The sequence below is a fragment of the Pseudomonas sp. CFBP 8770 genome, from assembly GCF_014841705.1.
GTDB lineage: Bacteria > Pseudomonadota > Gammaproteobacteria > Pseudomonadales > Pseudomonadaceae > Aquipseudomonas.
Window position 1 is genome coordinate 56,118 of sequence record NZ_JACYUL010000004.1, and the last position, 57,671, is coordinate 113,788.

The following is a 57,671-nucleotide window of genomic DNA, read 5'->3' on the forward strand; positions in this document are numbered from 1 at the left end:
GCCGACCAGCTTTCAGGTGTCCAACCTCAACAGCGGCACCGGCGCGACCAACGTGATCCCCGGCGATTTGACGGCGGTGTTCAACTTCCGCTTCTCCACCGAGTCCACGGTCGAAGCCCTGCAGCAGCGCGTTGCCGCCATTCTCGACAAGCATGGCCTGGACTGGCATGTGGACTGGGCGCTGTCCGGCCTGCCATTCCTGACCGAGCCAGGTGCGCTGCTGGACGCGGTGGCCGCGAGCATCAAGAACGTCACTGGCCGTGAAACCCAGGCCTCCACCAGCGGCGGCACCTCCGATGGGCGCTTCATCGCCACTCTCGGCACCCAGGTAGTCGAGCTGGGCCCGGTGAACGCCACTATCCACCAGGTCAACGAACGCATCCTGGCCAGCGACCTCGATGTGCTGACCGAGATCTACTACCAGACCCTCGTCGAGTTACTCGCCTGATGCTCACCTGCCCCCTCTGTACCGCCATGCTGGCCAATGCCGACAACGGCATGGTCTGCCCCAGCGGCCACCGTTTCGACCGCGCGCGCCAGGGCTATCTGAATCTGCTGCCGGTGCAGCACAAGAACAGCCGCGACCCCGGCGACAACCAGGCCATGGTCGAAGCCCGTCGCGACTTCCTCAACGAAGGCCACTACGCGCCCGTGGCCCAGCGCCTGGCCGAGCTTGCAGCCGAACGCTGGCCACGGCGCTGGTTGGACATCGGCTGCGGCGAAGGGTACTACACCGAACAGATCGCCCAAGCCCTGCCGCGCGCCGACGGGTATGCCCTGGACATCTCCCGCGAGGCGGTCAAGCGCGCCTGCAAGCGAGCGCCGTCGGTGCATTGGCTGGTTGCCAGCATGGCGCGCGTACCGCTGGCCGATGCCAGCTGTCAGTTCCTGACCAGCGTCTTCAGCCCGCTGGACTGGGACGAAGCCAAGCGCCTGCTGGCGCCGGGGGGCGGTCTGATGCGTGTGGGGCCCACCAGCGGCCACCTGATGGAGCTGCGCGAGCAGCTGTATGACGAAGTACGCGACTACGTCGACGACAAACACCTGTTGCAGGTGCCCGAGGGCATGCAGCATGCCCACCATGAAACCTTGACCTTCAAGCTCAAGCTGATCGACGCGCAATCGCGCGCCAACCTGCTGGCGATGACACCCCACGGCTGGCGCGCCAGCGCCGAGCGACGGACCGCGGTGATCGAACAGCCGCGGCCGCTCGTGGTCACGGTATCCATGCGCTACGATTATTTTGTGCGTCAAGACTGAGCGAGCCTACCCATGCGCCAACCTGATATCGAGATTTACCTCAAGGACGCCGACGTCGATCACAAGGCCATCGCCGCCTGGCTCGGCCAGGCCCTGGGCCCCTGCAGCGACTGGCAGCAGAAAGGCCAGACCTGGAAGTGCCAGGCGGGCGACGTGCCGGTCACCTGGCTGCCCAAGGCCGTGGGCAAGTGGAACAGTCTGTACCTGGAGAGCGACGCCACGCCTTGGGATGACGACGTCGCCTGCGCGCGTGCCGCTTTCAAGGCGCTCAATGTCGAGGTGCGCTGCGCGCCGGGCAGCTGGGTGGAAGAAGAAGGCGAAGAGCATGCCGACCGCTGGATCCGTGTCAGCGACGACGGTGAAGAGGAAATCACCTGGCGTACCAGCTGATACCGCAGCGCGGCTGTTCGCGGCCACTGGCCGCTCCTACAAAACCATTCAGGACCGCTGCAGGTAGGCCATGCACAACCTCTGCAGGAGCGGCCAGTGGCCGCGAAAGAGCCTGTAGCCGCGCGAAGATATTCACCGACACCCTGCATCCCTCACCTCGGCAAAAGCCGGTAAAATAGCGTTTTCCCCCAAGCCCTGGCCTATGACCCGCTCACCTCTGCACCGCCTCGTGTTCGGCACCTTGCGCCGTTTGCTGTACCTGTGGGTTCGGTCTGAAACCATCAACCAGTCCTCGTTCACCTTGAACCTGGATCGCAGCAGGCCCGTGCTGTACGCCTTGCAATCGCCCTCGCTGGCCGACCTCGCGGTGGTCGACCGCGAATGCAGCAAAGCCGGTCTGCCCCGCCCGGTGCTGCCCGTGGCCATCGGCGATCTCATGGAGCCCACGGCGGTGTTCTACCTGACACCGGACCCGGACTGGCTCGGCCGTCAGGACAAGCGCGGCGCTCCGCCCACCCTGGCGCGGCTGGTCACGGCACTGGCACAGAACGCCGGCGAAGATGCGCAGATCATCCCGGTGAGCGTGTTCTGGGGTCAGTCACCCGCGAGCGAGTCCAGTCCCTGGAAGCTGCTGTTCGCCGACAGCTGGGCCGTTACCGGGCGCTTGCGCAAGCTGGTCAGCATTCTGATTCTGGGGCGCAAGACCCGCGTGCAGTTTTCCGAGCCGATCCACCTGGCCGAACTGGTGCAGCAGAACAAGGGTCACGAGCGAACGGTGCGCATGGCCCAGCGCATCCTGCGCGTGCACTTCCGCAACCTGAAGACTGCGGTCATCGGCCCCGACATTTCCCATCGCCGCCATCTGGTCAAGGGCTTGGTGCGCGACCCCCTGGTGCGCCAGGCCATTGCCGAAGAAGCCGAACGCGAGCACATCACCGTGGAAAAGGCCGAGGCCCGCGCGTTGCACTACGGCAACGAAATCGCCTCGGACTACACCTACACCGCCATCCGCTTTCTGGAAGTGGTGCTCAGCTGGTTCTGGAACAAGATCTACGACGGCATCAAGGTCAACAATATCGACGGGGTGAAGGACGTTGCCCGCGGCAACGAGATCATCTATGTGCCGTGCCATCGCAGCCACATCGACTACCTACTGCTGTCTTACCTGCTGTTCAAGAACGGCCTGACGCCACCCCATGTTGCCGCCGGCATCAACCTCAACATGCCTGTGATCGGCAGTCTGCTGCGACGAGGCGGGGCGTTTTTCATGCGTCGCACCTTCAAGGGCAATCCGCTGTACAGCGCCGTGTTCAACGAATACCTGCACACCCTGTTCACCAAGGGCTTTCCGGTGGAGTACTTCGTCGAGGGCGGGCGCTCGCGCACCGGCCGCATGCTGCAGCCCAAGACGGGCATGCTGGCAATCACCCTGCGCAGCTACCTGCGTTCCTCGCGCACGCCCATCGTCTTCGTACCGGTGTACATCGGCTACGAACGCGTGCTGGAAGGCCGTACCTACCTGGGCGAGCTGCGCGGCGCGGCGAAGAAGAAAGAATCGATTCTGGACGTCTTCAAGGTCATCGGCGCACTCAAGCAGCGCTTTGGCCAGGTGGCGGTCAACTTCGGCGAGCCGATCAAGCTGCAGGCCTTTCTCGATGAGCAGCAGCCTGGCTGGCGCGAGCAAGACCTGGCGCCGCAGTTCAAGCCCGACTGGCTGAACGAAACCACGCATCGCCTGAGTATCCGCGTCGCTCGCCACATGAACGAGGCTGCGGCCATCAACCCGGTGAACCTGGTGGCACTGGCACTGCTCTCGACCAGCAAGCTGGCCTTGGACGAAGGGGCGATGGAACGGGTACTCGACCTGTACCTGACCCTGCTGCGCCAGGTGCCCTACTCGCCTCATACCACCGTGCCCACGGGGGACGCCCGCAGCCTGATCGCTCATGTCCAGGGCATGCAGCTGCTGTCCGAGCAGAGCGATGCGCTGGGCAAAATCCTGTATCTGGACGAACAGCACGCGGTGCTGATGACCTATTACCGCAACAACGTGCTGCATATCTTCGCCCTGCCCGCATTGCTGGCCAGTTTCTTCCAGAGCACTTCGCGCATGACCCGCGAGCAGATCCTGCGCTACGCCCACGCGCTTTATCCCTATCTGCAGGCCGAACTGTTCATCCGCTGGAACCCTGAGCAGCTCGACGGCGTGATCGACCAATGGTTGCAGGCGCTGGTCGAACAGGGCTTGCTGCGCCTGGAAAACGGGGTCTATCTGCGCCCCGCACCGAGCTCGCGGCAATTCGTGCTGCTGACCTTGCTGTCGCGTGCCATCGCGCAGACCCTGCAGCGTTTCTACATGGCCATCGCCCTGTTGCTCAATGCCGGGCAGAACACCCTCAGCGCCGAAGAACTGGAAGACCTGTGCACCACCATGGCCCAGCGCCTGTCGATCCTGCACGGCCTGAACGCCCCGGAATTCTTCGACAAGAGCCTGTTCCGTCACTTCATTCAGACCCTGCTCGATCAAGGGGTACTGCGCCGCGATGCTCAAGGCAAGTTAAGCCACCACCCCATGCTCGAAGAACTGGCCGAAGGCGCTGCCAAACGTGTATTGCCCGCCGAAATACGCCTGTCGATCCGCCAGGTTGCGCTGCACCGCAGCGATGAGGCCGCCGATGGGCTGTGATCGCCGACGGTCTTTGCCTATGCTTTTGCCTGACGGCCGAATTTGCAAACGGAGATAACCATGAAACGCCTTTCACTGATCGTACTCAGCGCCCTGATCGGCGCCTGCAGCAGCCTGCAGCCCGCACCCAAGTCCACGCTCGAGGGGGAGGCGTTCTATCTGCAGCGCATTGCCTTGCCGCCCTCGGCAGTGTTGACCGTGAGCCTGCAGGACGTGTCACTGGCTGACGCACCTACGATGGCCCTGGCCAGGCAGAGCGGCCCGATTACGGGCCAGGTGCCGCTGCCGTTCAAACTTGAATACGACCCGGCTCAGGTGAAGCCGGGGCATCGCTATTCGGTGAGTGCCCGCGTTGAAGCCGACGGGCACCTGCTGTTCGTCAGCACCCAGCATCACGGCGTGACGCTGGATGGCAAGGATGAACAGCCGCTGCGTATCCGCATGGATGCCGCTTCGCGGTAACGCGGACTGCGGCGGTGGTCAGAACCGATAGACGCTGCTCAGTACCGCTGCACGACCGTCACCGAACTCCACGGCTGAGGAACGGGTATCGCTGCCTATGACCGTGCGCACCCGCTCGACGTACTTCTGGTCGGTGAGGTTGCTCAGGTTCAGCTGCAGCTCGAGGTTGTCGGACGCGCGGTAGCCCAACATGGCATCGTGTACCCAGTAGGCATCCAGCTTGACTTGATCCTGGGAAGTCAGGTTGCGCTTGCCGACGTGGCGGATGCCATAGGCCAGGGTAATGTCGCTGGGAAGCTGGTAGGCGGTCCACAGATTGAAGGATCGCGGCGCCGTGTTTTTCAGTGCCTGACCCACGCGTTCGGGGTTGGCCAGCGATTTCAGCGTCTCACTGCTCTGCAGAGTGTAATTGGCGAACACATGCCACTTCTCGGTCAACGCGCCCGTGGCTGCCAACTCCAACCCCTGCACGCGCTGCTTGCCTGCAAGCAGGTTGCTGCCGTCGCTCAGGCGCTCGCGCACGTTGTCCTTGACCACCCGGAACAGCGCGCCCTCCAGCTGCAGACGCTCATCGAGCAATTGCCACTTGGTACCCAGCTCCCAGGTCTTGCCCTTCTCGGGTTCCAGGCTCTGGGTGTTGTCGGACAGGCCGGCGCCGTAGGTCAGCAGGTTCTCGGCCGATGGGTTGAACGAGGTGCCGTAGGCCACATAGAAGCGACCGTGCTCGGTGGGCTTGTAGACCAGACCGGCCCGTTGGCTGAACACACCGTCCGTAGAGCCTGCCCGTGTCCGGACCCCGCTGGCCGAGCGATTGCTGGCCTGTGCCCGCATATGGTCGTAGCGCAGGCCGAGGCTGACGTCCCACTGCTCGTCCAGGGCCAGGGTATCGAACACATACAGCGCCCGATCGTCCATGCTGTTGTGCGCCACGCTGGTAGGCGACTTGACCTTCGGCCCGCTCCAGTAACCCGGTGGGTTGGCCAGATCGTAGCCGTCGGCCGGGTAGAAGGACTCCACGGCATAGCCCGAGGCCTTGCGGTCGTAGATTTCGCGCGAAAGCTCCGCGCCGACCACCAGGGTATGGCCCAGGCCGAAGGTATCGAAGTGGCCGGTGAGGCTGGTCTGGTTCATGGCCAGGCGGGTGTGCACGTCGCGTCGATAGGCTTGTGGCCCTGCCGGCAGGTAACGCAGCGCCGGAAGCTTGGCCAGCCTGACATGGGAAGCGGACACGGTGGCATCGCGGTCTACCTGGCTGAGGCGCGCAAGGTTCTGCACGCTCCAGTCCGGGTTCAGGTCGTGCTCGTACCTGACCGTCAGGCTGTCGGTGTCGGTGCGGTCCTGATCCAGGTTGCGCCAGCCGTAGTAGTGACTGGTCTTGACCCCCGGCAGGCGCTTGCCATCGCGGGCAGGCACGCCGTAGTCGGGCACGCTGTCATCGCTCTGATGGAAATAGCTGAGCGTGAGGCGCGTGTCGCTGCCGTGCCCGAACATCAGCGATGGTGCCAGGCCCCAACGCTGCTGCTCGATGCGATCGCGCCCCGGGACGTGGTTCTCGTGGGCCATCAGATTGAGACGAAACAGGGTGCCGTCGCCCAGGTCGTGCAACGGCTGGTTGGTGTCGAGGGTCAGGCGGCGATAGCGGTCGGTGCCGACACCTGCGCCCAGCTCGGTGAAGCTGTCGGCAACCGGCAGCTTGGTGATCAGGTTGATGGACCCGCCGGTGGTGCCCGCGCCGCCGAACACCGAGCTGGGCCCCTTGATGACCTCGACCTGTTCCAGGTTGAACAGGTCGCTGCGGCGGGTCTGCGCAGAGTCGCGCAGGCCGTCGATCTGCAGGTTGGCATTGGCGCTGAAACCGCGGATGTTGATGCTGTCTCCCGATCCGCCGCCGCCCTCGCCCGCATTGAACGAGATGCCGGAGATGTTGGACAATGCCCGGCGCAGGCTCAGGGCATTCTGCTCGCGCAGGATCTGGCGCGGTACGACGGTCACCGTTTGCGGCACGTCGAGCAGTGGCACGGCGTATTTGGCGGAAGCCGAACGCTGGACCTGATAGGGTGGCGCAGCCTGTTTGCCGGTTACGCTCAGCTCGTCGAGCACCAGCGATTCGGGCCCTTCATGGGCATTGGCACCTGCGGCGCAGCCGATCAACGCCAGGCCCAGCGCCGAACGGCGGGGCAACGTGCAAACTCCTGTAGAACGGTACATGTATACAGCCTCACTACAAATGAGACTTGATTCTATTTGAGCGTGCCGGGCTAAAACCGCCTCGGGAAAAATCAGGACCGATCCTACGCTTTACCGGGCACTGAGGGTTGTCCTGGCCTACAAGCAACGTCCATTGGTCACGTCGGCTTCAGCGCTTTCTTCGGGTAGATATCGTAGCGACTGGACTTCCCTTCCAGCGCATGGCTCGGTTTGCAGCCCTCGATGCATGGTGCCTTGCGCGGTCGCTTGACCACTACCCGGTGGCTGGCCAGGGCCAGGGCGGCGGCCAGCAGGGCCGGTGCGTCCATGTCATCGCCTACCAGCGGCCGGAACAAGCGCATCTCCTTCTTCACCAGCGCGCTTTTTTCGCGGTGGGGGAACATCGGGTCCAGGTAGATCACCTGGGGCGCTTCGCCCTGCCACTGCTGCATGACCTCGATCGAGTTGCCCTTGAGCAAATGCATGCGTGCAACGATGGCGCCTACTTCCAGGTCGCCCTGGGCACGGGCCAGTCCGTCCTCGAGCAACGCGGCGATGATCGGCTGGCGCTCTACCAGACTCATCTCGCAGCCCAGGCTGGCCAGCACGAATGCGTCCTTGCCAAGGCCGGCAGTGGCATCCAGTACCCGCGGGCGCATGCCAGGCTGCACGCCAACGGCCTTGGCGATCATCTGGCCGCTGCCACCGCCGTAGAGTCGACGATGGGCCACGGCACCCTCGACGAAATCCACTCGCACGGGCCCCGGAGCGTCCGCGCCCAGTTGTTGCAGTTGCAGGCCGGTATCGCCGACCTGCAAAGCGAAATCGGCGTCGGGTAAGTGGCGAGGCAGATGCAGGCGTTGCGCCCATTCTTCGGCTTGCGGTTCGCAGGCATCGTTCTGTGCCTGAACCTGGATGCGACCACCGGCTTGCTGCTCCACTGAAGATTCCTGTATCGAAAGGCTAAAAGATCGGCGCGTGCCGCCGATAAGAACTTTGCCAGGCATTTTGCCAGAGCCCAAGCGTGCCGAGTGCCATGTCCGTCATCAATTCCACAGCGCCAGGTTACATTTCGCCCATCGGCGACTTCAGCCAGCACAACATCCAGACCCTGGGTGCTGCAAGTGCGCTGTGGCAGGACTTCTTCGCCCAGGCATTGACCGAGCACCGCGACGGGCAAGTGCAAGGGCAGGCGCACGCAGCGGCGGACACTGCATCGGCGGCCGAGCCCAGTGCCGGCAGCGAGATCCTGGCGCATATTCTTCTGCAGCGCCTGTGCGATGTTCGCGACACCGAAGTGAAGCCACCTGAGCCGTTGTTTTTGCCAAAGGCCGAGCTGGAGCTGACGTTGCTGGACAAACCCTCGGCGCCGCTGTCCGAGGAGGATGTGCTGGCCCAACAGGCGCACCTGGCGTTCGACAGCCGCTGGGTTCGTCCGCTGGTGCTGAACCAGGGTGACCAGAGCTCGCAGCCGGGCCCGGGGCCGCTGCCTCGTGCGCTGCGCCTGCCGATCGCCGAATTCGACTGGCAGTTGGCGCAGACGCCGATACCGCTGGCGCAGGAAACCATCAGTGAACAATGCCATGCGTTGGAGCTGGACCTGAGCTGGATGCGCCCTGCCGTTCTGAACAATATCCGCCAGGCTGCCTGAGCGCCGACCGAGCCCTTGCAGATACCCCGCGTGCACCGCCGACGCGGCTCGCGCCGCTGCTACAGAGACCCAGACCGTCAACCCGCGTGCGGCGTCCGGCGTCCGCCGTTCCTCCAGCATCAGCCCCTGTAACAGCGGCACAAGCCGCGTCAGCCGTACATCCACTCCGTGGCCCTGTAGCAGCGGCGCGAGCCGCGTCCGGGTACACCGCGGTGGCTGGGAAATGGATCAGCGGCACACGCTCCAGCGGCCCATGTCGAGATGGAAATGGTTGCGGTGGGCGGCATTGTACTCGGGGCCGAGCACGGTATTGAAATGCTGGCAGGCGCCGTCGCGTACCTGACGCAGGAAGCGCGCGCTGGGGCTGTCGCCAGGCCAATCCTTGAGCACGTTGATACGACGTCCGTCGGCCAGACGAAACCCGGCAATGTCCAGCGCGTTGGCGCTGGCATGCTGGCTCAAACGTCCTTCACTGCGACCGTAGACATTGCGGCAGGCGAAACTACCCAGATGATCAACCTGCGTTACCGCCTGGCCGAACGTCGCCTGCGCTGCCGGCTGCAGGGCCTGTCGCTCGAACATGGCGAACGCCACCACCACCGGGCAGGTTGCGAGGAAACTGCTGCTCAATCTGACCTCGCTGCCCTGCACACGCAATACGTTTACCAGCGGGCACTTGGCATCCACTGGGCTGTCGGCCTGAACGCTATAGCGCACGGTGGAAGTCGCCAGCGCCTGCACACACAACTGTGGATCGTTCTGTAATTTGCCGAGTTTGTAGCGGGTAAGGAAATTCACCGGTTCGGCGATATCCAGCGGGGCCCAGGGATTCCAACGAGCAGGCACCTCGATCCAGCCTCGCCACACGGCAACGGGCGCGGCCGCCAACAACAGCAGAATGATCAGCAATCTCGGCACACGGGCTCCTGTTTGGCGGAACTGGCCGAAGCCTCCGGGAAAACGGAATCAGAGCAGGCCGAGTTGCGCCGTCTGTGGCTCCCCGGGCAGTTCTTTTAAGGCTGGCAGGCCTGGCAAACGTTCCATCAGACGCTCGTGGAAACGCCGGGCCAGGGCGGGCGCGAGCAGGTTGTCGGCGGTGTGCAGAAAAATGTAAGGGGTACGCCCTTCTTCGATCCAACCGGCGATCTTTTCCACCCAGGGGGTCAGAAAAGGCTCGTTTGCCTGCAGCTCTGGGTGGCCAATGAAGCGCACCTGCGGGCTATGGCTGAACGCCGCTGGGCGCGGTGGCACTCGCGGCTTCTTGGACTGGGCGTGAAGCACGGCGGGCGCGTTCGAAACACAGCTGAACAGGGCTCGCGGATCCAGGCAGATACGCTCGACATTGCGTTCGCGCAGCAGATTGTTGAGCAACCGCTCCTCGTCACCGCGGGCGAAGAACGCGCCATGACGTACCTCCACGGCGATGGGCCGCTGCAGGACGTCGATGAAACCGATCAACTCCGGCAGACGCCAAGGCGTGAAAGACGCTGGCAACTGCAACCACAAAGGCGCTACCCGATCGCCCAGCGGCGCGAGCAGCCGACAAAAATCCTCAGCCGCGCCCAAGTGTTCGCGCAGATCGCCGCCATGGCTTATGTCACGTGGCAGTTTGGCCGTGAAGCGGAAATCGGACGGCATGCTCGCGGCCCAGCGCTCCACGGTATTGGGCGCCGGCCGTGCGTAGAACGTGGTGTTGCCTTCCACAGCGTTGAACTGCTGAGCATAGAGGGCAAGGAAATCGGGCGGACGCGCGTCGTGCGGATAGAAATCACCGCGCCAGGCGTTTTCGCTCCACGACGGACAGCCGATGAAATAAGGCAGGCTGGGCACAGTCAGATATGCACATCCAGGCCCAGCACTTCATTGTCCCATTCGACGAAACCCTGGGTGCTCAGGTACATGCCCAGCGCGTCAGCCGCACGGCGACTCATCGAACGGGGAAAGATCATGTCCTGCTGGCGGGCCGGCACGCTGGTACCGCGCGAACGGGAGCGCTGGGGCGTAGGCTGCGCAGGGACCTCGAACTCACCCTCGATATCGTCGACGGTTTCCTGCACCCGCGCCTTGTCCGCAAGCGGCTTGCGCTTGATTGGATAAGGCTGGGAGGAAACACCATCGATACGCATCAGGTTCACTCGATCGTCGTAAGAAGCCGCCGCAGCGTTGGCGTTGTGCAGCGACCCAGGTGATCACTAGACCACACATTGCGGCAAAGTTTTATCTCAAGGGCAGATTATGCCGATGAAATGCGCACTACAGGCTTGAACGCCGACGAAGCGTACTACAACGGCGACTTTTTCGGTGTAGCTACGTTGTCACGCAGATACACCGGCTGGGCGCCATCGGCGGGCAAGCCTTCGCCGCGCGCCCAGGCGAAACGGGCAAGCTCCAGCAGATCCTGTGCGTGAGGCAGCAGATCGGCGTCACGCCCCACAGTGGCCACAGCGATCCGCTCGGCATAGGTCCAGCCGGTGCCCGCGCCAAACCACTCGCCAGAAGCCTGAGCCGGAAGCTGAGCCCTTTCGGGCGCGAATACCCCTTCCTCGCCCTGCAGGCACATTTCCCCGGCGCGCTCTTGATAGCAACCCCAGTACACCTCGTCCATGCGCGCGTCGATAGCGGCCGCTACCTGGCCGGCGCCGTGCTCGCGCCACGCGCGCTGGGCCAGCAGGGCCAGGTTGGACACTGGCAACACAGGACGATCCAGGCCGAACGCCAGGCCCTGGACCACCCCTACCGCAATGCGTACTCCGGTGAACGCGCCCGGGCCGCGTCCGAAGGCTATCGCATCGACGGCCGTCAGCGCCACGCCCGCCCCGGCCAGCAAGGTTTTGATCATCGGCAGCAGCTTCTGCGCGTGAAGGCGCGGGATCACTTCATAGTGGCTCGACACCTTGCCATCGTGCAGCAACGCAACGGAGCAGGCTTCAGTGGCAGTGTCCAGGGCCAGCAGGGTGGTCATCGAAAGGGTCCAGGCAAGGTGGGAAAAGGCGATTATAGACAACTACGGCCCGCAAGCGGGCCGTTCATGACAAGGCAATGGTCGACCTCCGGTGTGTGGATACCCGGTGTGTCGATACCAACACTCAGCTCAGTGCGGCAAGCACCTTGGCGGTGATGTCGGCAACCGAACCGACGCCTTCGACGTGGCTGCACTTGGGCTTGCCATGGGCAGCCGCCAGTTCGTTGTAGAACGCCACCAGCGGCTTGGTCTGCGAGTGGTAGACCGAGAGGCGATGACGCACGGTTTCTTCGGTGTCGTCCTTGCGCTGCACCAGCACCTCACCGGTCACGTCATCCTTGCCCGCTTCGCGCGGTGGATTGTAGACGGTGTGATAGACGCGACCCGATGCCTCATGAACACGACGACCGGCAATACGCTGAACGATCTCTTCGTCGTCGACGGCGATTTCCAGAACGTGGTCAAGCTCAACGCCATTGGTGACCAGGGCTTCGGCCTGGGGAATGGTGCGCGGGAAGCCATCGAAGAGGAAACCGTTGGCACAATCGGGCTGAGCGATGCGCTCCTTGACCAGGGCGATGATCAGGTCGTCGGACACCAGGCCACCGCTGTCCATGACGCTCTTGGCCAGCACGCCCAGTTCGCTACCGGCCTTGACGGCAGCACGGAGCATGTCGCCCGTGGAAATTTGCGGGATACCGAATTTTTCGGTGATGAATTTTGCCTGAGTACCTTTACCGGCCCCGGGAGCTCCCAGCAGAATCACGCGCATCGATGTGCTCCTCTCGATTTTTATAGATAGTCGTCGAATCTGCTCCGGCCGCGCTGACGGCAGAAGCCCTTCCCAAAAAAAATGATGGCCGCAAGACGGCCAAAGGCTGATCAAGATACACAGCGGGCACGGGGCACACAAGCCACCGAAAGTCGCAGGCACCCGCCCCCGGGGACGGTGTCCTGCAGGGGTTGTACCGGGTATTACCGCCAATCGGTTGCACCCGAGCGGGTGGCTGCCCGGCTGCACCGATCGACCGCCTGTCTCAACCGGTATTGCGCAACCCGGCAGCGATGCCTGCCACGGTGACCAGCAGGGCCTGTTCCAGCGGGCTGTCCAGCGCCGCTTCGCGGGAGCGCGAGCGTTTCAGCAGCTCGGCCTGCAACTGATGCAGCGGATCCAGATAGGTGTTGCGCAGGCTGAAGAACTCCAGCGTTGTCGGGCTGTGGGCAAGCAGGTGTGTCTGCCCGGTGAGGCCCAGCACGGCCGCGCAACACTGCGACAATAGGTCGCGCAGTTCCGCGCCCAATGGCTGCAGGTCGGGTTCGACCAGACGCACATCATACAGCGCCGCAATCTCGGCATCGGCCTTGGCCAACACCATCTCGAGCATGTCGATACGCGTGCGGAAGAACGGCCAGTGGGCGCGCATCGAAGTCAGTTGCTCAGCCTGGCCACGCGCCAGCGCTGCGCCCAGGGCGGTCTCCCAGCCCAGCCAGGCGGGCAGCATCAGCCGCGTCTGGGTCCAGCCGAAGATCCATGGAATGGCGCGCAGGCTTTCGATCCCGCCCTGCCGGCGCTTGGCCGGACGGCTGCCCAGAGGTAAACGACCGAGCTCCTGTTCGGGCGTGGCCTGCCGGAAGTACTCGACGAAGTGCGGGTTCTCACGCACCACCTGCCGATAGGCCTTGACGCCCTGTTCCGCGAGCTCGTCCATCACGCTGCGCCAGGCAGGCTCGGGCAGTGGCGGCGGCAGCACGGTGGCTTCCAGCACGGCGGCGACATACAGGTTGAGATTTTGCTCGGCGATGTCCGGCAGGCCGAACTTGAAGCGGATCATTTCGCCCTGCTCGGTGGTGCGGAAGCGCCCTGCCACCGAACCCGGTGGCTGCGACAGAATGGCTGCGTGGGCCGGACCGCCACCGCGGCCCACGGTGCCGCCGCGACCATGGAACAGCAACAGCTCGACGCCGTGTGCCTGGCAGATGTTCACCAGCGTTTCCTGGGCCCGGTACTGCGCCCACGCGGCCGCGGTGGTCCCGGCATCCTTGGCCGAATCGGAGTAGCCGATCATCACCTCCTGCGGCCCCTGCAGCGAGCTGCGGTAGTCGGGCAGCTGCAGCAGGCGCTCCAGCACCGGGCCGGCGTTGTCGAGGTCGGCCAGGGTCTCGAACAGCGGCACCACGCGCATCGATCGGCGCAGCCCGGACTCCTTGAGCAGAAGCTGCACCGCCAGCACGTCGGAGGCGGCGCCCGCCATGGAGATCACGTAGGAGCCCAGTGACGCGGCCGGCGCCGCCGCTACCTCGCGACAGGTGGCCAATACTTCGGCGGTGTCTTCGCTGGGTGCGAAGCAGGTGGGCAGCAGCGGCCGGCGATTGGCGAGCTCGCGCACGAGGAATTCGATCCGCGCGTCCTCGTCCCAGTCGTCATAGCGACCCAGCCCCAGGTACTCGGTGATTTCACTCAACGCCCCGCGATGGCGGGTCGAATCCTGACGCACATCGAGGCGCACCAGAAACAGGCCGAAGGTCACGGCGCGGCGCAGGCAGTCCAGCAGCGGTCCATCGGCGATCACGCCCATGCCGCAGGCGTGCAATGAGTCGAAGCACAGCTGCAACGGTTCGATCAGCTCGCGGTTGTGCTGCAGCACCTGGTCATCGCCGGGCTGATCGCCCGGCAGCGACGCATGGGCCCAGTTGCGCGTGGCCCGCAGGCGTTCGCGCAGTCGCTTGAGCACCGCGCGATAGGGTTCGCTGCTGTCGGACGCCTGGGCCATGAGCGGCGCACTGGCCTGCTGCATCGACAGATCGGCGGCCAGTTGATCGACATCGCGCAGGAACAGGTCGGCCGCCATCCAGCGCGCCAGCAGCAGCACTTCGCGGGTCACCTTGGCTGTCACGTTCGGATTGCCGTCGCGATCGCCGCCCATCCACGAAGCGAAGCGTATGGGCGCAGCGCTCAAGGGCAGGCGTTGGCCAGTGGCGGCCTGCAACGCCGCGTCGACCTTGCGCAGGTGGTTGGGCACTGCGTGCCAGAGCGAATTCTCGATGACCGCGAAGCCCCACTTGGCTTCATCCACAGGCGTGGGTCGGGTACGACGGATCTCCTCGGTGTGCCAAGCCTCGGCGATCAACCGCTGCAGGCGCTCCCGCACCGCGTTGCGCTCGGCGGCGGTGAGGTCGCGGTGGTCATGCAAGGCCAACTGGGCGGCGATGGCGTCGTATTTCTGGATCAAGGTACGGCGAGCGACTTCGGTGGGGTGGGCGGTCAACACCAGTTCAATATCCAGTGCCAGCAACTGCTGCGCCAACGCTTCGGGGCTGTGCCCGGCGGTTTTCAACCGACTCAGCAGCTCGCCCAGAGCAAGGTTTTCGAAGGGCTCGGGCTGGCCTTCGTCGCGGCGGCGGATCAGCTGGTATTGCTCGCAGATGTTGGCCAGGTTGAGGAACTGGTTGAAGGCACGGGCCACGGGCAGCAGCTCTTCCTCGCCGAGGTCGTCCAGGCTGGAGCGCAGTTCGGCGCTGACGGCGTCACCGGCAGGATCGCGTCGACGGTCCGCCTTGGCGCCACGCCGTATGCGCTCGATCTTTTCCAGAAAGGCCTCGCCGTACTGCTCGCGGATGGTATTGCCCAGCAATTCGCCAAGCAGGTGCACGTCTTCGCGCAGGCGCAGATCAATATCGGACATCGGCATTTTCTCCATTGCTTGGAAACGGTGTGCCCTTCCAGCCCGCGCGGCGCGGCGTGTGATCCGATTGCCGTGGCCACTGAACAAGCACGGGAAAAATGGCTCTACAAACTACTGGCAAGCAGCAACGGCTGCCAGGCGACAACGGCTTTACAGCAAAGAGTGCCCCAGCCGAGCCGAGGCTGACAAGCGTGGTGGACAGGGGCGTGAATAACCTGCGCATGAGGTATCTATGAAGATTCATGAACTGGCCGAGCATTGGGAACAGAACGCCAAGGGTCGACTGACCGACACGGGTATCAACATACATCTGGACATGGAGTCGGCCGCCCGCCTGGCGGCTCTGACCCAGATGTACCCCAAGCATCACGCTCAGGAATTGTTGGGCGAGCTGATCGGTGCGGCACTCGAGGAGCTCGAAGGCAGCTTTCCCTACGTCAAGGGGACCAAGGTCATCGCTACCGATGAAGAAGGCGACCCCATGTACGAAGACATCGGCGCAACGCCGCGTTTCCTGGCGCTGTCGCGCGAGCACCTTGGGCGCTTGAAAAATGATGCGGACGACACCGCGAACTGAACATGGACTGGCAACTTCAGGAAGTTTCCTACACCTGTAACGTTCTCGGTCAAATGGCCAGAAAAAAAAGCCAGCCATCACGCATAAAACCATACAAATCAATAGGATAGTTTTCCATAGCGATTGTAGACTCGGGAAAAAAGAGCCAGGAAATGGCCATCGATCCGTCCGCAGCGCATCGCGGTGGCAAGCCCAGTTCGGCGTGTCGCGGATAGCGGACGAAGCAATCAATCGCTGTCCAATGGAGCACTATCGCGTGAATACATCCAGCGTACGGTCGTCTTTCGGCCCTTTGAAAACAGCCCTTGTATGCCTTGCTGCAGGTGTCGTACTGACAGGCTGCGCCAGCAATGCACCGGTCGAGCAATATGCGCTGAGCCGGTCGGCCGTCAATGCAGCGGTGAGCGCCGGTGGCACCGAGTTCGCCGCCATCGAAATGAAGTCCGCCCAGGACAAACTCAAGAACGCTGAAATCGCCTTGCAGCGCAAGCACCACGATGAAGCCCGGCGCCTCGCCGAGCAAGCTGAGTGGGATGCCCGTGTGGCCGAGCGCAAGGCTCAGGCCGCCAAGGCTCGACGCGCCGTCGACGATGCCCGCCAGGGTGTCCAGGACTTGCGCGAGGAAGGCCTGCGCGCTGCTTCTTGAGCCTGGCTTTCGCGTTCTTCTTTCAAGATTCAGGAAAATACCGTGAACAACACATTCAAGTTTCCCGCCCTGTCGGCGCTGGTCGTGCTGCTGGCTGCCTGCTCCAAGACCCCCAACCCGCAACTGGTGCAAGCCCAGGCCAATTTCGCCGAGCTGCAGGGCAACCCCAAGTCGGTACAGTTGGCCGCCCTGGAAACCAAGGATGCCGCCGACTGGCTGGATCGCGCTGAAACGGCCGCTCGCGCCAACGACGCCGATGATCACGTGGGTCATCTGGCCTACCTGAGCAATCAGCGTGTCGAAGTCGCCAGGCACACCATCGAGCTGCGCACGGCCGAGCAGGCGATCCTGGGTGTCGCCGCGCTGCGTGCCCAAGCCCGCCTGGAAGCGCGCGATGCGCAGATCAAGAAACTCCAGGAAAGCCTCAACGCCAGGCAGCCCGCAGCCGAAGCGATGGCCGTGGCACAGACCGAGCGCGGCAGCCTGGTGACCTTCGGCGATGTACTGTTCGAAGTGGGGCAAGCCGAGCTGCGTGCCAGTGCCTACGACAACATAGGCCGCCTGGCGCAGTTCCTGCGCGACAACCCGGACCGCAAGGTCATCGTCGAAGGGCATACCGACAGTACTGGTTCGGCATCCTTCAACCAGACCCTGTCGCAGCGACGCGCCAATGCCGTCATGGTGCAGCTGGTGCGTACCGGCGTGGGTGCTGAACGCATTGTGGCTCAAGGGCTAGGCATGGCCTACCCGGTTGCCAGCAACGGCGACGCTTCGGGTCGGACGCAGAATCGCCGGGTAGAGGTGACCATTTCCAACGACAACCAGCCGGTCAGGAGCCGCGTTTCGCTGCATTGATTCACCACGCTTGGGAAAACCCGGCCTGCGCGCCGGGTTTTTCATGCTCGGGCGCTTCATAGCGAAGAATGCGCGGTCGGTTCGCGAGCACCTTGACTTTAAGTATGGTTCTACTCGGTCGATAACCTAGGTGCCCTTCCCCTACCCGAGGCCTGCCACATGTTCTGGTTCAAACGCATGAAAAACGAAATGGCCGCCTTGCGTGAGGAAGTGGCAATGGTCAGGCAGATCCGCCAGGGTCTGGACGAAGAAACCATCCACCTGAGGCTCGACCCTCGCGGGTGCATTCTCGGCGTGAACGCCAACTTCGAGGAAGTGCTGCAATACCGCAATGACGAGCTGGCGGGCAAACCGCTGGAAAGCCTGGTTGCCGAACAGGTGCGCAGCGACCCGCACTATGCGCGGGTGCGGACCGCGATCCGGCAGGGTGAACATTTCTGTGGCGCCTGGCGGCTGTTACGCAAAGACGGCGGCGAAACCTGGCTGCGCGTCATCATGCACCCCGTACGCGCCACCGATGGTACGTTGCTCAAGTTCTCCTGCTACGCAAGCGACCTGACCAATACCATCGAAACCTCTCGCGCCCATGAGAACTTCATCCAGGCGCTGTTGCGCTCTACTGCGGTGATCGAGTTCGACCTCAACGGGCATGTGCTCACTGCCAACGACCTGTTCCTGCAGGCGATGGGCTATCGTCTGGACCAGGTCAAGGGTAAGCATCACCGGCTGTTCTGCAGCAGCGACATCGCCGATTCCAGCGAGTACCAGGCGTTCTGGGATCGGCTGCGCCGTGGAGAGTTCGTCGCCCAGCGCTTCAAACGCATCGACAGCCAGGGCCGGGATGTCTGGCTCGAAGCGTCCTACAACCCGGTTCGGGATGGCAATGCCAAGGTTTACAAAGTGGTGAAGGTCGCGACCGTCATCACCGAGATGGTGGAACGTGAAATAGCCATCGCCGAAGCCGCGACGGTGGCGTACGACACATCGGTGCGCACCGATGAAACCGCGCTGCGCGGGGCGCAAGTCGTGCGAGACACGGTCGACGTGATGAAAGATCTGGCTCATCACATGCAAAGCGCCGCCGAAGGCATCGAGGCGCTGGACGAGCAGAGCCAGGTCATTTCCAACATCATCAAGACGATCAGCGGAATCGCCGCACAAACCAATCTGCTGGCGTTGAATGCCGCTATCGAAGCTGCGCGGGCCGGGGAACAAGGCCGCGGTTTTGCCGTGGTCGCCGATGAAGTACGTCAGTTGGCGTCGCGTACGACCCAAGCCACTGCGGAGATCGAAAGCGTGGTGCAGCAGAATCAGAAGCTGGCCACCGTTGCGGTCGCCACCATCGGCGCCGGCAAACACAAAGCTGAGTCTGGTCTGCAACTGGCGAACCAGGCAGGCACGGTCATCACCGAGATTCAGGACGGTGCCAAACGCGTGCTGGGCGCGGTCGAGAGCTTTGCTACCCAACTGGCCGCCGAGTCCTGATCGACCGCTCGTCCCCTGTCGGACAGGGAATGGTGTCGATCTTCGGGCCAGATTCCGCCCGACACGCCAAACCTACGGCGTCAGAAAAAAACCACCCATTCGGACAAATTTCTGAACTATTCAAAATTCCCTTGTGTCCCAACGTTTAACCATTACAGCCAGCGGCGTCAGTGAGTCGCCGGGCTTGACCCAGGCGCGCGAAACGTTCGACTGTCATGGATTTTGATGTTTTTCAGGAGCTATCCAATGGAGTTGAAAGCCATGAATACCCGTACTGCCAAAACCTCGTCCACCCCTCTGCGCGGGCTGAAACTGGCTGCCCTGGCACTGGGTACTACCTTCGTCCTGGCTGGCTGCGCCGGCAAGCCACCGACCGAACAGTACGCTGTGACCCAGTCGGCCGTGAACAGCGCCGTGAGCGCTGGCGGTACCGAATACGCTGCGGTCGAAATGAAAGCGGCGCAGGACAAGTTCAAGCAGGCGGAAATCGCCATGCACGACGAGAACTACGGGAAAGCCAAGATGCTCGCCGAACAGGCCGAGTGGGACGCACGTCTGGCCGAGCGCAAGGCCCAGGCCGGCAAAGCCGCCAAGGCCGTGCAAGACGCCAGGCAGGGTGTACAGGACCTGCGTGAAGAAGCCGAGCGCAGCGCTCAGTAAGCTGCCCACCGCGACTTGAACTCGAATAAAGGATGAAGATTATGCGTAAACAATTGATGGTTCCTGCTCTGTTGGCTCTCAGCGTTGGCCTGGCAGCTTGCTCCACCCCGCCTAACCCTAACCTGGAGCAGGCGCGGACCAATTTCTCGTCCCTGCAGACCAACCCCAAGTCGGTACAGCTGGCGGCCCTGGAAACCAAGGACGCGTCGGAGTGGCTGGACAAGGCCGACAAAGCCTTCCGTGATGACGCCGATGCGAAGAAAGTCGACCAACTGGCCTACCTGACCAACCAGCGCGTTGAAGTGGCCAAGCAGACCATCGCTTTGCGCAGCGCCGAGGAAACCCTCAAAGGTGCCGCTGCCCAGCGCGCCCAGGCTCGCCTGGATGCCCGCGACGCGCAGATCAAGAAGCTTCAGGAAAGCCTGAACGCCAAGCAGACTGACCGCGGCACCCTGGTGACCTTCGGTGACGTGCTGTTCGACCTGAACAAGGCCGAGCTGAAGTCGTCCGCGTTCGTCAACGTAGCCAAGCTGGCTCAGTTCCTTCAGGAAAACCCTGATCGCAAGGTCATCGTTGAAGGCTACACCGACAGCACCGGTTCGGCTGCCTACAACCAGAGCCTGTCCGAGCGCCGCGCCACTTCGGTGATGGCTGCACTGGTACGCGCTGGCGTCGAGCCTTCGCGTGTCGTCGCTCAGGGCTATGGCAAGGAATACCCTGTTGCCGACAACACCAGCAACTCGGGCCGTGCCCAGAACCGCCGCGTGGAAGTGACCATTTCCAACGACAACCAGCCTGTTGCGCCGCGCTCCTCGATGCGTTGATGCTTCTGGATGGTGAAGAAATCCCGGCCTGTGCCGGGATTTTTTTTGCCCATCGCGCCGTGACGATGATTATGTAGCGCTCATCGCTACCCCTCTTCACAGCCAATGACGTCTTCACTCGATGAAGGAAGACGTGCATGCCCGCTACCCCCTCGAAACACCTGACCCGTCAGTACGAAACCTTGGTTTCGCCCCTTGAAAGTGCGGACCAGCCCCCTTGGTTCGAACGGACCACCGCCGAGCAGCGGCGCCAATGGCAGGAACATCACAGGCGAAGCTGGCAGGCCCGACAGCGTGCAACGCAAGCGTTCGGCACCCTACAGAGCCTGTATCGGTTCATCCGCAGCAACCTGTCGAGCACCGACTGGGCGAGCATTACCCCCAACGATGTATGGGCCGTTCAACACAGGCTTTCGCTGGACGAGCAATACTTTGCCTATTTGCGTTCGGCATCGACCACGTCGGTGCTGCGCGCTGCGATGCAGGATGCCTACCTGGCTACCCTGCAGGAAGAAACCACGCTGGCCAGCATCCGCGAGCACATAGGCAGGCCAGGCCGGAGGATGCTGGACTGGTTGATCGACGGCTTTGCAACCGGCTCGGCGGAATTTGCCCAGCAAGGGCTGTATGTGGATGAACAGGCGGTGCAGATCGGCTCGTTGCAGCTGTTCAATGAAGTGGCTGCGCCCGAGATCATCGTGCTGGGCGCCGATGACGACGCCGCACCTTGTGTGGCCTACATCCCTGGCCATCCGCTGCACCCGCTCAAACAGTACCTATCGCGTGCGAGCTTCTTCGCCAGCGTGCGCAGAGAACTGCTCGACGCCAGGTTTCAGCACTTCTTCAGCCGTTTCATCGCGCTGTCCGACCTGCCGCGGGTGACGGCCAGATGGCTTGACCCAGACACCGTGAGCCAACTTCCGATGCAAGCCCCGGCCCTGACTCAGGGTCTGCGCGCGCACCTTCGGCAAAGCCGTGAAAAACGCCTGCTCGCCGACGCGGCGGTGCTGATTCCGACCAGTGCCCAGGCGGCTGTGCGGTTGCAGCAGCAATGCCCGTCATTCGCTCGACTGATCCAGCAGCACCTGATCATCGGCGCAGGTGTCGGCATCGGTGGCACAGAAGAACCGGAAGGTCGCCAGCCCTCGGATTGGATGATGTCGATGAGCGACGTACGCGTCGGTGCCGCCGACCGACGCTGCTGGCTTCCAGCATTGGGCGAGTATCGCATGACCGACGCCGAGGCCCCTGCAGGGCAGCCTGATGAACGAGGGCTTTACCGTCTGGCCGCCGGCCAGGCGATCAAGATCAACCGGGGGTTCTACCGCGTCGAGAAAACTGCCGCAGAACAGTGGCGTATCGCACACCCGTCTACCCATGACGCCTATCTGCCACTGCTGCGCCACAACGACAAGGGCGCGTGGTACCACCAGCACGAGAAGCCAGAACACTGGAAGCGGCTCTCGCTGTTGCGCCGCCTCGGCCCACTGAGCGATGGCCTCGGCGATCAGCGCCTGCTGGAGGTGGCGCGGATCAGCGGGGTCGGCAACGATCCGTTGCGCAGCGTCTACCTGGCAGGCAAGCCGATCCCCATGCTACTGAATTACACCTTGAAGCGCGCACGCATCATCGACGATGTCGGGCAGATCATCGAGCGAATCCACAAGGGCCTGCCGGTACCCGAAGGCTACGATGTGCCACAGTTGCGGGCGTTCTACCACGCCACTGCCAGGCGTCAAACCCAGCCGGAGCAGGCCTTGAGCCGCAAGCGCCGTGGCGACCCGACGCCGCCACCCTGCCAGCAACCTTCTGCCTGCACGGCAGCGCCTGTGCCACCGCTGGAAGTAGACCTCGACTTGCTGCACTGGTCGATGTTGCTGCACAGGGCCATCCTGGCCCACCGTTTCGAACTTGCCGAGATTCCAGCCGACCGTGCCACCCGGGAGTTGCGTCGCCGCTACCCCGGCATTCCCCTGCAACTGGCCCAGCTGTTCATCGATGACAACCGCGAGGCGGTCGCCGCGTCATTGCAGACGCCCGACGCCGTTCTGCCTCTGGATGTGGCACAGCAGGCCCGTGAGCTCGAACAAGACGCCCGACTCATCCACGCCCTGGAGGGTTTTACCGTCCCCTCCACGCTGAACAATGACACCTTCATCCTGGCGGTGCGGTTGCTCGAATATCTGGACGGATGGCAACCCGGTACCGCCCTGCTGCTGCGCGACGGCGGCCGATCCGGTGCGCCTCTGGCAGAACTCGGCACCACGGATGTCGACACCGTTTCGGTCTACCGCGACGATGAAGAGGGCTGGTATACCGTCGGCGCGGACCAAGTGCTGTTGCCCCAGGACCTGAGCGAATACGGCTTCTATCGTGCCCTGCTCCACGCCCTGCCCCCCCATCAACGCACTGCGATTGGCGTTGGAATCAATGAACCGGAACGCTTGCACCAGCGCCTCAGCGAAATGGCCCTGACCCGGCGCACTCGGGCCCAGACCCTGCTCAATCTGCCCGTGCCGCGTACGTGGCTGAGCCCCACGCCAGGCACAGCGGCACGGCGCGACACCTGGCCCTACGGGACAGAGCGGTTCGATCGCGACCCGGCCACTGAAAGACTTGAACGCTTGTTCACCCCCACCTCATCGGCCTTCATGACCTCTACCGCCGAGGATTACCTTGGCTATCTGCTGCAGCACAACGTGCCGATCGGCCCGATGCTCGCCAGACTCGAGCAGGAGCGCCCTCGCCTGCTCGCCAGCGCAGGGTCGTGGGCCGAGCAGGGCACTGCAGGGTACATGCGGCGAGAACGTGAAAGAGCGGTCAACGATCTGCTTCACGCATGGGAGGCACGAATCGCCCTGCGCCCCGCAAGCCTGCATTTGACCGAAGGCGATTTGGGTGCGCTGCCGCCTCTGGACATTGACCTGCCGGCAGTCGAGTACCTGCGTCTGGTCGGCTTCGAGCAATTGGATAACCTCGATTCACTGCTGCGGCATATGCCCAATCTGCGTCGCCTGGAACTCATCAACCTGCCGATGACCGCCCTTCCCGAAGCGTTGAACAGCCTGCACCATCTGCGCTTGCTGGACCTGTCACGCAGTAACCTGGCCCCTGAAGCCATCGCGGCGGTTGGCACGCTGCGGCATCTGCAGACTCTGGTCCTCAACGACATGCAGCTGCCAGGCTTGAGTTGGACACACCAGCAGATCCGTCGCCTCACCGCCAGCGGCTCCCTGCACACCTTGACGCTGCAAAACTCCAGGGCCGAGTTCGAAGCCGGGGTATTTGCCGTACTGGCCAGCCGGAGGTCGCTGCACACGCTGAACCTCACCCAGAACCTGATCATCCTGAGCGCGGCAGACGCCCGCGACCTTGCGACCATGGTGCAGCTGCGCGTTCTGGATCTGTCGAACAACCCGTTGATACCCGGACAACTCTTCAATAGCGAAGAGCATGTACCGGGCGCCGGCCAAGGTATTTCGACCGCGCCGGTGACCTTGGACCTCAGCCGCCTGGGACTTCTGGAGGAGCTGGACCTGAGCGCCTCCAACCTGGACCACTGGCCAGTGGGCCTGGAATCGCTGCCACGCTTGCACCACGCCGACCTCAGCCATCTGAACATTGCCAGCGTGCCGCCAGGTGCCGGAAGTACACCGGGGCTCTGTCTGTACAGCGCGTCATTGCCTGAGCCTCTGCGCTCGCGCTTTGAAGCAGAAATGCGCGCGGTGGGCAACGTCTACCTCGAACCTGAACCCTGCGAATCAATGGAATCGGAGTGGTCGCCGCGCTCACTGATTTCACCGCTTTCGCCTGGGGAATCAATCACGGCGCGCAACGAACAGACACTGCGCGATGCGCCTCGTCTGTTCACAGGTTTTCCGGCGGACCAGCTGCAGCAGGCCAATCAATTGCTGGCTGATACGGATCCAGCCGCCGCTGACTTTTTCAGGCTGCTGCTGCGCCTGGATGTATCGGCACAGGCGCGGCTTCCCGGTACCAACATGCGGGCTCGCATCCAGGTCGTCATCCGCGGTGCGTGCAATCATCGACAACTGCGTGCACAGCTGTATGAGCAAGCGCAGGACGCGGTGAGCTGCGTGGACCGCGATGCCTTGATCTTCTCGTCAATGGCAAACCTTGCGAGGGTATACGCACTGCTCGAGCAAACATGCGACGAGTCTGCCATTCCCGCAGTGATTGCCATGGCACGACAGGACTGGCGTGAGGCGCGCGTCCGGGACTACGTCATGCTGCATATCGGTCGCTGGGGTGAGCAAGGCCATGTCATCGACGATGTCGAAATCGTGCTGTATTTCTGCATGGCGTTGGCTGAACGGCTGGACCTGAGCAATCCCCCGTTGGTACAAGCGTTCACCAGCTACACCCTCTGGGTGACGCAAAGCATGCTCGATGCTGCTGGCAACTATGCCTTGGAGCGACACGACGACGCCTGGATAGACTACGTGAATCGCCAGCCTTACTGGCAGCTGTTCATGAGCACTGCCTGCAACGCGCAAAGTCAGGCTATCGATCGCTGGCAACGCCATGTGGCCGAAGCCCTCGACGCCTCCATCAACGAGGAGCGGCAGCCGCCGCAGCTGTCCGACAGTGAGCGCCAGCACTTGCACGAAGTGCTGGTCAACAGCGGTCAGCTGGGCCCGTTGGCGCCTTTGCCCGAAAGGCTGCGGTTGAGCGACACCGAGCAGCATGGCGTCAGCTCATACAACCTGGCCTACGCGGCCTTGCTGGAAAGCGTGAGCCAGGCGCGCCTGCAACTGACCCGCAGTGTCCTGCAGGCGTCACCGCCGGGCCCATCCTCACGCCCCCGAACGCCTTGACGTTCACGGGTGATTGGGCACTTCTCCCAACCGTCGGATGCCGTTGAAGTGCTGCGGGTCCTCCAGGTAGCGCAGCATGACCTGGCGCCACGTCGGGTCGGCGAAGGTCTGAACATGACCGCCGCGAGTCAGCTGCAGGACTCGCGGCAGCGGTGCCTGCTTGTAAAGTGCGATACCGTTGGCCAAGGGTACGATAGGGTCATCCATGCTCTGGAAAAGCAGCGCGGGTGTGCCCTCGAGCTGGGCAATGGAGCGAATCGCGCTGTCGCTGTCGGGCACCAGCCAGGACAGGGGTACCTGCAGTGGCCAGGTCAGCCATGACGTACTCAGTGCGTACTGGCCGACGGCTCGATAACTGGCGGGTACGCCATCGAGCACCATCGCCTGGAGGCGCTGACGTTGCCCGGGGTGTTCGGCCAGATAGTGCACGGCCATGGCGCCGCCCAGGCTTTGCCCCAGCAGGACCAACGGCTTGGCCTGCACCTCAGGCTTGCTTGCCAGCCATGCGAACGCTGCGTCGATGTCCTGGTAGATCGCCGGGAGGCTGGGCGACCCCTCCGAAACGCCGTAGCCACGGTAGTCGAGCATCAGCACCTGGTAGCCCTGTTCGGGCAACCACCAACTGCCCCCGAGGTGCCAGGCCAGGTTGCCGCCGTTGCCGTGCAGGTGCAGTACGGTGCCCTTGACCTCCACGCCGGGCTTGGCGGGCAGCCACCAACCGTGCAGGCGGGTGCCATCGGCGGCCGTCAGGCTAACGTCCTCGAAGGCCAGCCCGGCTTTTTCCGGCGTGAACGGCAAACCCTGCTCGGGGTAGAACAATAATGAGCTGCAGCCAGTCAGTAGCGCGGTCAGTAGCAGCAGCGCTGGCAGGCGTCGCGTCAGGCAGGCCATCATGTGCAATGGCCGGACGCGGCTCGCGCCGCTGCTACAGGGGGGCGATACAGCCGCGTCGGCAGGTCAGAGGATGTTCGAGTAGTCGGCTTCAATTCGGTCCAGGCTCAAGTGATTGAGGAAGTTCGAGAAGCACATCCAGGCGGACAGTGCATTCATGTCACGGAACTGTTCGGGCAGGTACTTGGGCGGCGTCACCAACCCTTCGTCGACCAGCTGGCGCAACGTGCGCATGTCTTCCAGGGTGGTCTTGCCACAGAACAGCAGCGGCACCTGTTCCAGCTTGCCCTTGCGCACGGCCAGCTGAATGTAGTTGTAGACCATGATGAAGCCTTTCAGGTACGACAAATCCTTGGTGAACGGCAGCCCGGTCGGGGTCGAGCCGCGGAACACTCGGCTGGCGTTGCCGTAGGCCTCGGGCATCTCGAAGCCTTCTTCGCGGAAGAATTCGAACACCTGCAGGAAGTCGGCGCCCTCCTCGACCATGTGGATCGCGCGCGTGCGATTGGTCAGCTTGCGCAGACGGCTGGGGTAGGAGGCGAAGGCAATCACTTCCATCAGAATGGCCAGGCCTTCCTGGGTCACCGTGGACGATGGCGGCCCCTTGGACAGAAAGGTGCAGATCGGCTGGTTCTGGCCGTTGAGGGTGGTGGCGACGTGTACCAGACCCTCGTGCACTTCGAGCGCGCGCACATCGCGTTCGTTGAACATGGCATCACTGCGGATCTTTATGTAGTCCGCCCCTGCGGCAGCGTCGGCGACGATGCCGTCGGATTCGAACACACGGATGGTGCCCTCGGTTTCGCCAAACACCCGATTGAGGCGCCCTTGCAGCATGTTCACTGCATCCTTGGCGGTCAGGGTCTTGGCTTCGTCCTTGAGATCGCCGCGCCCGGCAATGTTGTTCAGGTAATCCGAGAGCATCAGGCCGAGGTCGGCCAGGGTCGGATCGCCGGCATGGAACGCATCCGACGCGGCGCCGTATAGCTCCTGCGAGATCAGGCCGAAGTCCTCGGTGCCGCGTGCCTCGAGCATGCGCACCACCATGCGGTACTCCTTGCACATGCGCCGCATGATCTGCCCGACCGGGTTGAACTGGCCGAGCTGACGAGTGATGTCGCGCTCTATGTTCTGGAATTCCAGTTTGACCGCACTGGAGTCGAAGCCCAGCGCGCGGTTCTGGTAATAGTCGCGGTCGACCGCAGGCATCTGCTTGCCGCCCGCCTGCAGAAAGCCGTGACGAATGGAGTCGTCCCATTTCACCGCATCGAGCACGCGGATCGGCGTCTGCGCGTGCACGATGCGGTCGGACAGGTCTCGAATCGTCTGCTGATACTCGTCCACCGTACTGCTCCTCGTTCTGGCACGGCCCGCCGGCAGCGGACCTCTCACTGCATGGGGCTCAGCTCAGTACCCACTGCATGAAACGGGTAAGGATGCCGAGCATTTCACGGTCGGCATCGGCAGGGGCACTGGCCAGCAGACCCTGATATTCCATCCGCCCGATAATCGCCGTCAACACCTGTGCGTCCTGCGACGGCTCGCGCGAGCCAAGCACCTCGAGCATCTGCCGCCCGCCCTGCAGCAGAATGTCCTGATGCGCCAGCACCAGTTCGGCCAGGCGCGGGTTGAGCAACGCTTCCTGACGAAAGGCCTGCTCGGCGATCAACTGGTCGCGACGGGTCTGCAGCTGATGCGTGACGTAGTCGGCGGTCAGCCGGGCGATTTCGTCGGCCAGTGCGGCGCGGGCCTGGGGGCTGCCGTCACCGCGGGCGATCAGGGCACGCAGCAGCTCTTCGGTGTTGCTCCACAGCTTGGCCATGAACACGGCGCTGCGCTCGACGTACTGGGCGAAGGCATCGTTGAGCAGGTCATCGATGTCCTTGAAGTAGTAGGTGGTGGCCGACAGCGGTACGCCGGCTTCGGCGGCCACGGCGCGATGGCGAACGCCCCGCACACCATCGCGCACAACGATGCGCATGGCGGCATCGAGGATTTCCTGGCGACGCAGTTCGCTGCCCTGGCGGCTGGCCTTGCGGCCTTGATACTGGACGTTGCGGGCGAGCGTCGAGGCAACGCTGGCGGCTCCCTGTCTGGGTGTGGCTGGGATCACTGCTCGTATCCTTTGAGTGAGTGGGAGTGGGTGCCGACGCGGCTTGCGCCGCTGCTACACGATAGCGTAATCGCCTGTAACGACGGCGTGAGATCGCAATCCCTGTAGCAGCGGCGCAAGCCGCGTCGGGGCCGGCAATGACACCGCTGATCTGCGCTCATAAAAAAGCCGCCCCGTGGGGCGGCTGATCAACGACCGTCAGGCTTGTGGTCGCATGTGCGGGAACAGGATCACATCGCGGATCGAAGGCGAATCGGTCAGCAGCATGACCAGACGATCGATACCGATACCCTCGCCGGCCGTCGGCGGCATGCCGTATTCGAGCGCCCGAACGAAATCGGCGTCGTAGTGCATGGCTTCGTCGTCGCCGGCATCCTTGTCCGCCACCTGGGCCATGAAGCGTGCGGCCTGGTCTTCGGCATCATTGAGCTCGGAGTAGGCATTGGCGATTTCACGGCCGCCGATGAACAGCTCGAAACGATCGGTAACGTTGGGGTTGTCGTCATTGCGGCGCGCCAGTGGCGACACCTCGAAAGGATACTGGGTAATGAAGTGCGGCTGCTCGAGCTTGTGCTCGACCAGTTCTTCGAAAATCATCACCTGCAGCTTGCCCAGGCCTTCGAAGCCCAACACCTTGGCGCCGGCCTTCTTGGCGATGGCACGGGCCTTGTCGACATCGTTGAGGTCGTCTGCCGTCAGCTCGGGGTTGTACTTGAGGATCGAGTCGAACACCGACAGGCGCACGAACGGCTCGCCGAAATGGAACACCTTGTCGCCGTAGGGCACGTCAGTGCTGCCCAGCACCAGTTGCGCCAGCTCACGGAACAGCTCTTCGGTGAGGTCCATGTTGTCTTCGTAGTCGGCGTAAGCCTGGTAGAACTCGAGCATGGTGAACTCGGGGTTGTGCCGGGTCGAGACCCCTTCGTTACGGAAGTTGCGGTTGATCTCGAAGACCTTTTCGAAGCCACCGACCACCAGGCGCTTGAGGTACAGCTCCGGGGCGATGCGCAGGAACATTTCCATGTCCAGGGCATTGTGGTGGGTTTCGAACGGCTTGGCCGCAGCGCCGCCGGGAATGGTCTGCAGCATCGGCGTCTCGACTTCGAGGAAGTCGCGCTTGGCCAGGAAGCCGCGAATGTGGGCGATGACCTGGGAGCGCACACGGAAGGTGTCGCGCACCTCCTCATTGACGATCAGGTCGACATAGCGCTGACGGTAGCGCTGCTCGGTATCGACCAGGCCGTGGTGCTTGTCGGGCAGCGGGCGCAGCGACTTGGTCAGCAGGCGCACGCTGGTCATCTCGACGTAGAGGTCGCCCTTGCCGGAACGGGCCAGGGTGCCTTCAGCCGCGATGATGTCGCCCATGTCCCAGGTTTTCACCTGCGCCAGGGTTTCTTCGGGCAGGGTCTTGCGATTGACGTAGACCTGGATGCGCCCGGTCATGTCCTGGATCACCATGAACGAGCCACGGTTGAGCATGATGCGACCGGCGACCTTGACCGCAATGGCGGCCTCGGCGAGCTCTTCCTTGGTCTTGTCGACGTACTGTTTCTGCAAGTCGCCTGCATAGTTGTCGCGACGAAAATCGTTGGGGAAGGCCTGGCCCTGGGCGCGCACGGCAGCAAGCTTTTCCTTGCGCAGGGCGATCAGGCTGTTCTCTTCCTGTTGCAGGTCTTGCGGGTCGGGTTGTTGGTCGCTCATGTTCTGATTTTCCATCACGGGTTCGTTGCTCCCGACTGAGGCGTCGGGATCGCGGGCAGGCCAGCCGTGGCAGGCCGACGCAGTGGCTGCGCCAGCCTGCCAGGCGGTGTTACAGCCCTTGTTTCAAGCTGGCTTCGAGGTATTCGTCGATGTCGCCGTCGAGCACCTTGTCGCAGTCGCTGCGTTCGATGTTGGTACGCAGATCCTTGATCCGCGAAGCGTCAAGCACATAGGAGCGAATCTGGTGACCCCAGCCGATGTCCGACTTGCTGTCCTCCATCGCCTGCGAGGCCGCGTTGCGCTTCTGCACTTCCTGTTCGTACAGGCGCGCGCGCAACATCTTCATCGCCGTGTCCTTGTTGGCATGCTGCGAACGTTCGTTCTGGCAGCTGACCACGGTGTTGGTCGGCACGTGGGTGATACGCACCGCCGAGTCGGTGGTGTTGACGTGCTGGCCGCCGGCACCGGAGGAGCGGTAGGTGTCGATGCGCAGGTCGGCCGGGTTGATGTCGATTTCGATGTTGTCATCGATTTCCGGCGAGACGAACACGGCCGAGAACGAGGTGTGGCGACGGTTGCCGGAGTCGAACGGGCTTTTGCGCACCAGGCGGTGGACACCGATTTCGGTGCGCAGCCAGCCAAAGGCGTACTCGCCCTTGATGTGCAGGGTGGCGCCCTTGATACCGGCGACTTCACCGGCCGACAGCTCCATGATGGTGGTGTCGAAGCCGCGCTTGTCGGCCCAGCGCAGGTACATGCGCAGCAGGATGTTGGCCCAGTCCTGGGCTTCGGTGCCGCCGGAGCCGGCCTGGATGTCCAGGTAGGCATTGTTGGCGTCCATCTCGCCGCTGAACATGCGACGGAATTCCAGCTTCTCGAGCTGGGCACGCAGGCGCTCGACTTCGGCGGAAACGTCGTCGACGGCGCCTTGGTCTTCTTCCTCGGCAGCCATTTGCAGCAGGTCCCGGGCGTCGCCGAGGCCGGCGTTCATTTCATCGAGGGTGTCGACGATCTGCGCCAGCAGCGAACGCTCGCGACCCAGTTCCTGAGCGTAGGCAGGGTTGTTCCAGACAGCGGGATCTTCAAGCTCGCGATTGACTTCGGTCAGACGCTCATGCTTTTGATCGTAGTCAAAGATACCCCCGAATGGTTTCGGAGCGCTCGGACAGGTCCTTGATGCTGTTAAGGATCGGGTTGATTTCCATGGCGGGCAGCTCTCGTGCGTAACGTGTCAAAAGCCGGAGAGTATACCGCAGCCGGCCAATGACAGCAGCCCGCCCAGCAGGGGATGCGCGTTTTTTTTGGGAAGATGTGGCCGCCCCTTTCGCGGCCGCTGACCGTTCCCACAGGGAGGGTTTCGCTGTTGTGGTCCCGTGGGAGCGGTCAGCGGCCGCGAAAAGCGTACCGCCGCTACAACGCCCTAGCCCTGATCCCCAACCACCACCTGATTGCGCCCGGCGTGCTTGGCGGTATACAGACCCTTGTCGGCAGCCAGGATCAGCTCGCGGCAATGACTGCCCTGCTGCGGGGTCATGGTCGACAGCCCGATGCTCACCGTCAGGCAGGCATCGGCCTGCGGCGCGATGTGGGGGATGTTCAGTGCGGCAATGGTCTGGCGCAGCTTTTCGGCGACCAGCCGCGCACCGCCTGGTGAGGTACCGGGCAGCACCAAAGCGAACTCTTCACCGCCATAGCGCGCCGGCAGGTCGCTGGAACGGTTGCTGGAATGGCGAATGGCGTCGGCCACACGGCGCAGGGCTTCATCGCCAGCCAGGTGGCCGAAGTTGTCGTTGTAGGACTTGAAATAGTCGACGTCGATCATCAACAGCGACAGCTGGGTCTTGTCACGCATCGCGCGACGCCATTCCAGTTCCAGGTACTCGTCGAAATGACGGCGATTGGAAAGCGCGGTCAGGCCATCGGAGTTCATCAGCCGCTGCAACACCAGGTTGGTGTCGAGCAGTTGCTGCTGGCTCACGCGCAGCGCACGGTAGGCTTCGTCGCGCTGCAGCAGGGTCAGGTACGACTTGGAATGGTAGCGTATGCGTGCAACCAGCTCGATGGTGTCGGGCAGCTTGACCAGGTAATCGTTGGCGCCGGCGGCGAAGGCGGCGCTCTTGATCAGTGGGTCTTCCTTGGTCGACAGCACGATGATCGGAATATCCTGGGTGGCCGGATGGTTGCGATAGTCACGCACCAGCGACAGGCCGTCGAGCCCCGGCATGATCAAGTCCTGGAGGATCACCGTTGGCTTGATGCGCATGGCCTGATTGATGGCCTGCTGCGGATCGGCGCAAAAGTGGAAGTCGATGTTGGCCTCGTCGCTGAGACTGCGACGGATGGCTTCACCAATCATGGCCTGGTCGTCCACCAGAAGTACCATCGACTTGTTGTTGTCGTTGGACCTGAAGGCTTCGATCTGTAGATCAATCATGCGTTGTCACCTGGATACTGCCTACGCGGTGGCTCGAGTTCATCGTGAAAATACGTCCATCAGTCGGGGTGCGATCCGCTCCAGCGGACGAATTTCAACAGCTGCGTCAATGGCCGCCGCCGCTTTCGGCATTCCGTAGACCGCGCTGCTCTGCTGGTCCTGCGCGATGGTCAGGTAGCCGCGCTGACGCATCGACTTCAAGCCCTGCGCACCGTCGCGGCCCATGCCGGTGAGCAGTACGCCCACCGCATCGCCATTCCAGAATTGCGCCACGCTTCGGAAAAAAACATCTATGGAGGGCCGGTAGATCTCGTCCACCGGTTCTGCCGTGTAGGTTAAGGTACCATTTTTCAGCAGACGAATATGATGATTGGTGCCCGCCAGTAGCACAGTGCCAGCTTGAGGAGCCTCACCGTCGCGGGCCAGACGCACCGGCAGGCCCGCTGCACTGCTCAGCCACTCGGCCATTCCGGCGGCAAACACCTGGTCCACGTGCTGGACCAGCACGATGGCCGCCGGGTAATCGCGCGGCAACCCCTTGAGCAGGATTTCCAAGGCGGCCGGGCCGCCGGCCGACGAGCCGATGGCCACCAGTTTCTGCCGCACCCCGCCCGAACGCGGCAGCGGCAACTCGCTGCGCACCGACGGGCTGCGTTGCCCCACCAGCCAGCCGATGTTGAAGATCTTGCGCAGCAGCGGAGCGGCGGCTTCACGGGCGTCGCCGACACCCAGCGTCGGGGTGTCAACCACATCCAGGGCACCATGACCCATGGCCTCGAATACGCGATGGACGTTCTGCTGGCGGTCGACGGTGACGATCACGATGGCGCAGGGTGTATTGGCCATGATCTGTCGGGTGGCTTCCACGCCGTCCATGACCGGCATGATCAGGTCCATCAGGATCAGGTCCGGGGTCACGGCCTGGCACCTCTCGACCGCCTCGCGCCCGTTGCTGGCCACCCACACCACTTCGTGAGCCGGCTCGAGCGCGATCGCCCGCCGCAGCGCCTCCACGGCCATGGGCATGTCATTGACGATAGCGATCCTCATCCCCGCGCCCCTCCGATCAATTCAACCACCGCATCGAGCAAGGCATCGTCGTGGAAACTGGCCTTGGCCAGGTAATAATCGGCCCCGGCGTCGAGGCCGCGGCGGCGGTCCTCTTCCCGGTCCTTGTAGGACACCACCATGACCGGCAACGACTGCAGGCGGCTGTCGCGGCGCAGCAGGGTCACCAACTCGATACCGTCCATGCGCGGCATGTCGATGTCGGTGATCAGCAGGTCGAAGTCTTCGCTGCGCAACGCGTTCCAGCCATCCATGCCGTCGACGGCCACCGCCACGTCATAGCCACGATGGCTGAGCAGCTTGCGCTGCAGCTCGCGGACGGTGAGCGAATCATCCACCACCAGTACCCGCTTGCGAGCCAATTCGGCCTGTTGGCTGCGCTTGTCGATACGTTCCAGGCGGCCGGTATTGAGCAGCTTTTCCACCGAGCGGAACATGTCTTCGACGTCGATGATCAGTACCACCGAACCGTTGTCGAGCAAGGCACCGGCGGAAATATCCTGGACCTTGCCCAGGCGGGCGTCCAGCGGCAGCACCACCAGCGTGCGCTCGCCGATGAAGCGTTCCACGGCCACGCCGTAGATCGCCTCGCGGTCGCGGATCACCACCACCTTGAGACTCGCTTCACCGGCCTGGCTGGCCGGTCTCTGCAGCAGCTGGCTGGCCGCAACCAGCCCGACATGGCGGTTCTGGTACCAGAAGTGCTGGCGGCCCTCGAGCTGGATGATGTCTTCGGCCGGCAGGTCCATGGTGTGTTCGATGTGGGCCAGCGGAAACGCATAGGCCTCGCCCCCCACCTCCACCGCCAGGCTGCGCACCACCGACAAGGTCAGCGGGACCTCGATATGGAAGCGACTGCCCTGCCCTGGCACTTGAATCAGTTCGACCGAGCCGCGCAGCTGGCGAATCAGGTGCAATACCGCATCCAGGCCAACGCCGCGGCCCGAGACCTCGGTCACCGTGTCGCGCATGCTGAAGCCGGGCAGGAACAGAAAGCTCAGCAGCTCTTCTTCACTGAGCTGATCCACGGTATCGGCGGCCGACAAACCGCGCTGGACGATGCTGCGCCGCAGCGCGGCAAGGTCGACACCCGCGCCGTCGTCGCTCAGCTCCAGCACCAGCAACCCTGCCTGGTGCGAAGCACGCAGCACCACGCGACCTTCGGCGGGCTTGCCGGCCAGCAATCGCTGCTCGGCGGTTTCGATGCCGTGGTCGACGGCGTTGCGCAGCAGGTGGGTCAAGGGCGCTTCGAGCTTTTCCAGCACATCGCGATCGACCTGGGTCTTCTCGCCTTCGATATCCAGGCGCACCTGCTTGCCCAATGACCGGCCGAGGTCGCGGACCATGCGTTCCTGACCACCGAGCATGTCGGCGAATGGGCGCATGCGGCAGGCCAGCGCCGTGTCATACAGCAACTGCGCGCGCTGGCTGGCCTGCCAGCCGAAATCGTCCAGTTCGGCAGTTTGCTGCAGCAGCATCTGCTGGGTCTGATCCAGCAGCGACTGCGCCTGCGCCAGGGCGTCGCGCACCTCGGCGCTCTGGCCCTCGAGCTGCAACTGTTCGGCAAGCCCGCCAAGCGCGCGGATGCTATGCGCCTGCATGCGCTTGAGGCGCTGCATGGTCAGCAGATAGGGCTTGAGCCGCTGGGTTTCCACCAGCGACTTGCTCGACAGGTCCAGCAGGCTGTTCAGGCGTTCCGCCGTGACCCGCAGCACGCGCTCGCCGGTATCGCTGACCCGGCGCGCCCGGCTGGCAGGCAGTTCGGCCGCCGGGTCGTCCGGGCCCGGCATCGCTTGCGACGGATCAATGTCCCGAGGCGGCTCGGGCGCGACCTCCACGGGCAGCGCGGCCGGGACAGGCGCCCTGACCTGCACCTGCGCCGCAGCGGCCGCCAACGGGTCCATCACCGCGGCCATCTGCGTCTCGTAGGCGTCGATATCGACGCTACCCGGTGCCCCGGCCCCGGGCGTGCCGATGCGCATCAGCAGGTCGGTGCCCAACAGCAGCGCGTCGATGTGTTCGGGCATCAGGTAGACGCGCCGCTCCTGCGCCGCGACCAGGCAATCTTCCATCACGTGCGCCACACGCACCCCGGCATCCAGACCGACGATGCGGGCGGCCCCCTTGAGCGAGTGGGCCGCGCGCATGCAGGCTTCCAGTTGATCGGCCTGGGTGGGATTGCGTTCCAGGGCCAGCAGCCCCGCGTTGAGCACCTGGGTCTGGGCCTCGGCTTCAAGGCTGAACAGCTCCAGCAACGAGGCGTCGCGCATCTGTTCCGGGGTCATGTCAGGCTCCGGTTCATGGCGATCAGCAGCGCCTTGTCATCGAGCAGGCGCACACTGCGCTGGCGAAACGGCAAAACGCCTTGGGTGAAACGGGCGCCCGCCTGGGTGGTGGCGGTAGACGCCTGCTCGAGCTCGACCAGGTCGATCCGATGAATGCCATCCACTTCTTCCACCGGTACCACCACCGAGCCGCCGTCTATGGCGATGATCAGCATGCGCGGCATGACCCGCGCCGAAGCGGCCGGCGCCACGTGCTGGGTATCGATGCCCAGCAGTTCCTCCAACGCCAGGCATGGCACCAGCGCGCCGCGCACGTTGGCGACCCCGCGCAAGGCACGCGAACGCTGGTGCGGCAGCGAATGCACCGCCTGCACCGGGGCCACTTCGACCAGGCAGCGGGTGGCCAGCGCCAGCCATTCATCGCCCAGGCGAAACAGCACCAGCGACCTGCTTTCGACACGGCCCAGTGTTTCGCTGTAGTGCATCGGCGCGTGCTGGCGGTCCAATGCGTAGCGGTCCAGCAGGCGCACGGCCGCCGAGGCATACACCGCACAGTTGCGGCAGTGGATATGTTCAGCCAGCAATGGGCAGGATTTGTCGCCATGAATGCCAATACGGTTCCAGCAGTCGTCGATCTGCTGGGCGTCGCTGTCGATCAGGTCCAGGGCGGTCATCGCTTATGCTCCTGCACGTGCGGCCGGTCGTTGCGTGCCGCGCGCTCCTGCAGTCGCCGCGCCCCGGCAATGTCGCCCTGGGCGGTGAGCAGCATGGCCAGGTGGGCCAGGGCCTCGGCGTGCTGCGGATCGAGGTACAGCGCCTTGCGGTAATAACCTTGCGCCTGCAGGACCTGCCCGCCGACATCGCTGAGCAGGCCCAGCCAGTAGAACACCTGGGGGTCAGGCCCGTGGCTGCGCAGGAATGCGTCGCACGCGGCCTGCGCCTCGGCACTCTTGCCTTCGTTGGCCAACCGAGCGATTTGCGCGAGCAGACCGGCGCCATCGCTCGCCACTGCCTCGGCGGCATTGGCCACCGGCAGCGCACGGGTTCGGGTTCGCAAGGGCAACCTGCCCGGCTCGGGCAACAGCTTGATCGGCATCTGCAGGCGCGCCGTTGCCGGAGGCAGCGGTGTGGGCGTTGGTGCGACGTGGCGATCGCGGACGAACGCGAAGGACTGGGCAATACCGATCGGGCGCATGCCCAACCGTGCCAGCAGGCTGCCTTCGGCAGGACCGATGAACAACGCGCCATTTTCACAGGTGAGCTTCTTCAGCACTTCGAACACCTGCTGCTGTGTCGGCAGGTCGAAATAGATGAGCAGGTTGCGGCAGAACACGAAGTCATAGGGCAGTTCGCCACCCAGCAGCAGCGGGTCGAGAATGTTGCCGACCTGCAAGCGCACTTGTGCGCGAACCTGGGCATCGAGCAGATACCCCTCATCCGCAGGCGCGAAATGACGGTCGCGAAAGGTCAGCGGCGCGCCGCGAAACGAATTGCGCCCATAGATCCCTCGTGTTGCCCGGGCCACCGACAGGGGGCTGATGTCCACGCCGTCCACACTGAACTGCTGCGGCGCCAGCCCGGCGTCGAGCAAGGCCATGGCGATCGAGTACGGTTCCTCGCCAGTGGAACACGGCAGGCTGAGGATGCGCAGTGCCACACCAGGCCGTTCGGCGAGCCGCGCCTTGGCGACCTTGCACAGCGCGGCGAAGGACTCGGGGTAACGCATGAACCAGGTTTCCGGGACGATCACCGCCTCGATCAACGCCTGCTGTTCCGCCGCCGAGCCCTGCAGCAGCTTCCAGTAGGCATCCAGGTCGCGGACATGCGCGGCCTGGCTGCGCTGCGCGACCGCGCGCTCGATCAGCGCCGGGCCTACCGAGGCCACGTCCAGGCCGATGCGCTCACGCAGAAAACGCACGAAGCGCTGCTCTTCACCCATCACGATGCTTCATCCATCACTCTGTTTCACCCAATACGGAGATCGCCAACTGCGGAGCGAAGAGCAAGTCGCGCACCGACGGTTCGAGCAGATCCTGCACCCGCAACCACTGCAACAGCCCCTGGCCGTCTTCAAACACCGGCCCCAGATAGGGCGTGGCACGGTTGTGCACCCCCAAGGGTTTGAAACCGCCGGGATCGCAGCGGAGGGTTTCGCTGGCGTGTTCGACGATCAGCCCCAGGCGAGCCTCGGGCCCAGCCTGCTCGTGCGGATAGTGCACCAGCACCAGACGCGTGCTGGTACGGCGCACGGCAGCCACGCCAAAGCTCAGCGCGCTGACGTCCAGCACCGGCACCACCCGCCCACGATGGGCGAACACACCGGCCACCCAGGCCGGGGCATGCGCGACCGGCTTGAGCGGCAGCAGCGGCAGCACCTCAGCGACTTCAAGCGCATCCAGGGCGAAGCGTTCCTGCGCAATGCGAAACAACAGGAACAGCTTGCTGCGCGAAGTGACCGGCAATGCGCTCATCAGACTTTGAAGCGCGAGACGCCGCCGCGCAATCCGGTAGCGACCTGGCTGAGCTCATCGATGGCAAAGCTGGCCTGACGCAAGGATTCGACGGTCTGGCTGCTGGCATCGCCCAACTGCGACAGGGCGTGGTTGATCTGTTCGGCACCGGTTGCCTGGGCCTGCATGCCTTCGTTGACCATCAGCACGCGCGGCGCCAAGGCCTGGACCTGACCGATGATCTGCGACAGCTGATCACCGACCTGTTGTACCTCGAACATGCCGCGGCGCACTTCTTCGGAAAACTTGTCCATGCCCATGACGCCGGCCGACACTGCCGACTGGATCTCTCGCACCATCTGCTCGATGTCGTAGGTGGCCACTGCAGTCTGGTCGGCGAGGCGGCGTACTTCGGTGGCGACCACGGCAAAACCGCGACCATATTCACCGGCTTTTTCGGCTTCGATGGCGGCGTTGAGCGACAGCAGGTTGGTCTGGTCGGCGACCTTGACGATGGTCACCACCACCTGATTGATGTTGCCGGCCTTCTCGTTGAGGATCGCCAGCTTGGCGTTGACCAACTCGGCGGCACCCATCACCTGATGCATGGTTTCTTCCATGCGCGCCAGACCCTGCTGGCCGGAGCCGGCCAGCGAGGAAGCCTGATCGGCCGCCGAGGTGACTTCACCCATGGTTCGCACCAGATCACGGGACGTGGCGGCGATCTCTCGCGAGGTTGCGCCGATTTCGGTAGTGGTCGCGGCAGTCTCGGTCGCCGTTGCCTGCTGCTGCTTGGAGGTGGCCGCGATTTCGGTGACCGAGGTGGTCACCTGCACCGAGGACCGTTGCGCCTGGGCAACCAGCGCGGTGAGTTCGGTCATCATGTCGTTGAAGCCCAGTTCGACCTCGTTGAACTCGTCCTTGCGCGCCAGGCTCAGGCGGGTGCTCAGGTCACCGGTGCGCATCACTTCGAGAATTCGCACGATTTTCTGCATGGGCGCCATGATGGTGCGCAGCAGCCAGAGTCCGCAGACGCCAGCGACGATGATTGCCACCAACAGGGAAATCACCAGGCTGACCTTGGCTGCTGCGACCGACGCGTCAATGGCGCTGGTAGCTTTCTCGGCCCCCTCGCGATTGCGATCGATCAAGGTATTGAGCTGCTTGCGACCTGCTACCCAGGCGGGCGTGAGGTCGTCGATGGCCATCTGCTGGGCCTCACTGAACTTGCGCAGTCGATAGGCCTCGAGCACATCGGCCAAAGCCTTTTCATAGGTTACCCGCATCCGCGCGAATTCTTCGAAGGCCGCTTGATCTTCGCTGTCCTGAACGGTGCTGCGGTAGTTGGCCATCTGCTGGGTCAGGCGCTCGGCGAAGCTCTTGTACTGGTCCACGTCAGCCGTGAGCAGCTCGCGCTGATAGCTCAGGCCCACCAGTTGCTGGGTGTACACGTAGCTGTCTACCCAGGCGCTGCGGATCATGGAACTGAAGACCACACCCGGCACGCTGTCGGTGCGCACCTTGGTTTCGTTCGTCTCGATGGTCTGCAGACGTGAATAGGAGACCACGACCATCAACAGCATGATTGCAATGACAACGGCGAAACTCGCCAGAATGCGGTGGCGCAAGGACCAGTTCTTCACAGTCAACCCTCGAAAATTCCTGCAGCTACAAACGAAAAATCGCCTGAGTATAGCCCTACCTCAGACGATTTCGCGCTGGTACCCGACTTTCCTTCATCCGCGAGGGTATTGCCAGTTACGGGCAGATCAATGCGCCACTATTGCCGACCAACGTCAGTTCTGCCAGATGAGCGGCGGCATCAGCCTTCCGACCCGGCGTCCGGCTTCAGACGGCTTCGACTTCGGCCTGACGCACCTGCTTCTCCAGTTCGAGCTTGAGCGCAGGGTCGAGGGCCAACTGCTTGGCCAGCTCGTCCAGATAGGCACGCTCCATGAAGTGCTCCTGATCCACCATCATGACGCTGGCAATGTACATTTCGGCAGCGATCTCCGGAGTCTTGGCTGCCCGCGCCACGTCCGCCGGATCCAGCGGCTTGTTCAGTTCGGCGTGCAGCCACTGCTGCAGTTCGTTGTCCGAATCCAGACGGGTGAATTCGCCTTCGATCAGCTCGCGCTCGCGATCATCCACGTGGCCATCGGACTTGGCTGCTGCCACCAGCGCCTTGAGGATGGCCTGGCTGTGTTCCTCTACCTGCTGGGGTGGCACTCGGTCGACCGTCTGCGGTTCGCCTCGAGGGGCGTTCTGCTGCTGGGCCTGCCAATTGCCGTAGGCCTTGTAGGCAATCACACCCAATGCCGCCAGTCCGCCGTAGGCCAACGCCTTGCCGCCGTACTTGCGCGCGCTCTTGTTGCCGAGCAGCAAGCCCATGGCACCGCCGGTCAACGCGCCTTTGCCGCCGGACAGCAGGCCACCCAACGCGCCGCCCGCGCCGCCCTTGCCCGAAAGCAGACCCCCAAGCGCGCCTGCAACGCCACCGGCACCGCCGGCACCGCCGAGGGGAGAAGAATTGCCGCCCTTGTTCTTGAGCAGTTCCTGGCCGGATTTGGACAACTGGTCGAGCAAGCCACGCGTGTTCATTTTTTGGTCTCGTCAATGGGAGAAACGTCTGACGAGAGTAAGGGCATTCCGTTGCTCGGCTCGAACGGTGATTTGCTTCGGGATGTTGCGCAAAGCCTCGGCCACCGGGGCAAATCCCAGTGTCGACCCGCTGAGGCCCGGAAAACTTTTTTACAGGAGTTTGCGAACACATCGGGGATTACGGTATCTGTGTACAGTTCGCTGCGTTTGGACAAGGCAGGCCCAAACCTTCCAATTTGAGCCTCGCAGGTCGCTTGGAGCGACCGAGGTTGATTCAGAACAGGTTATCTATGCACCGCAGGCACCTTCTGAAAGCGTCGATGGCCCTCGCGGCCTATACCGGACTGTCCGGCACCGGGTTGTTCGCTGCCCAGGCCCTGGCCGCCACTGCCGATGGCGAAGCCGAACCGTTCACTTTCGACATGCTCAAGGCCCAGGCCAAGAGCCTCGCCGCGCAGGCTTATGTCAGCAACAAGCAGACCTTGCCGCCGACCCTGGCAAACATGACCCCGCAGCAATTCAATGCGATAGCCTACGACGCCAATCACTCGCTGTGGAATGACCTCAAGGGCCAACTGGACGTGCAGTTCTTCCATGTAGGCATGGGCTTCCGTACGCCGGTGCGCATGTACAGCGTCGACGCCGGTCGCAAACAGGCGCGTGAAGTGCATTTCCACCCGCCGCTGTTCGACTACAAGAACACCACGGTCGACACCTCGCAGCTCAAGGGCGACCTGGGTTTTGCCGGCTTCAAACTGTTCAAGGCACCCAAGCTCGACCGCCACGACGTGGTGTCCTTCCTCGGCGCCAGCTACTTCCGCGCCGTCGATGCCACCGGCCAGTACGGTCTGTCCGCGCGCGGCCTGGCCATCGACACCTATGCCAAGAAGCAGGAAGAATTCCCCGACTTCACCAAGTTCTGGTTCGAGACGCCCGGCAAGGACAGTACCCGCTTCGTGGTCTACGCCCTGCTCGACTCGCCCAGCGCCACCGGTGCCTACCGTTTCGACATCGACTGCCAGGCCGAGCGCGTGGTGATGGACATCGACGCGCACATCCATGCGCGCCAGGACATCGAGCAACTGGGTGTGGCGCCGATGACCAGCATGTTCAGCTGCGGCAACCACGAGCGGCGCATGTGCGACACCATCCATCCGCAGATCCACGACTCCGATCGGCTGGCCATGTGGCGCGGCAACGGCGAATGGATCTGCCGGCCGTTGAACAACCCGGACCGCGTGCGCTTCAATGCCTTCGCCGATGTCGATCCGAAAGGCTTCGGTCTGATCCAAACCGACCACGACTTCAGCAACTACCAGGACACGGTCGATTGGTACCACAAGCGGCCCAGCCTGTGGGTCGAGCCCACCACCGCCTGGGGCGAAGGCTCCATCGACCTGGTGGAACTGCCGACCACCGGTGAAACCATGGACAACATCGTTGCCTTCTGGACACCCAAGTCGCCGGTCAAGGCCGGCGATGCCCTGAATTTCGGTTACAAACTGTACTGGAGTGCGCTGGCGCCGATCGGTACGCCGCTGGCACGGGTCGCGGCGACGCGCTCGGGGATGGGCGGTTTCACCGAAGGCTGGGCACCGGGCGAGCACTATCCGAACGTCTGGGCGCGGCGTTTTGCCGTGGACTTCGCCGGCGGCGGGCTCGAGTCGCTGAAAACGCCGATCGAGCCCATCATCACGGCCTCGGGTGGCAAGGTGCAGGATATTCAGGTACTGGAGTTGCCCGATATCAAGGGCTTCCGCGTGCTGTTCGACTGGTACCCGACCAGCGACAGCGTCGATCCGGTGGACATGCGTCTGTTCATCAAGACCGAGGGGCGCACCCTCAGCGAAACCTGGCTCTACCAGTACCTGCCGCCCGCGCCGGAGAAGCGCAAGTACGTATGATGCGGTAACCCGCCCTGGCATCCTCGCCTGCCACAAAGATGGGCGAGGATGACATCACTCGAACGCCGAGACGTCACTCAGTCGCGCAGGTCGGATTCCACAATCGGCTGATCGCGATGAGTGGCGCGCTGGTACTGGGCTGGCCATGTGGCCAGACGACCGCCAAGGTCTTCGTCGGCGTGCAGCGGCCAGTACGGATCACGCAACAGCTCACGCGCCAGCAGGATGACGTCGGCCTGGCCAGTGCGCAGGATGTGTTCGGCCTGCGCCGGGTCGGTGATCATGCCCACGGTGCCCGTGGCGAGATTCGCCTCTTTGCGCACCCGCTCGGCAAAGCGCGTCTGATAACCCGGTCCGGTTGGAATCTCGGCATTGGCCGAAGTACCGCCCGACGACACGTCGATCAGATCCACGCCCAGCGCCTTCAAGCGCTTGGCCAGTTCGACGGTCTCATCCGGGTTCCAGCCGTCCTCGACCCAATCGGTCGCCGATACACGGACGAACACGGGCAGCTCCGCCGGCCAGACGTCACGAATCGCCTGGGTGACTTCCAGGGTGAGACGGATGCGATTTTCAAAGCTACCGCCGTAACTGTCCTGACGCTGGTTACTGATCGGCGACAGGAACTGGTGCAGCAGATAGCCGTGCGCCGCATGCACCTCGACTACTTTGAAATTGGCTGTCAGCGCCCGACGGGTCGCGTCGACGAACGCCTGGACAATGTCCTTGATGGCCGCTTCATCCAGTGCGGTCGGCGCGGTGTGCTGGGGGTCGAAAGCGATACGCGACGGACCCACCGGTACCCAGCCGCCTTCATTGACAGGCACGCTGCCATGCTTGCCCAACCACGGCCGCCAAGTGCTGGCCTTGCGCCCGGCGTGGGCCAGCTGGATGGCCGGCACCGCACCTTGCGAGGTGATGAAGCGCGTGATGCGTTGCAGCGGTTCGATCTGCTCGTCGTTCCACAGGCCCAGGTCTTCAGGCGTGATGCGCCCCTCTGCCGTCACCGCGGTGGCCTCGGTGAAGACCAGACCGGCGCCGCCACTGGCGCGACTGCCCAGGTGCACCAGATGCCAGTCGTTGGCAAGGCCGTCGACACTGGAGTACTGGCACATCGGCGATACGGCGATGCGGTTGCGCAGGGTCAACTGGCGCAGGGTATAGGGTTCGAGCAACATGCTCATCGGGCACCTCGGTTGGCAGTTTCAGATGGGACGAGAAGCGTCCGCGCGAATACGGGTGCGGGCGTGCCTGTCTCGTTCTCGAAGACTAGTCGACAACCGGGCCGCGAGCGTGGTTCCGCGGCTGGGCAGGGTTGCGCGGTTCAGCGCGGCTCGATGTGGGTAATCAGCAGCTGCACCGTTTCACGTCCGCGAAACTCGTTCAGATCCAGCTTGTAGGCCAACTGTACCCAGCGTATCGAAGGATCGGGCCACACTTCGCGGTCGATGCCGAAAGCGATGCCGTCCAGGCTGACGCTGCCACACTCGGTCTTGAGCGTGACCTTCAGGTGCCGCTCGCCCACTACACGCTGCTCCACCAGCTGGAACACCCCATGGAACATCGGCTCCGGGAAATGTTGCCCCCACGGGCCGGCGTTGCGCAGGGCGCGCGCCAGCTCCAGATGGAATTCCTCGGCGCCCAGGGTACCGTCCGACAGCAGGCGTCCGGTCAGATCTTCCTCGCACAACTGGGTGCGCACCTGCGCGTCGAATGCCTCGCAGAAGGCCGGAAAGTTCTCCTGCGGCAGGGTCAGTCCGGCAGCCATCGCATGCCCACCGAACTTGCTGATCAACTGCGGATGCCTGGCCGCCACCGCATCCAGCGCGTCGCGGATATGAAAGCCCTGGACCGAGCGTGCCGAGCCTTTGAGCAGCCCGTCACCGGCGTCGGCGAAGGCAATCGTCGGGCGGTGGTAGCGCTCCTTGAGGCGCGACGCGAGGATGCCGATCACACCCTGATGCCATTGTGCATCGAACAGGCACAAGCCAAACGGCATCGACTCCAGCGCCAGTTCCTTGAGCTGAGCCAGGGCTTCGCGCTGCATGCCCTGCTCGATCGACTTGCGGTCCTGATTCAAGCCATCGAGCTGCGCCGCGATGGTCTGGGCGCTGGGCAAGTCAGTGCTCAGCAGGCACTCGATGCCCAGGCTCATGTCATCCAGGCGGCCGGCCGCGTTGAGGCGCGGCCCGAGAATGAACCCCAGGTCGGTCGAGGTGATGCGCGCATGCTCGCGACGTGCCACTTCGAGGATCGCCGTGATGCCCGGCCGCGCGCGGCCCGCGCGGATTCGCTCCAGGCCCTGGTGCACCAGAATGCGGTTGTTGGCGTCCAGCGGCACGACGTCCGCCACGCTGCCCAATGCCACCAGGTCCAGCAGCTCACCGATATTGGGCTGCGGCACCTGCGCATAGCGGCCCAGCTCGCGCAGCCGCGCCCGCAGCGCCATCAGTACGTAGAAAATCACCCCGACGCCCGCCAGATTCTTGCTGGGGAACTCGCAGCCTGGCTGGTTGGGGTTGACGATGGCATCCGCAGCTGGCAACTCGTGCCCCGGCAAGTGGTGGTCGGTCACCAGCACCTGCAGCCCGGCCGCCTTGGCCGCAGCTACACCTTCGACACTGGAAATGCCGTTGTCCACGGTAACCAGCAATTGCGGCTCGCGCTGCAGGGCGACTGCGACGATTTCCGGGGTCAGGCCATAGCCGTACTCGAAGCGATTGGGCACCAGGTAGTCGACGTGTGCGGCGCCCAGCAAACGCAGGCCGAGCACACCGACCGCACTGGCCGTTGCGCCATCGGCATCGAAATCACCGACGATCAGGATGCGCTGGCGTTGGTCGATCGCCGTCACCAGCAGTTCGACGGCTGCCTGGATGCCCTTGAGCCGCTGAAAGGGAATCAGGCGCGCCAGGCTCTTGTCCAGCTCCTCTGCGCTCGACACGCCACGTGCCGCATAGAGGCGATTCAGCAGGGGCGGCATATCGCCGAGGAAAGGCAGGGTCTGGGGCAATTGACGGGGTTCGATGCGCATGGGGCCTGGGGCGGTTCTCACTGCAAGACAAAGGAGGAAAGTTGGAACCTGGGCGGCCTAGCGCTCGCCCAGCAGCCACTCGAGCTGGACTTCGTGCTGACCACGGTCATCGGTGACGAACACCGTGCCTTCGCTGATCATGACGTCCCACTTGATGACCCGCGGCATGTCCTTGGCCAAGATCTCGAGCACGTCCTGGGGGACAGCGGCAATGTTGACGTTCTTCAGGTTCTTGACCGCATCGACCACCTTGGTCTGCCATACGCGCAAACTGCCGTAGGCCAACAGGCTGGTGCGTTCGGTACGCCGCGAACACCAGGTCAGGCGATCGGCATCGGGCAGGCCGACTTCGATCCAATGCAGGATCCGGCCATCCAGGCTCTTTTCCCACAGCGCAGCTTCATCGACATCCGACAGACCTCGGCCGAAAGACACCTGCTCGTTGTACCAAAGCGCATAGGCAAGCAAGCGCACAGTCATCCGCTCTTCGGTTTCGGAGGGGTGACGTGCGATGGTCTGCTTGACGGTCTGGTAAACGCTGCGGTCCAGATCGGTGAGGTTGAGTTCGAATTTGTAGGTGGTCGACGGCTGGGCCATTAGGCAGGCTTCTTGGGAACAGGAAAAGGCCGACAGTCTACCCGATGCCGGCCTGATCAACGACCACCACGGGACGGTGCGACCCTGCGGCGCGTTTTGATCAGGGGCCCGGGTGTGGTAAAGATGGCGCACTGTTTCAAAAACGGACACCCACGCCCTACCCCCTGTGCAAGGAATGCCATGGACTCGTGTTCCAGAATTCTGCCGACCAGCAGCCTTCTCCTGGCACTGGCGCTGTGCTCCTGCCTGCTCAACTCACCGCTTGCCCATGGCCGGGAAACCATCACATGGCTGCTGCGCGACCTGGCGCCGCTGACCATAACCAGCGGCCCGGGCCGGAACCAGGGCGCCGTCGACCTGGCCCTGCCACTGCTGCGCGCGGCGTTGCCGGACTACGACCACAATGTCCTCAGGGTCAACCGTGCGCGTGCTTCGCAGATGCTCGGCGAGCCCGGCCTCAACTGCGATCCTGCCCTGCTCTGGACCGCAGAGCGGGCGCGCAGCATCCTCTATTCCGTGCCAAGCATGAACGTGCTGAGCAATACACTGATCATGCAGCGCGCTGACCTACCGCTCATTGCCGGATTCATGCAGGACGGCAAGGTCGACCTGAGCGCGCTTCTGCGCAGCAGGACCGTGGCCCTGGGTATTATCGCCGAGCGAAGCTACGGCTCCGTCGTCGACCGGATTCTTGCAGAGACCGACAGTTACCAGCTTCTGGCCCATCATGGCAACGAGGCCATGGGCAGCCTGCTGCGCATGGAAAGGTTGGGGCGAATCAAGGCCTTGATCGGCTACTGGCAGGAAGCGCGCTATCAGGCGCGCCAGGAAGGCCTGGACCCGGAACAACTGGTGGAGGTCCCCATCGAAGGCGCAGCGCGTTCGCAGTTCATCCATGTCGGCTGCTCCGACAGCCCCGCGAGCCATCGCGTCCTGGCGGCGCTGAATTCAGTATTGCTGGAGCTCAGGAGCGGTCAGCTGGCAGAGTTTTATGCCCAGTGGCTGGCCCCTGCCGAGCGGCCGGCTTATCTGCGAGAAACCACCGCGCTGTTCGATGCCCATCGCAAAGAGGCCATGAGCAGTCAGCGCTGAGTGAGGATTACACAGGCCACCATCCTTCGATGAATGTCAGACCAGCGCGTGACTGAATCCGGCACTTTGCGAAACATTGCGCAGCGCCGCGATCATCGACGGCTCCAGACGCCCCTCGGCGACCAACAGATCACGGTGCAGACCATCGACTACGTCGGTAAACGAACGCAGATCCTCGAACTGACTGCGGTTGACCAAACGTTTGGTCACCACACTCCCAGCCGCGCTCATCACCACGACCTGGCAATTGCCAAGGCTATCTTGGCCCTCGAGCGTCACGCGATACGGCGTCAGGGCTTCATTGAGCAACAGGCTGATATTCTTCATCGCATCACCACTCGTCTGTTCGAATTCTTAAGGTGCATGACACTGACCCCTCCCCAGCGAAAAAAGTTCTGAGCAAGCCATGTCAGACTATTACCGAGGTTGCCGATAGAATATGACAGCGCGAATGTAGGACATTTCTGATTATTCGATTTGGCGCCTGCATGCCCAGAAATGGACTACAAAACAGATCGGGAATGGACCACAGGTGTGCCAGAATTCATCGTCTGATTCGCCCGTCACCGGAGCCCGCCTTGACCGACCCACTGATCGCCCCTCTGCGGATCGTGCTGGCCGATGACCATCCGATCTTTCGCATCGGCCTGCGTGCCGTATTGGAACGAGACCCTGGTTTGCGCGTAGTGGCCGAAGCCTCCTCGCCGGAGGAGCTGACACGCTGCCTGAGCGAAACCGAGTGCGGCCTGTTGATCACCGACTTCATGATGCCTTCCAAGGAACAGAGCGATGGCCTGCGGCTGATCGCGTACGTTCGCCGGCATTGGCCGAAGCTGCCCATATTGGTGGTGACCATGCTGACCAACCCAGGCCTGTTGCGCTCGATCCTGAACCTGGGAGTCGCTGGCCTGCTGGGCAAGGCGAGCCTGGTGAACGAACTGCCCACAGCGATTGCCAGCCTCAAGCGCAACAAGCCGTTCGTGGCCCAATCGGTGAAGAGCATCCTGGCACTGCCGAGCGATACCCCCACAAGGCGGATCACCGGCCATGTCGACCTGTCGCCTCGCGAGCTTGAGATAACGCGGCTGCTGGCGCAGGGCCTCTCGGTGAATGAAATCGCGGCGCAGCTGAACCGCAGCAAGCAGACGATAAGTGCACAGAAAGTGAGTGCCATGCGCAAGCTGGGCATCGGCAACGATGCTGCGCTGTATATCTACCTGCAGGCCCACGGACTGAAATGAACGCGACCCCGGCAGGCGTGGCGAGCGCCGAGGGGCAGCCCTAGGGGCGCAAAGGCAAAGACCAGGCGCCTTCGAAGTGACTGATCTCGTGCACTTCAGGCAGGGGCAGCACGGCCCGTGCTCTGACGCTGTGCTGGTAATCCTGCAGCAGGCCATGCACTGCGGCGGCTGACACAGGTGTATGCAGCACGCCCAGCAGTGGTAGCCGATGTTGCCGCGCCAATGCCATGAACGGCTCCACCGGCTGCGACCCATTGCTGTAGATGATCAGCGCCCGTGCCAACCCGGTTGCGGCCAGATGCCCGATCAGCTCGCCCATGTCCAGGCCGGCCACGGTCACCTCGCAGATCACGATATCGACGCCCTGACGCTTTTCCAGCGAGAGGCACGCCGCATTGAAACTTTGCGCGGTCAGGACATCGAACACGCCACACGCATTGAGCACCTGATGCATGGCGATCAGCTGGTACGGAATGTCTTCAAGCACCAGAACTCTGAGCGAACGCATGAATGAAACCTCGAGTGAGCGCATCGAGCTGCGCATTGACGGGCACTCTAAAGGGCAAGCGGCACGCTTGGGATAGGACAAGTCCGAAAGTTTCTAAGAATTTTCCTAGTAGCGCGCTATTGCCGTCGCCAGCCTGACGATCTCGCGATGTAGCTCGGCACCATGGAAGGCCAATTGCTCGTCACTGCCCGACTGGCAGCACCCGTCCATCTTGGCCAGCACGCGCGCCAAAGGCGCGGCATCGATCAAGCAGGCAATGCCGTGAAGCCGATGCAGCACCTCGTGCAGGCGCACCCGATCCAGCGTTTCGACGACCTCGGCCAACGTCCGGCTTTCAGCCTCCAGGTTGCGCGAGAGCTCATCGAGCATTCGCCTGATGCCCTCACCGTCCGCCTGGGTCAGGTGATGCAGCGCCTGCATGGAGAATGCCGGGCCTTGCTGCATGTCGGCAATGATCTGCGCCAGCTTGTCGAGCGCTATTGGCTTGACCAGCAGTTCATCCATGCCCGCTTCGGCGCAGCGCAACCGCTCGTCCTGCATGGCATTGGCGGTGCAACCGATGAGCGTGACCGGAGCCGCGGCGGACTCTGCCTCCTGCAGGCGGATGGCTCTGCACAAGGCATGGCCGTTCATGCCGGGCATATTGCAGTCGGTAAGCACCAGATCGAAATGCCTGGCCTGCCACGCAGCCAGCGCACTCACGCCGTCGCTGGCGTCCTGCACCCGATGTCCGAGGAACTGCAACTGCTGGGTCAGCACCATCCGATTCGCCGACAGGTCGTCCACCACCAGGATATCCAGCGCAGCGCTCTCGGGCCGGACGTGCACGGTCGGTACCGCGTCATGTTCAGCCTGATGCCGCACATCAATCTGCACTTCGACCCGAGTCCCCTTGCCTTCGGTACTCTGCAGGCTGATCGTGCCACCCATCAGTTGGACCAGTTGCTTGCAGATGCTCAAACCCAGACCGGTGCCTGCGGATTCCTGCTGCACGTCCACGCCGCCCTGAACGAACGGCCTGAACAGCCTGGCCTGTCGAGTGGGTGTGATGCCCGCACCTGTGTCACTGACCACAATGGTCATTTGCCATTGGCCTGAACTGCAAGGCTGCGCAGCGACCGCCAGGCTCACACTGCCCTGGCGGGTGAACTTCAAGGCGTTGCCGAGCAGGTTGTGGACCACTTGCCGCAACCGCAGCGGATCGAACCAGAACGTGTTGGGCACGGTCGGCGCAATATCGAGATCCAGCGCTATGCCCTTGCTCGCAGCCTGGGCCGAGAACAGGCCGAGCATACCGTCGAAGAATGGCCTCACTTCGGTTACCTGCTCGGCCAGCAGCATGCTGCCCGATTCGATCTTCGCCAGGTCCAGGCTGTCGCCGATCAGGGCAATGAGCTCCTGCGCCGAACGCCAGGCCACTTCGAGCGCCTCCGACACTGGCTGGTCGTCTCGCTTGCGCCGCTCGCGCTCCAGCTCGAGCAGACCGATGATGGCTGCCATGGGCGTACGGATCTCATGGCTCATGGTCGCCAGAAAAGCACTTTTGGCCTGATTGGCCTGTTCGGCAGTGTGCCGCGCCTCGACCAATTGGTCTTCGAGACGCTTGCGTTCGGAAATGTCGATCCAGCCGCCCAGCAGACCCTGCAACTGGCCCTCGGCGTTATAGAACGGCACGATCCATTGCCAGGCGTGAACCTTGCGGCCGTGCATCTGGATCTGCCGATCGGTGGACACCGGCTGCTGATCGTCCAGCAGCTTGAGATAGTCACGGTGCATCTGCTCGGCTTCGTTGGCATTGACCACCGCGACTTCCTGCAATGTACGACCCTTGATGTCCTGCAGGCGGGTGGCAAAGCTCTTCTCGTAACTCTTGTTGCAGGACAACAGCCGCGCCTGCAGGTCGCGGACATAGATGGGCCCGGGAATGCCATCGAGCAATGCGTGCTGGAATGCCAGTTGATCGTTGAGCGCCTGCTCGGCCTTGAGCCGCTGACGGATCTGCGCCTTGAGTCGACCACTCCACAACAGCGATACGGCGCCCAGCACCAGCGCTGCTGCCAGCAGCCAATAGACCCAGGTGGCAATGCGTTGCCACATGGGCTCGGGAGGCACTACCGCACCCAGCCACTTCAAACGCGCTGCACGCAGCTCCGCTACCGGATAGGCCTCCAGCGCCTTGTTGATGATGGCCATGAGCTCGGGTTCCGAGGCACGAATGGCAAAACGGTCGGGCGACCATTCGCCATCGACATTGCGTCCGACCTTGAGCACGCCGGGCGGGTAACGCCCGACCGCACGATAGGCGCCCACTTCACTGTCGATGGTGGCATCCGCTTCGCCGCTTGCCACCATCTCGCGCGCCTTGTCGTAGGTGCTCACAAGGCGCAGCTTGATGTGCGGATACTGCATACGGATCGCGCTTTCCAGGGCGTGTTCGGCCGGGATCGCCAAGACCTTGCCGGCCAGCTCGTCCAGATGGCCGATGGGCAGATCCTCGGCACGGACGATGAAGACCCAGCCCTGGCCACCGAATGAATGGCTGAAACTCAAGAACGCCTTGCGGTCCGGCGTTTCCGAGAGGGTGGTATTCATATCGGCCTTGCCGAGCTTGAGCATGTCCAGGCTCTGCGCCATGGAGTTGGAAGGCAGATAGACGAACTGCAGGCCCGTCATGTGGGACAGCGTTGCCAGCACTTCGCTGTTGAGTCCTACCCAGTTTCCCTGGCGGTCCCTGTACAGATAGGGAGGATACTGCGTGGCGACTACACGCACCTGGCGGTGCTGGGCGATCCAGGCTTGCTCGGCGGGTTCCAGCGGCACTCGATGGTGGCCGATTTCCGAGCCCAGTCCGGTGGTCCAGCGGGTCAGGATCTCGCGGCGCAGGCCATCGTCGAGGCTGGCCAGGGCACGCTCGACCATTTGCCCCAACAACGGATCGGCCCGGCGGCTGGCAATGGTGTAGCCCACGGGCGGCAGACCGCTCGGGCCGACGATATCCAGAGCCAGGTAGGGACGCAGCGCGTTGTAGGCGCGCACGATCACCTCGTTGCTGATCATGGCGTCGACATCACCTTGGTGCAGCGCCTGCAGGCCACTGCTCAGGCTGGGTGCAACCACGATGCGGCTGTCGGGATACACGCGCTGCACCGTCGCATCGTCGGCATAGCCATCCACCAGCGCGACCTTCTCGCCGGCCAGGCCGCTGCTGTGCTTGCTGCCCGCGCGGCGCACGATGACGCCGCGGTCGGGCATGTACTCCTTGGAAAAGGCCAGGCCGTCGATGGCCTGCTCGAAGGCATTGGCGCTGGTCAGCAGATCGATTTCTCCATCCTTGAGCGCCTGCACCGCCTCGCTGCGCTGCGCGAACCCCAACACCCGCAACTCGACCCCCAGCCGGCTGCCGATCAGGCTCAGGTAGTCGGCGCTCACGCCCTGATAGCGGTTGCGATCGCTGGTGATGTCGATGGGTTCGTGATCAGCCAGCGAAACACCCACTCTGAGCGTGCCGTGGCGTTTCAGCCACTGCTGTTCGGTGCTGGAAAGCGGCAGTGGAGAAAGTTGCGCGAAGGGTGCAACCAAGGCGAAAGGCAGGCTCTGGGCAGCCATTGCCAGGCTGGGCGAAAGGATGGCAACCGCCATGAACAACCCCGTCATCCACGCCGTCACCCCTGCGAGCGTGAAAAACGAGGTCAGTGTGGGTTTCATGCCATGCATCCTTGCCTGCGGGCCAAAAGGGCCCAGGAAAAAGTTGCATAAGCTTGGCACTGTAAAAAGCATAAAGCCCGCATCGGGCGGGCTTTATGTGTTTCAGATCGCGTCAAACGCGAGGCTGCATGCCATCAGAGCGGCTTGCCGCGGTTGCCATGTTGGCTGACGAAGGCTTGTACGGCCGAGAGGTCGTTGGGCAACACGGTGCATTTCTCTTCGCGCTCGAACAGATCGACCAAGTGCGGCGGCAACTCGAGGGCCTTGCCTACGCCAGCTTTCTGCACGGCTTCGGGGAACTTGACCGGGTGCGCCGTTCCCAGCACCACCATGGGCGTGTCGAGGCTGCGACGGCATTCGCGAGCCGCGCGTACGCCAATGGCCGTGTGCGGATCGAGGACCTCACCGCATTCGGCGAATACCTGGGCGATGGTCTCGCAGGTCTGCTCGTCGCTGACCGCCAGCGAGTCGAACAGCTTGCGCGCCTCGGTCCAGCGTTCTTCATCAACGCTGAAACCGCCGCCCTGGCGGAAGTTGTCCATCAGGCCTGCAATGGCCGCGCCGTTGCGACCGTGCAAGTCGAACAGCAGGCGTTCGAAGTTCGACGACACCATGATGTCCATCGACGGCGACAACGTCGCGTGCAGGGTCTGCTTGACGTACTGGTTGCCGCTCATGAAGCGGTGCAGAATGTCGTTGCGGTTGGTGGCCACCACCAGCTGGTTGATCGGCAGGCCCATGTTGCGCGCCAGGTAGCCGGCGAAGATGTCGCCGAAGTTGCCGGTGGGCACCGAAAACGCCACCGAACGTGCCGGGCCGCCCAGCTGCAGCGCCGCGTGGAAGTAGTAGACGATCTGGGCCATGATTCGCGCCCAGTTGATCGAATTCACTGCCACCAACGGCGTGCCCTTGAGGAAGCTCTGGTCAGCGAAGCTGTTCTTGACCATTTCCTGGCAGTCATCGAAATTGCCTTCGATGGCGATGTTGTGCACGTTGTCGCCAGCGATCGTGGTCATCTGCCGACGCTGAACTGCTGAGACACGCTCGTGCGGATGCAGGATGAAAATGTCGACGTTCTCGCAGTGCTTGCAGCCTTCGATCGCAGCCGAACCGGTGTCGCCACTGGTGGCGCCAACGATCACCACGCGCTGGCCACGTTTGGCCAGTACGTAGTCAAGCAAGCGACCCAGCAACTGCAGGGCGAAGTCCTTGAACGCCAGCGTTGGCCCGTGGAAAAGCTCCATCACCCACTCGTTACCGCCCAGTTGGCGCAACGGTGCCACGGAAGCATGGGCAAATACCGCGTAGGTTTCTTCGAGAATCTTCTTGAAGTCGGCATCCGGAATGCTGCCGGTGACGAACGGACGCATGACCCGGAATGCCAGCTCGTGATAAGGCAGGCCCGCCCACGAGGCGATCTCTTCCTGGGTGAACCGCGGCAGGTTCTCCGGCACATAGAGGCCACCGTCACTGGCCAGACCGGCGAGCAGGACCTCTTCGAAGTTCAGGGCCGGGGCCTGACCGCGAGTACTGATATAACGCATTGCGAATTCCTCTGGCAGCTGCCGCTTAGTTCAAGTGCTCGACACGGATGCGCACAACCGGGCCGACCACGCCCTGCAAGGCTTCCAGCGCCTTGATGGCATCATTGATGTGCTGTTCGACGACGCGATGGGTCAGCAGGATCATCGGCACCAGGCCGTCATGTTCCTCGACCTCTTTCTGCATGATCGACTCGATGTTGATGCCGCGCTCGGACAGGATGCTCGCCACCTGCGCCAGCACGCCCGGATGATCCTTGGCCTGAATGCGCAGGTAGTAGGCGCTTTCGCAGGCTTCGATGGGCAGGATCGGGTGAGCGGAAAGCGAATCCGGCTGGAAGGCCAGGTGCGGCACCCGATTCTCCGGGTCCGAGGTCATGGCGCGGACCACATCGACCAGGTCGGCGACCACGCTCGATGCAGTCGGCTCCATGCCCGCACCGGCGCCGTAGAACAGGGTTGAACCGGCCGCGTCGCCGTTGACCATCACTGCGTTCATCACGCCATTGACGTTGGCGATCAGACGGTCGGCAGGGATCAGCGTAGGGTGCACCCGCAGCTCGATACCGCGCTCGGTGCTGCGCGCCACGCCCAGATGCTTGATGCGGTAGCCCAGGGCTTCGGCGTAGTTGACGTCGGCGGTGGTCAGGCGGGTGATGCCTTCGGTGTAGGCCTTGTCGAACTGCAGCGGAATGCCGAAGGCGATGGACGCCAGGATGGTCAATTTGTGCGCCGCATCGATACCTTCCACGTCGAAGGTAGGGTCGGCCTCGGCATAGCCCAGGGCCTGCGCTTCGGCCAGGACGTCCTCGAAGGTACGGCCTTTCTCGCGCATTTCGGTCAGGATGAAGTTGCCCGTACCGTTGATGATGCCCGCGACCCAGTTGATGCGGTTGGCCGAAAGGCCTTCGCGGATGGCCTTGATCACCGGGATGCCACCCGCCACTGCGGCTTCGAAAGCAACGATCACGCCCTTCTCGCGTGCCTTGGCGAAGATCTCGTTGCCGTGCACTGCAATCAGCGCCTTGTTGGCGGTGACTACGTGCTTGCCGTTTTCGATGGCCTTGAGTACCAGCTCGCGCGCGATGCCGTAGCCACCGATCAGCTCGATGACGACATCGATATCCGGGTTGCAGGCCACGGCGAAGACATCGTTGGTAATGGGGGTACCGGCGATCTGGCAATTGGGGTTCTGCGAGCGCATCGCGATCTGCGCCACTTCAATACCGCGCCCGGCACGGCGGGCAATCTCCTCGGCGTTGCGCTGAAGTACGTTGAAGGTGCCGCCACCGACGGTACCTAACCCACAGATGCCTACTTTGACCGGTTTCACTCTGAACTCCCCATGAAACGACCGCCTCGATGACGGTCGTGATACTGGCCGCAGGCCTTGAGCCTTCGGCTATTGATGACGTGCGAGTGCCACTCAGCCTTTCGCGTCGAGGGCCAGCTTGGCGACGTTGGCGGCTGGCTGGTAACCCGGAATGACCTGGCCGTTCTCCAGCACGATGGCTGGCGTGCCGGTGACACCGATCGACTGGCCCAGCTCGAACTGCCTGGCAACCGGGTTGGCGCACGAAGGCGCCTTGATGGTATCGCCCGATACCATCTTGTCCATGGCTGCCTTGCGGTCCTTGGAGCACCAGACGGCCTGCAGCTGTTCGTCACCGGCCGATTTCAGGCCCTGGCGCGGGAACGCGACGTAGCGGACCTCGACACCCATGCGGTTCAGCTCGGGTACTTCGGCGTGCAGCTTGTGGCAGTACGGACAGGTGGTGTCGGTGAATACCGTGATGTGCGACTTGGTTTCGCCCACTGCGGGATACACCACGGTATCGGCTACCGGGATGGCGTTGACGGTCTTGGCGATGGCCAGCCGCTCGGTTTTCTCGGTGAGATTGACCGGCTTGCCGTCCAGGATCTGGAACAGGTAGCCCTGCATGACGAATTGACCGTCGGCGCTGGCGTACAGCACGCGACCGCCTTTGAGCTTGACCTCGTACAGACCGTTGAGCGGGCTGGCGGCGACGCTTTCGATCGGCACTTCCAGTTGCAGGGTCTGCAGGGTCTTGCGAATCGCTTGTTCCGCGGCCGGGTCGGCAACGGCAAAGGTGCTGGCCAACGCAAGGGCTGCGGCGGCGAAAAGGCGGGTCACGCGCATGGGAACTCCTGAAGCGACGGACTTGAGGGGCGGTGGACGATCAGCTCGTCACAGCCCGCTGCATAAACCGGGCAAGCCTACCACATTCATTGGCCAAGACCGACTCTGGACAACCCTCGACACAGCTCTGGAACATCCTCTTTCATCCGCGCGGATGATGCCTGGCGTGAAGTTCCTGCAGACGCGCGCGTGCCACGTGGGTGTAGATCTGCGTGGTCGACAGGTCGCTGTGGCCGAGCAGCATCTGCACCACGCGCAGATCCGCACCGTGATTGAGCAGATGCGTGGCGAAGGCATGTCGCAGCGTGTGCGGCGACAGCGATTTGGCGATGCCGGCGACCTGGGCCTGATGCTTGATGCGATGCCAGAAGGTCTGTCGCGTCATCTGCTCGCCACGCTGGCTGGGAAAGACCACGTCGCTGGGCCTGCCGCCGAGCAACTCGTGGCGTCCGTCGCGCAGGTATCGCTCGACCCAGACCACGGCTTCCTCGCCCATCGGCACCAGGCGCTCCTTGTTGCCCTTGCCCACCACGCGCAATACACCCTGGCGCAGATTGACCTGATCCAGGGTCAGGCTGATCAACTCGGTCACGCGCAGACCGCAGGCATACAGCACTTCCAGCATGGCTCGATCCCGCTGGCCGATCGGCTCGCTCAGATCGGGCGCCTGCAACAACGCTTCGACGTCGGCTTCGGACAACGATTTGGGCAACGGTTTGCCCAGTTGCGGCATGTCGATCTGCAGGGTCGGGTCGGCACCGATCAGCTTTTCGCGCAGCAGGTAGCGGTAGAAGCCGCGCGCGCCCGACAGCAGCCGCGCCGTGGAGCGGGCCTTGTAACCCTGCTCGACCCGCCAGGCCAGGTGATCGAGCAGTACATCGCGACCCGCCGCGTCCAGCGCGATGCCACGCTCGTGCAACCAACCGTTGAACAGCGCAAGGTCACTGCGGTAGCTGTTGCGACTGTTTTCCGATAGGCCTTTTTCCAGCCAGAGGGCGTCGAGGAATTGGTCGATCAGGGGGTGGTCGAGGGCAGGCATCGGAATCGCAGGACTGTGGGGGTGCGGGGATGATAACAGGGCGCAGGGCCGAGGCGACGCCTTCGCAGGCAGAGGACTCGCCCACACACCCTCGCCCACAAAAAAGGCAGCCCGAAGGCTGCCTTTTTCTGCATCAGAAA

Annotated in this window: 46 protein-coding genes and 2 pseudogenes (1 of these 48 only partly in view); 17 read left to right on the forward strand and 31 right to left on the reverse strand. The window is 63.3% G+C overall.

Annotated features, from left to right (window positions below):
- The 5 genes from dapE to IFT98_RS09920 all read left to right on the forward strand — a co-directional run.
- On the forward strand, window positions 1-448 hold the end of the coding sequence (gene dapE, locus IFT98_RS09900) for a succinyl-diaminopimelate desuccinylase (protein WP_192048344.1). The gene continues 704 nt to the left of window position 1, outside the view; only the last 448 of its 1,152 coding nucleotides appear in the window; its start codon lies beyond the left edge, outside the window; its stop codon occupies window positions 446-448.
- Window positions 448-1,260 carry a putative RNA methyltransferase gene (locus IFT98_RS09905; RefSeq protein WP_192048346.1) on the forward strand — a complete coding sequence of 271 codons (813 nt, stop codon included), beginning with the start codon at window positions 448-450 and terminating at the stop codon, window positions 1,258-1,260. Before dapE ends, IFT98_RS09905 begins: the two co-directional genes overlap by 1 nt.
- 12 nt (window positions 1,261-1,272) lie before the next feature.
- Window positions 1,273-1,650, forward strand: coding sequence for a hypothetical protein (locus tag IFT98_RS09910; protein WP_192048348.1), 378 nt, complete (start codon window positions 1,273-1,275; stop codon window positions 1,648-1,650).
- A gap of 202 nt (window positions 1,651-1,852) precedes the next feature.
- Complete coding sequence (plsB, locus tag IFT98_RS09915; RefSeq protein WP_192048350.1) at window positions 1,853-4,336, forward strand: glycerol-3-phosphate 1-O-acyltransferase PlsB; 2,484 nt, start codon at window positions 1,853-1,855, stop codon at window positions 4,334-4,336.
- Window positions 4,337-4,396: 60 nt separating this feature from the next.
- Window positions 4,397-4,798, forward strand: a complete 402-nt coding sequence (locus IFT98_RS09920; RefSeq protein WP_192048352.1) for a YbaY family lipoprotein — start codon at window positions 4,397-4,399, stop codon at window positions 4,796-4,798.
- Between the two features lie 18 nt (window positions 4,799-4,816).
- On the opposite strand, the gene IFT98_RS09925 is transcribed toward IFT98_RS09920, so the two are convergent.
- Together IFT98_RS09925 and IFT98_RS09930 are read right to left on the reverse strand one after the other, a co-directional pair.
- Entirely contained in the window at window positions 4,817-7,006 is a 2,190-nt protein-coding gene (locus tag IFT98_RS09925; protein ID WP_192048354.1) for a TonB-dependent receptor, read from the reverse strand.
- A gap of 137 nt (window positions 7,007-7,143) precedes the next feature.
- A complete protein-coding gene (locus IFT98_RS09930) occupies window positions 7,144-7,926 on the reverse strand; it encodes a class I SAM-dependent methyltransferase (RefSeq protein WP_342214149.1) in 783 nt (260 codons plus the stop codon).
- Between the two features lie 95 nt (window positions 7,927-8,021).
- On the opposite strand from IFT98_RS09930, the gene IFT98_RS09935 reads away from it, so the two are divergent.
- The gene (locus IFT98_RS09935; protein ID WP_192048358.1) at window positions 8,022-8,636 is read left to right on the forward strand and encodes an energy transducer TonB; all 615 of its coding nucleotides are present in this window, start codon (window positions 8,022-8,024) and stop codon (window positions 8,634-8,636) included.
- A 228-nt stretch (window positions 8,637-8,864) separates the two neighbouring features.
- On the opposite strand, the gene IFT98_RS09940 is transcribed toward IFT98_RS09935, so the two are convergent.
- From IFT98_RS09940 to ppc, 6 genes are all read right to left on the reverse strand, one after another.
- A complete protein-coding gene (locus tag IFT98_RS09940; RefSeq protein WP_192048360.1) occupies window positions 8,865-9,554 on the reverse strand; it encodes an extensin family protein in 690 nt (229 codons plus the stop codon).
- Window positions 9,555-9,602: 48 nt separating this feature from the next.
- Window positions 9,603-10,472 carry a DUF72 domain-containing protein gene (locus tag IFT98_RS09945; protein ID WP_192048856.1) on the reverse strand — a complete coding sequence of 290 codons (870 nt, stop codon included), beginning with the start codon at window positions 10,470-10,472 and terminating at the stop codon, window positions 9,603-9,605.
- Complete coding sequence (locus IFT98_RS09950; protein ID WP_192048362.1) at window positions 10,469-10,762, reverse strand: hypothetical protein; 294 nt, start codon at window positions 10,760-10,762, stop codon at window positions 10,469-10,471. Before IFT98_RS09950 ends, IFT98_RS09945 begins: the two co-directional genes overlap by 4 nt.
- A gap of 155 nt (window positions 10,763-10,917) precedes the next feature.
- Window positions 10,918-11,598: a tRNA (adenosine(37)-N6)-threonylcarbamoyltransferase complex dimerization subunit type 1 TsaB gene (tsaB, locus tag IFT98_RS09955; RefSeq protein WP_192048364.1), complete on the reverse strand. Its 681-nt coding sequence runs from the start codon at window positions 11,596-11,598 to the stop codon at window positions 10,918-10,920.
- A gap of 124 nt (window positions 11,599-11,722) precedes the next feature.
- Window positions 11,723-12,370: an adenylate kinase gene (adk, locus tag IFT98_RS09960; protein ID WP_192048366.1), complete on the reverse strand. Its 648-nt coding sequence runs from the start codon at window positions 12,368-12,370 to the stop codon at window positions 11,723-11,725.
- A gap of 265 nt (window positions 12,371-12,635) precedes the next feature.
- A complete protein-coding gene (gene ppc, locus IFT98_RS09965; RefSeq protein WP_192048368.1) occupies window positions 12,636-15,281 on the reverse strand; it encodes a phosphoenolpyruvate carboxylase in 2,646 nt (881 codons plus the stop codon).
- Between the two features lie 232 nt (window positions 15,282-15,513).
- Here ppc and IFT98_RS09970 point away from each other — a divergent pair, with 232 nt between their 5' ends.
- The 8 genes and pseudogenes from IFT98_RS09970 to IFT98_RS10000 all read left to right on the forward strand — a co-directional run bounded on the left by IFT98_RS09970 (window position 15,514) and on the right by IFT98_RS10000 (window position 25,166).
- Window positions 15,514-15,858, forward strand: a complete 345-nt coding sequence (locus IFT98_RS09970) for a pilin assembly protein (protein WP_122795246.1) — start codon at window positions 15,514-15,516, stop codon at window positions 15,856-15,858.
- 241 nt (window positions 15,859-16,099) lie between these two features.
- A complete protein-coding gene (locus tag IFT98_RS09975) occupies window positions 16,100-16,504 on the forward strand; it encodes a DUF4398 domain-containing protein (protein ID WP_192048370.1) in 405 nt (134 codons plus the stop codon).
- 42 nt (window positions 16,505-16,546) lie between these two features.
- Complete coding sequence (locus tag IFT98_RS09980; protein ID WP_192048372.1) at window positions 16,547-17,359, forward strand: OmpA family protein; 813 nt, start codon at window positions 16,547-16,549, stop codon at window positions 17,357-17,359.
- A 216-nt stretch (window positions 17,360-17,575) separates the two neighbouring features.
- Window positions 17,576-18,292, forward strand: a pseudogene (locus IFT98_RS21240) (PAS domain-containing protein); the annotation flags it as partial.
- A 108-nt stretch (window positions 18,293-18,400) separates the two neighbouring features.
- Window positions 18,401-18,844 (forward strand): annotated as a pseudogene (locus tag IFT98_RS21245) (methyl-accepting chemotaxis protein); the annotation flags it as partial.
- 246 nt (window positions 18,845-19,090) lie between these two features.
- Window positions 19,091-19,504, forward strand: coding sequence for a DUF4398 domain-containing protein (locus tag IFT98_RS09990; RefSeq protein ID WP_192048376.1), 414 nt, complete (start codon window positions 19,091-19,093; stop codon window positions 19,502-19,504).
- A gap of 41 nt (window positions 19,505-19,545) precedes the next feature.
- Entirely contained in the window at window positions 19,546-20,328 is a 783-nt protein-coding gene (locus IFT98_RS09995) for an OmpA family protein (protein ID WP_122795251.1), read from the forward strand.
- Between the two features lie 137 nt (window positions 20,329-20,465).
- Window positions 20,466-25,166: an NEL-type E3 ubiquitin ligase domain-containing protein gene (locus IFT98_RS10000; RefSeq protein ID WP_192048377.1), complete on the forward strand. Its 4,701-nt coding sequence runs from the start codon at window positions 20,466-20,468 to the stop codon at window positions 25,164-25,166.
- Window positions 25,167-25,169: 3 nt separating this feature from the next.
- Here the strand turns inward: IFT98_RS10000 and IFT98_RS10005 are convergent, their stop codons facing one another.
- The 13 genes from IFT98_RS10005 to IFT98_RS10065 all read right to left on the reverse strand — a co-directional run bounded on the left by IFT98_RS10005 (window position 25,170) and on the right by IFT98_RS10065 (window position 40,709).
- Window positions 25,170-26,060, reverse strand: coding sequence for an alpha/beta hydrolase (locus tag IFT98_RS10005; protein WP_244650926.1), 891 nt, complete (start codon window positions 26,058-26,060; stop codon window positions 25,170-25,172).
- 63 nt (window positions 26,061-26,123) lie between these two features.
- A complete protein-coding gene (locus tag IFT98_RS10010) occupies window positions 26,124-27,401 on the reverse strand; it encodes a flavohemoglobin expression-modulating QEGLA motif protein (RefSeq protein ID WP_122475052.1) in 1,278 nt (425 codons plus the stop codon).
- Window positions 27,402-27,459: 58 nt separating this feature from the next.
- The gene (locus tag IFT98_RS10015) at window positions 27,460-28,170 is read right to left on the reverse strand and encodes a TetR family transcriptional regulator (protein ID WP_192048379.1); all 711 of its coding nucleotides are present in this window, start codon (window positions 28,168-28,170) and stop codon (window positions 27,460-27,462) included.
- Between the two features lie 198 nt (window positions 28,171-28,368).
- The gene (gene lysS / locus IFT98_RS10020; protein ID WP_192048382.1) at window positions 28,369-29,871 is read right to left on the reverse strand and encodes a lysine--tRNA ligase; all 1,503 of its coding nucleotides are present in this window, start codon (window positions 29,869-29,871) and stop codon (window positions 28,369-28,371) included.
- 109 nt (window positions 29,872-29,980) lie between these two features.
- Window positions 29,981-31,076, reverse strand: a protein-coding gene (gene prfB, locus IFT98_RS10025; protein WP_192048383.1) for a peptide chain release factor 2 whose coding sequence is annotated in 2 segments (ribosomal slippage) — window positions 29,981-31,003 and window positions 31,005-31,076 — 1,095 coding nt in all. Because the reading frame shifts where the segments join, the coding sequence is not laid out codon by codon here.
- A 215-nt stretch (window positions 31,077-31,291) separates the two neighbouring features.
- Window positions 31,292-32,305: a diguanylate cyclase gene (locus IFT98_RS10030; protein WP_122475057.1), complete on the reverse strand. Its 1,014-nt coding sequence runs from the start codon at window positions 32,303-32,305 to the stop codon at window positions 31,292-31,294.
- A 39-nt stretch (window positions 32,306-32,344) separates the two neighbouring features.
- Window positions 32,345-33,355 (reverse strand): chemotaxis response regulator protein-glutamate methylesterase, encoded by a 1,011-nt coding sequence (gene cheB / locus IFT98_RS10035; protein WP_192048385.1) that lies wholly within the window; start codon window positions 33,353-33,355, stop codon window positions 32,345-32,347.
- Window positions 33,352-35,658, reverse strand: coding sequence for a hybrid sensor histidine kinase/response regulator (locus IFT98_RS10040; RefSeq protein ID WP_192048388.1), 2,307 nt, complete (start codon window positions 35,656-35,658; stop codon window positions 33,352-33,354). Before IFT98_RS10040 ends, cheB begins: the two co-directional genes overlap by 4 nt.
- Window positions 35,655-36,332, reverse strand: coding sequence for a chemotaxis protein CheW (locus tag IFT98_RS10045; RefSeq protein ID WP_122795255.1), 678 nt, complete (start codon window positions 36,330-36,332; stop codon window positions 35,655-35,657). Before IFT98_RS10045 ends, IFT98_RS10040 begins: the two co-directional genes overlap by 4 nt.
- Window positions 36,329-37,597 carry a CheR family methyltransferase gene (locus tag IFT98_RS10050; RefSeq protein ID WP_192048860.1) on the reverse strand — a complete coding sequence of 423 codons (1,269 nt, stop codon included), beginning with the start codon at window positions 37,595-37,597 and terminating at the stop codon, window positions 36,329-36,331. The genes IFT98_RS10045 and IFT98_RS10050 overlap by 4 nt, the downstream gene beginning before the upstream one ends.
- Before the next feature lie 16 nt (window positions 37,598-37,613).
- Window positions 37,614-38,129: a chemotaxis protein CheW gene (locus IFT98_RS10055; RefSeq protein ID WP_192048390.1), complete on the reverse strand. Its 516-nt coding sequence runs from the start codon at window positions 38,127-38,129 to the stop codon at window positions 37,614-37,616.
- Window positions 38,129-39,751 (reverse strand): methyl-accepting chemotaxis protein, encoded by a 1,623-nt coding sequence (locus tag IFT98_RS10060; protein ID WP_122795507.1) that lies wholly within the window; start codon window positions 39,749-39,751, stop codon window positions 38,129-38,131. The genes IFT98_RS10055 and IFT98_RS10060 overlap by 1 nt, the downstream gene beginning before the upstream one ends.
- A gap of 205 nt (window positions 39,752-39,956) precedes the next feature.
- Window positions 39,957-40,709 carry a tellurite resistance TerB family protein gene (locus IFT98_RS10065; protein ID WP_192048391.1) on the reverse strand — a complete coding sequence of 251 codons (753 nt, stop codon included), beginning with the start codon at window positions 40,707-40,709 and terminating at the stop codon, window positions 39,957-39,959.
- Between the two features lie 290 nt (window positions 40,710-40,999).
- Between IFT98_RS10065 and IFT98_RS10070 the strand changes: the two genes are divergently transcribed.
- Complete coding sequence (locus tag IFT98_RS10070) at window positions 41,000-42,613, forward strand: glucan biosynthesis protein D (protein WP_192048393.1); 1,614 nt, start codon at window positions 41,000-41,002, stop codon at window positions 42,611-42,613.
- A 77-nt stretch (window positions 42,614-42,690) separates the two neighbouring features.
- Here the strand turns inward: IFT98_RS10070 and IFT98_RS10075 are convergent, their stop codons facing one another.
- From IFT98_RS10075 to IFT98_RS10085, 3 genes are all read right to left on the reverse strand, one after another.
- Complete coding sequence (locus tag IFT98_RS10075) at window positions 42,691-43,797, reverse strand: NADH:flavin oxidoreductase/NADH oxidase (RefSeq protein WP_192048396.1); 1,107 nt, start codon at window positions 43,795-43,797, stop codon at window positions 42,691-42,693.
- Between the two features lie 140 nt (window positions 43,798-43,937).
- A complete protein-coding gene (gene recJ / locus IFT98_RS10080) occupies window positions 43,938-45,647 on the reverse strand; it encodes a single-stranded-DNA-specific exonuclease RecJ (RefSeq protein ID WP_192048398.1) in 1,710 nt (569 codons plus the stop codon).
- Between the two features lie 57 nt (window positions 45,648-45,704).
- Window positions 45,705-46,244, reverse strand: a complete 540-nt coding sequence (locus IFT98_RS10085) for a YaeQ family protein (RefSeq protein WP_192048400.1) — start codon at window positions 46,242-46,244, stop codon at window positions 45,705-45,707.
- Between the two features lie 180 nt (window positions 46,245-46,424).
- On the opposite strand from IFT98_RS10085, the gene IFT98_RS10090 reads away from it, so the two are divergent.
- The gene (locus IFT98_RS10090) at window positions 46,425-47,336 is read left to right on the forward strand and encodes a TIGR02285 family protein (protein WP_192048401.1); all 912 of its coding nucleotides are present in this window, start codon (window positions 46,425-46,427) and stop codon (window positions 47,334-47,336) included.
- Window positions 47,337-47,372: 36 nt separating this feature from the next.
- Here the strand turns inward: IFT98_RS10090 and IFT98_RS10095 are convergent, their stop codons facing one another.
- Window positions 47,373-47,663 carry a DUF3509 domain-containing protein gene (locus IFT98_RS10095; protein ID WP_192048403.1) on the reverse strand — a complete coding sequence of 97 codons (291 nt, stop codon included), beginning with the start codon at window positions 47,661-47,663 and terminating at the stop codon, window positions 47,373-47,375.
- A gap of 275 nt (window positions 47,664-47,938) precedes the next feature.
- Here IFT98_RS10095 and IFT98_RS10100 point away from each other — a divergent pair, with 275 nt between their 5' ends.
- Window positions 47,939-48,577, forward strand: coding sequence for a response regulator (locus IFT98_RS10100; protein WP_446730830.1), 639 nt, complete (start codon window positions 47,939-47,941; stop codon window positions 48,575-48,577).
- A 40-nt stretch (window positions 48,578-48,617) separates the two neighbouring features.
- Here the strand turns inward: IFT98_RS10100 and IFT98_RS10105 are convergent, their stop codons facing one another.
- The 6 genes from IFT98_RS10105 to xerD all read right to left on the reverse strand — a co-directional run bounded on the left by IFT98_RS10105 (window position 48,618) and on the right by xerD (window position 57,531).
- Window positions 48,618-49,085, reverse strand: a complete 468-nt coding sequence (locus IFT98_RS10105; protein ID WP_192048407.1) for a DNA-binding protein — start codon at window positions 49,083-49,085, stop codon at window positions 48,618-48,620.
- A 105-nt stretch (window positions 49,086-49,190) separates the two neighbouring features.
- Window positions 49,191-52,790 carry an ATP-binding protein gene (locus IFT98_RS10110; protein WP_244650928.1) on the reverse strand — a complete coding sequence of 1,200 codons (3,600 nt, stop codon included), beginning with the start codon at window positions 52,788-52,790 and terminating at the stop codon, window positions 49,191-49,193.
- Window positions 52,791-52,924: 134 nt separating this feature from the next.
- Window positions 52,925-54,334, reverse strand: a complete 1,410-nt coding sequence (gene thrC, locus IFT98_RS10115; RefSeq protein WP_122714340.1) for a threonine synthase — start codon at window positions 54,332-54,334, stop codon at window positions 52,925-52,927.
- A gap of 25 nt (window positions 54,335-54,359) precedes the next feature.
- Entirely contained in the window at window positions 54,360-55,664 is a 1,305-nt protein-coding gene (locus IFT98_RS10120; RefSeq protein ID WP_122475085.1) for a homoserine dehydrogenase, read from the reverse strand.
- A gap of 93 nt (window positions 55,665-55,757) precedes the next feature.
- Entirely contained in the window at window positions 55,758-56,492 is a 735-nt protein-coding gene (locus tag IFT98_RS10125) for a DsbC family protein (RefSeq protein WP_192048409.1), read from the reverse strand.
- 142 nt (window positions 56,493-56,634) lie between these two features.
- Window positions 56,635-57,531, reverse strand: coding sequence for a site-specific tyrosine recombinase XerD (gene xerD / locus IFT98_RS10130; protein WP_122795269.1), 897 nt, complete (start codon window positions 57,529-57,531; stop codon window positions 56,635-56,637).
- Window positions 57,532-57,671 lie beyond the last annotated feature (140 nt).

What these genes read in the sequence shown, in the direction of transcription:
- IFT98_RS09905 (WP_192048346.1), top strand. Translation starts at nt 448, where the DNA reads ATGCTCACCTGCCCCCTCTGTACCGCCATGCTGGCCAATGCCGACAAC.
- IFT98_RS09910 (WP_192048348.1), top strand. Translation starts at nt 1,273, where the DNA reads ATGCGCCAACCTGATATCGAGATTTACCTCAAGGACGCCGACGTCGAT.
- plsB (WP_192048350.1), top strand. Translation starts at nt 1,853, where the DNA reads ATGACCCGCTCACCTCTGCACCGCCTCGTGTTCGGCACCTTGCGCCGT.
- IFT98_RS09920 (WP_192048352.1), top strand. Translation starts at nt 4,397, where the DNA reads ATGAAACGCCTTTCACTGATCGTACTCAGCGCCCTGATCGGCGCCTGC.
- IFT98_RS09925 (WP_192048354.1), bottom strand. Translation starts at nt 7,006, where the DNA reads ATGTACCGTTCTACAGGAGTTTGCACGTTGCCCCGCCGTTCGGCGCTG.
- IFT98_RS09935 (WP_192048358.1), top strand. Translation starts at nt 8,022, where the DNA reads ATGTCCGTCATCAATTCCACAGCGCCAGGTTACATTTCGCCCATCGGC.
- IFT98_RS09950 (WP_192048362.1), bottom strand. Translation starts at nt 10,762, where the DNA reads ATGCGTATCGATGGTGTTTCCTCCCAGCCTTATCCAATCAAGCGCAAG.
- tsaB (WP_192048364.1), bottom strand. Translation starts at nt 11,598, where the DNA reads ATGACCACCCTGCTGGCCCTGGACACTGCCACTGAAGCCTGCTCCGTT.
- adk (WP_192048366.1), bottom strand. Translation starts at nt 12,370, where the DNA reads ATGCGCGTGATTCTGCTGGGAGCTCCCGGGGCCGGTAAAGGTACTCAG.
- ppc (WP_192048368.1), bottom strand. Translation starts at nt 15,281, where the DNA reads ATGTCCGATATTGATCTGCGCCTGCGCGAAGACGTGCACCTGCTTGGC.
- IFT98_RS09970 (WP_122795246.1), top strand. Translation starts at nt 15,514, where the DNA reads ATGAAGATTCATGAACTGGCCGAGCATTGGGAACAGAACGCCAAGGGT.
- IFT98_RS09975 (WP_192048370.1), top strand. Translation starts at nt 16,100, where the DNA reads ATGGAGCACTATCGCGTGAATACATCCAGCGTACGGTCGTCTTTCGGC.
- IFT98_RS09990 (WP_192048376.1), top strand. Translation starts at nt 19,091, where the DNA reads ATGGAGTTGAAAGCCATGAATACCCGTACTGCCAAAACCTCGTCCACC.
- IFT98_RS09995 (WP_122795251.1), top strand. Translation starts at nt 19,546, where the DNA reads ATGCGTAAACAATTGATGGTTCCTGCTCTGTTGGCTCTCAGCGTTGGC.
- IFT98_RS10000 (WP_192048377.1), top strand. Translation starts at nt 20,466, where the DNA reads ATGCCCGCTACCCCCTCGAAACACCTGACCCGTCAGTACGAAACCTTG.
- IFT98_RS10005 (WP_244650926.1), bottom strand. Translation starts at nt 26,060, where the DNA reads ATGATGGCCTGCCTGACGCGACGCCTGCCAGCGCTGCTGCTACTGACC.
- lysS (WP_192048382.1), bottom strand. Translation starts at nt 29,871, where the DNA reads ATGAGCGACCAACAACCCGACCCGCAAGACCTGCAACAGGAAGAGAAC.
- IFT98_RS10030 (WP_122475057.1), bottom strand. Translation starts at nt 32,305, where the DNA reads ATGATTGATCTACAGATCGAAGCCTTCAGGTCCAACGACAACAACAAG.
- cheB (WP_192048385.1), bottom strand. Translation starts at nt 33,355, where the DNA reads ATGAGGATCGCTATCGTCAATGACATGCCCATGGCCGTGGAGGCGCTG.
- IFT98_RS10040 (WP_192048388.1), bottom strand. Translation starts at nt 35,658, where the DNA reads ATGACCCCGGAACAGATGCGCGACGCCTCGTTGCTGGAGCTGTTCAGC.
- IFT98_RS10045 (WP_122795255.1), bottom strand. Translation starts at nt 36,332, where the DNA reads ATGACCGCCCTGGACCTGATCGACAGCGACGCCCAGCAGATCGACGAC.
- IFT98_RS10050 (WP_192048860.1), bottom strand. Translation starts at nt 37,597, where the DNA reads ATGGGTGAAGAGCAGCGCTTCGTGCGTTTTCTGCGTGAGCGCATCGGC.
- IFT98_RS10055 (WP_192048390.1), bottom strand. Translation starts at nt 38,129, where the DNA reads ATGAGCGCATTGCCGGTCACTTCGCGCAGCAAGCTGTTCCTGTTGTTT.
- IFT98_RS10065 (WP_192048391.1), bottom strand. Translation starts at nt 40,709, where the DNA reads ATGAACACGCGTGGCTTGCTCGACCAGTTGTCCAAATCCGGCCAGGAA.
- IFT98_RS10070 (WP_192048393.1), top strand. Translation starts at nt 41,000, where the DNA reads ATGCACCGCAGGCACCTTCTGAAAGCGTCGATGGCCCTCGCGGCCTAT.
- IFT98_RS10075 (WP_192048396.1), bottom strand. Translation starts at nt 43,797, where the DNA reads ATGAGCATGTTGCTCGAACCCTATACCCTGCGCCAGTTGACCCTGCGC.
- recJ (WP_192048398.1), bottom strand. Translation starts at nt 45,647, where the DNA reads ATGCGCATCGAACCCCGTCAATTGCCCCAGACCCTGCCTTTCCTCGGC.
- IFT98_RS10085 (WP_192048400.1), bottom strand. Translation starts at nt 46,244, where the DNA reads ATGGCCCAGCCGTCGACCACCTACAAATTCGAACTCAACCTCACCGAT.
- IFT98_RS10090 (WP_192048401.1), top strand. Translation starts at nt 46,425, where the DNA reads ATGGACTCGTGTTCCAGAATTCTGCCGACCAGCAGCCTTCTCCTGGCA.
- IFT98_RS10095 (WP_192048403.1), bottom strand. Translation starts at nt 47,663, where the DNA reads ATGAAGAATATCAGCCTGTTGCTCAATGAAGCCCTGACGCCGTATCGC.
- IFT98_RS10105 (WP_192048407.1), bottom strand. Translation starts at nt 49,085, where the DNA reads ATGCGTTCGCTCAGAGTTCTGGTGCTTGAAGACATTCCGTACCAGCTG.
- IFT98_RS10110 (WP_244650928.1), bottom strand. Translation starts at nt 52,790, where the DNA reads ATGAAACCCACACTGACCTCGTTTTTCACGCTCGCAGGGGTGACGGCG.
- thrC (WP_122714340.1), bottom strand. Translation starts at nt 54,334, where the DNA reads ATGCGTTATATCAGTACTCGCGGTCAGGCCCCGGCCCTGAACTTCGAA.
- IFT98_RS10125 (WP_192048409.1), bottom strand. Translation starts at nt 56,492, where the DNA reads ATGCGCGTGACCCGCCTTTTCGCCGCCGCAGCCCTTGCGTTGGCCAGC.
- xerD (WP_122795269.1), bottom strand. Translation starts at nt 57,531, where the DNA reads ATGCCTGCCCTCGACCACCCCCTGATCGACCAATTCCTCGACGCCCTC.